Consider the following 57420-nt stretch of genomic DNA (forward strand, 5'->3'; position numbering starts at 1 on the left):
ATCTCGAGAAAGCCGGTCTCCTCGAGCCTCTGGCACAACTGGGCTTTGCACTGGCTGGCTACGGTTGCACGACCTGCATCGGCAATTCCGGCGACTTGGCGCCTGAACTGAACGAGGCCATCTCGGCAAACGATGTGATTGCGGCTGCGGTACTGTCGGGCAATCGCAATTTCGAAGCACGCATCCATCCGAACATCCGCGCCAACTTCCTCGCCAGCCCGCCGCTGGTGGTGGCATTCGCCATCGCCGGGCGCGTTAACGTCGATCTGTCGACTGAACCGCTTGGCACCGGAAGCGATGGCAAACCGGTCTATCTGCGCGAACTGTGGCCAAGCTCCGACGAGATCGCCGCCATTCTGCCGTTTGCGCAGGACGCCGCGACCTTCGGGCAACTCTATGCCGACCTCACACGCGACAACGATCTGTGGAATGAGGTCCCCGCACCCTCCGGCGAGGTCTACACGTGGCCGCCGTCCACGTACATTGCCAAGCCGCCATTCTTTGACGGCTTCGGACCGCAACCGGGCAGTGTGTCGGATATCCGTGGCGCCCGCCCCCTGCTGATCCTCGGGGACTCGGTCACCACGGACCATATTTCGCCCGCAGGCGCCTTCGGCGAGGCCACACCCGCAGGACAATGGCTGGGTTCGCATGGCGTGACGCGCAAGGATTTCAATTCGTATGGCTCCCGGCGTGGAAACCACGACATCATGGTTCGCGGCACTTTTGCCAATGTCCGTATCAAGAACCTGATGCTGCCGCCACGCTCCGACGGCACGCGCGTGGAAGGCGGCTTCACCTTGCTCGATGGCCAGCAGGCTACGGTCTATGACGCTGCCATGGCTTACCTTCAGCGAGGCACGCCGACCGTGATATTGGCGGGCGAGGAATACGGCACGGGCTCTTCACGCGACTGGGCAGCCAAGGGCACGCTCCTGCTCGGTGTAAAGGCCGTCGTAGCACGCAGCTATGAGCGTATCCACCGATCCAATCTCGTCGGGATGGGTGTATTGCCGCTCCAGTTCAAGGGCAGCGATAGCGTGCAGTCACTTGGCCTGACTGGCGACGAAAGCTTCGATGTGCTGGGCGTCGAAGGCGAACTCTCGCCCAGGCAGGACATGACGCTGAGAATCCGCCGCCCCGACGGCAGCAGCCGCGACGTCACCGTCCTGTGTCGCATCGACACACCGATCGAGATCGACTACTACCGCCACGGCGGCATCCTGCCCTACGTGCTGCGTGAATTGCTCTATACGGCGTAAGCAACGAGGGATGCGACGGCGTTGGGCGCCGTTCTTGCGAGCGAAGGGTTCATACGATGAATGTACTGAATCCTTCGTTTTCAATTAAGAAACTTGAATAAGGAACCTGCCGCCCTTAGTTTCCTCCAATCAGGACCATAGGCTCGAGGCCGCTTCCCTCCCCCCCTGAATTTGGTTAGCATCTGTCGCGTCGTGGCTCGCAAGCCAGCGCAACGCTGGCTTCGGGCCGTTTCATTTACAGCGAGGAATCATGAGCGAACATATTCTTCACGTCTCCGACAACAGCTTCGAGAAAGACGTGCTCCAGTCCCAAACCCCCGTCCTCGTCGACTACTGGGCCGAATGGTGCGGTCCGTGCAAGATGATCGCCCCGATCCTGGACGAAGTCGCCAAGGAATACTCGGGCAAGCTGACCGTTGCCAAGCTGAACATCGACGAAAACCAGGAAACCCCGGCCAAGTTCGGTATCCGCGGCATTCCCACGCTGATGCTGTTCAAGGGCGGCAATATCGAGGCCACCAAGGTCGGCGCGCTGTCCAAGTCGCAACTGACCGCGTTCCTCGACAACAATCTTTGAAAAAAACGCCACCCCCGAGGTGAATAGCGTTTGACAGGCCAGGACTAAAGCGGATAAAGTTCTGGCCAGTTTTGCTGTGGCGCCATCCGCACGACATACGCGCCGCAGTTTCAGGATGGTTGTTAGACAAGCACAACTCCCCATCCTGGTGTTGCAGGTACGCCTTATCAGTGCGTAACGCGCGACACGACAAAGGGCCTGAATACGGTCCGGTAATTTCCAAAAATCCCCGACTCCTTCCTGACATTCTCAGCACCCGCTGGGCTTTTCCTGTTTCCTCCATCCAAGGTTTGCCATGCATCTATCAGAGCTTAAAGCTCTTCACGTCAGCCAACTCCTCGAAATGGCCAATGCCAACGAAATCGAGGGCGCCAACCGCTTGCGCAAGCAGGAACTGGTATTCGCGCTGCTGAAGAACCGCGCGAAGAAAGGTGAGCCGATTTATGGCGACGGGGCGCTGGAAGTGCTGCCGGACGGATTTGGTTTCCTGCGCTCGCCGGATACCTCGTACCTCGCGGGCACTGACGACATCTATGTGTCGCCGTCGCAGATCCGTCGCTTCAACCTGCACACGGGCGATACCATCGAAGGCGAAATCCGCACGCCCAAGGACGGCGAGCGTTATTTCGCACTGGTGAAGGTCGACAAGATCAACGGCGAACCGCCCGAGAATTCGAAGCACAAGATCCTCTTCGAAAACCTCACCCCCCTGCACCCGGATGAATGCCTGCGCCTGGAGCGCGACATCCGTGGCGAAGAAAACACCACCTCCCGCATCATCGATATCGTCTCGCCGATCGGCAAGGGCCAGCGCGGTCTGCTGGTAGCGCCGCCCAAGTCCGGCAAGACGGTGATGCTGCAACACATCGCTCACGCCATCACGGCCAACCACCCCGACGTGGTGTTGATCGTGCTGCTGATCGACGAACGCCCGGAAGAAGTGACCGAAATGCAGCGCTCGGTGAAGGGTGAAGTCGTCGCCTCGACCTTCGACGAGCCGGCCACGCGCCACGTCCAGGTCGCCGAAATGGTCATCGAAAAAGCCAAGCGCCTGGTCGAACACAAGAAGGACGTGGTCATCCTGCTCGATTCGCTGACCCGCCTGGCACGCGCCTACAACACCGTGGTGCCGGCATCCGGCAAGGTGCTCACCGGCGGTGTCGACGCCAACGCGCTGCAAAAGCCCAAACGCTTCTTCGGCGCCGCCCGCAATGTGGAAGAAGGCGGCTCTCTGACCATCATCGCCACCGCGCTGATCGATACCGGCAGCCGCATGGACGACGTGATCTACGAAGAATTCAAGGGCACGGGCAATATGGAAATCCATCTTGACCGTCGCATGGCCGAAAAGCGCGTCTACCCCGCGATCAACGTCAATCGTTCGGGCACCCGCCGCGAAGAGCTGCTGCTCGAGCCCTCCGTGCTGCAAAAGGTATGGATCCTGCGCAAACTGCTCTACAACATGGATGAACTCGAGGCGATGGAATTCCTGCTCGACAAGATCAAGCAGACCAAAACCAACTCCGAATTCTTCGACGCGATGCGTGGCGGCCGCTGAACTTGTAGCAGGGCCCGATAGGTGCCATAATCATAGGCTTGGCGGCCACATTCACCGCCCGTTGAAAGGACAGATACCATGAAAAACGAAATTCATCCGCAGTACGAAGAAGTGCAAGTGAGCTGCAGTTGCGGCAACACCTTCACGACCCGCTCCACGGTCGGCAAGCCCATTCACGTTGAAGTGTGCTCGTCCTGCCACCCGTTCTACACGGGCAAGCAGAAGATCGTCGACACCGCTGGTCGCGTCGAACGCTTCCGCCAGAAGTACGGCACCAAGAAGGCTGCGTAATTCCGCAGCACTCGGCGAAAAAGGCAGCTTCGGCTGCCTTTTTTGTTAGGCGACGGGCCGCCATGGCGCGCTGCGACAGCCCTCTTTCCGTACAAAGCTCCTACAATTCCGTCCGCCCCATTTCAATTCATCCAGACTACGGCATGCGATTCATCGACGCGCCAACCACTCGCAACATCACGATTCCCGTCTGGGCTCTCATTGTTCTTTTCGTCGCATATGCGCTGCCGGGCAATATCGGACACGTCCCCTGGCGCGGCGACGACCTGCTGCATATCAGCATCGCTGCCGAAATGCTGCGTGACGGCGACTGGCTCGTACCGCGGGTCGCAGGACGGGCCTTCCTCGAATGGCCACCACTCGGGCACTGGCTGGGCGCGATCACCGGCGCGCTCCTGGGCTGGTTGATTCCGCTGCATGACGCCATCCGCCTGGCTACCGTCCTGGCGCTGACGCTCACCATCTGGTCGCTGCGCGCCACGGCTCATCGCCTGTTCGGCGAGGACGCCGCCAATGCGGCCCTGCTGCTTTCCGTCGGCTCACTGGGCCTGCTCATTCACGCACACGAAGCACAACCGCAGATGTTCGTACTGGCGGCGTTGGCCTGCACGCTGTATGGCCTCTCGGTCATGCCCGAGTCGCCGCGTCGCGGCAGCCTGATTGCCGGCATCTCGCTCGCGTCGGCGTTCCTGAGCGGAGGCCTGGCGGGTGCAGCCCTGACACTGCCGCTCTGGCTGGTGTTGCCGCTCGGTTGTCGCCAATGCCGCGAGGGCTTTCTGCCCTCGGCCTACATTGGCGCCTTGGTCATCGCCATTGCATTGGCAGCCATCTGGCCGGCGCTGCTGGCCTGGCACCACCCGGTCGAATTCGCCGCCTGGTGGCAGGACGAATGGAACGATCTGCTGCCCGGTGCGGAGAACTTCGAACGCATCAAAGACCAGCTTGAACTGCTGACATGGTTCGCCTGGCCGCTCTGGCCCGTTGCGCTGTGGGCCCTGTGGCGCCGCCGTGCGCAACTGGGCGAATATCACTACCTGATGCTGCTGGTGTCGCTGATCGTTGCCCTCTGGATCGTCATCACCACCGGCCCGCTCCGCCCGGCGAACGCACTGCCTCTGCTGGCGCCGCTCATTTTGCTGTCGGCTTCAGAACTGGCGCGGCTGCGCCGTGGCGCCGCCAATGCATTCGACTGGTTCGGCGTCATGACCTTCTCGGCCGTCGGCCTGTTCCTGTGGGTGGCGTGGTGCGCGCTGCACCTGGGCTGGCCCGCGCCGCTGGCACGCAACGTCATCCGTCTCGCACCGGGCTTTGTACCTCACTGGAATTGGGGGTTGTTGCTGATTGCCGCCCTGTTGTCGGCCGGCTGGATCGTGGCGTTGGTGCGCATGCCGTTCTTTCCACTGCGAGGGGCAGTGCATTGGGCACTGGGCATCACGTTGCTGTGGGGCCTGACGGGCTCGCTGTGGTTCGACTGGTTCGACTACGACAAGAACTATCAACCCATCGTCCGCGAGATCGCTCAACGCAGCAAGGGCGCCACCTGCCTCGCCGCACAGGACCTCGGCGACGGCCAGCGTGCCGCGTTCTACTACTTTGCGGACATTCGCGTGCGCGAAGGAGCCGACGCGCGCCATTGCGACATGCTGGTGAGCTACGCGGGCGGGCGCAATGAGCTACGCGATCCGGGCGCTGAGTGGAAGCGGGTTTGGCTCAAGGAAAAAGGTCGCGGCCGGCAGGCCGAGCGGTTCGCGCTGTACGAACGCAGGTAAGCAATCGCCGCTCACTGACAGAACGGGGACGCCAAGGCGCCCCTGCTCTCTCAAAGATTGGACAGGGCAACTTCTCCGCACATCACCCGCAGCCGTTCGTGCAGGAAATACGTCTGTACGGCTTCGACCGCGCACGGGTCTTCGGACGTGTGCGCAGGCGGCCCAGCCAGGGCGGCCATTTCACTCAGCGGCAGGTCTTCTGGCGACAGCTCGGCTGCGAGGTCAACATGTGCGCCATTCTCACGAAGTCCGAGTACAGGCGCGGACAATCCATGAATCACCGCCCGGCATCGCAGTACGGGTAGTCCAAAACGGCTCCCCTGCCACGATACCAGACTGTCATTGGCGTCGAGCGCGTCGAAAAACTCGCGCAGCAAAGCGGCTTCGTCGATTCCGTCGCCCGCCCTCTGCGCGACGACGTGCAGCCCGCTGTCGTCTCGCCACACGCGCGCAATCGCCGTCACAAGGTGCAGATGATGCGGGAGCGTATCCGATCCGCCGGTGAAGGCTCGCTGCTTTTGCCACGCATATTCAGCGACGTCGTCGTCGCTCATGCGCGCCGGCACGGCATAGAGGCGGCGCAGCCCGGCAATGTCGGGCATCGTCCGTAGTGCGAAGGCGACGAAGGAACTCGGCCGAGAACTCAAATCACGCGCCTCAGGCCGGGAAGACGCCGGTCGACAGATAACGGTCCCCACGGTCGCAGACCACCGAGACAATCACTGCGTTCTCCAGCTCGGCAGCCAGGCGCAGCGCCACACACATCGCGCCACCGGACGAAATGCCGGCAAAGATGCCCTCCTCGCGCGCCAGCCGACGGGTCATCTCTTCGGCGTCAGCCTGCGAGACGGACTCTTCTCGATCCACACGGCGCGCATCGAAGATCTTCGGCAGATATTCCGTTGGCCATTTGCGGATGCCGGGAATCTGCGAACCTTCGGCCGGCTGGCAACCGATGATCTGGATCGCCGGGTTCTTTTCTTTCAGGAAACGCGACACACCCATGATGGTCCCGGTCGTGCCCATGCTGCTGACGAAATGCGTGATGGTTCCGGCAGTCTGCTCCCAGATCTCCGGCCCGGTGCCTTCGTAGTGAGCGAGCGGATTATCGGGATTGGCGAACTGGTCGAGGATGATGCCTTTGCCATCATCGCGCATGGCTTCGGCAACATCGCGCGCCATTTCCATGCCTCCCTGGCGCGGCGTGAGCACAAGCTCCGCGCCAAAAGCGCGCATTGTCTGGCGGCGTTCGACGCTCTGGTTCTCGGGCATCACAAGGATCATGCGATAGCCGCGCATGGCTGCTGCCATGGCGAGCGCAATGCCGGTATTGCCGCTGGTGGCCTCGATCAATGTGTCGCCGGGCTTGATGTCGCCGCGCGCTTCGGCGCGCACGATCATCGAAAGCGCGGGACGATCCTTGACCGAGCCGGCGGGATTGTTGCCTTCGAGCTTGGCCAGGATGACGTTGTTGCGCGCATCGACGGCCGCGCCCTGCAGGCGCTTGAGCCGCACCAGGGGCGTGCGGCCGACGTAGTCTTCAAGGGTGGGGAATTCCATATCGGTCTTATTTGACGCTGGCGATAGCTGCTGCCGCAAACCGACAATGATACTCCCGCTATTCTGACTAGTCGCGGCCTTCCCAGCGTTCAGCCATCTCCAGCGACTCCTGCCGCAGGCGGATGAGATTCAGGCGCATGATTTCGAGTTGATCGCTGAGCATGTCCATCAATTGCGACACCGCCCGCGCGGGTGTGCCGGCCTCGAGCCGAGTCTGATCGATGATGGCTTGCAGATCGCGCAAGGCGGCAGCCTGTTGCGGCGGTGCGGAGGCAATGAACGCTTCGATGGCGCGGCGACGTTCGGCGAAAAAGCCTGGCGGATCACTGGCAGCCAGATCGGCCCAATGATCAAAGTCGAATTCTGCTGCGGAGTCTCGTTTCACGATTGCCTCCTGCATGGGGATGGGGTGCAAAGCATGCTACTCGCGTGAATTGCACCGCACAACGCACCGCCTGGGCAGGTGCCTGCCAGATCAGTCCGGCAGCGGAATGTAGGCTCTCGGACGAAAACGCGGCGTACATAGCGCGAGGAATATCAGCTCGTCGGTACCCACGTTGTGAATTCTCTGGCGCTCGCCCGCCGGAATGACAACCACATCGCCGCGGCTCACAAGCGTCGCTGGTTCGGCGCCGACTTCTACGCGCCCTTCGCCGCTCAGGATCACGTAGCGTTCGATGATTCCGTCAAGCCGGTGCCATTGCGTTGTCGTGCCCGCCGGCACGCGGATATGTGCGACAGAGAGTGACTCATCCACAGACGAGTTCGACCACTCGGCGACATAGCAACCTTCTTCGAAGAAATACGACTGTGCGGCCAGCCCGCGCAGGACGGCGGGCTTGGGTGGTCCATCGGTGCTCACGCCGGCACGCGACCGATGCGCAAGGTCAGCGGCCAGCGCACCGTGCGGCGAGTGGAGGGCTCGCCCCACAGCGCCAGCAACTCATCGGCGAGCGGCGACACCGGGTCGGCACCATGCCGGGCGATGTAGCGCCCCACCGACGACCAACTGCGAACGTAACCGAGCAACTGGGGCAGATCCCATTCGGCCTCCATTGCAAAAGCGGGCGCATCCATTTCTTCGAACGGGAATGGCAGATCGCGGTAACCGTTTTCGACATGGCGGCGCTCGGCGGGCCAGAACGGCCCGACCGTAACGGTCCGGAAATGCTGTACCGGCGCGTCGATCACCTCGTCGGCAACCTGCACGATGCCGTAGCTCCAGGCGGCAAGAATGCCGCCTGGCACCAATACGCGGCGCACCTCGGCATAGAAGGCATCGAGATTGAACCAATGCAGCGCCTGCGCCGCGGTGATGAGATCGACGCTGGCATCCGGCAGGCCGCTATCGGGCGCATCAGCCACCCGCCACTCGATGTTGGCGGCTCTCGGCGCCGCTTCGATCTGGGCTGCCGCCAGGTCACTGCCCAGTACGCGATCGAAGCGCGCAGCCAGATCGGTCGTCGCCTGTCCGCTGCCGCAACCGCAATCCCAGGCAAAAGAACGGCCAGGCGCCGTCCGCGCGAGAAAATCGAACATCTGCGCCGGATAGCGCGGACGGAAAGCGAAATAGCCCTTGGCAACCGCCGAAAAATGGTCCCGTGGCTTGTCTTCGCCCTTCGTCCCTGCGTCGTTGTGCATCGCTGCGCCTCCATGGATGGAGCGCCAGTAAACATCGCAAACGCCATTCCTGCAAGCTTTGCGGGAGCTGCCATGATAAAGACTCAACCCCTTCGAGGAGCCTGTCATGGCTGACAGCAAGATCGCACCGATCCCCGATGGCTACCCCGCCGTCACGCCTTATCTGTGCTGCAAGAATGGCGCCGCGGCGCTCGATTTCTATAAGCGCGCCTTTGGGGCAGTCGAAACAATGTGCATGAAAGGGCCGGACGGCAAGATCGGACACGCCGAATTCCGTGTCGGCAATTCGCCCGTGATGATGGCCGACGAGTGCCCGGACATGGGCTTTCTCAGCCCTGCCACCATTGGCGGCGCGGGCGTGAACATCATGATGTACGTCGACGACGTCGACACGGTGTTCAAGCGGGCGCTGGGTGCCGGCGCCGAAGAGCTTCGTCCGGTGCGCAACGAGTTCTACGGAGACAGAACGGGCACGCTGCGCGACCCGTTCGGCCACGTCTGGCATGTCGCCACGCATGTCGAGGACGTGGCGCCGGACGAACTGGAGCGACGCGCCAGGGAGGCCATGTCCAAAAAGCCCTAAGCCATCCGGCCTCCGACGGCCCGCCTTCCGCGCGCCGTCGGCACCTGAGGCAAACCCGCACCGGCCGGCTTTGGCTAGAATGCTGCTTTTCGCGCCCGGCAACGGGCGACGCCCATCGCAGCAGGACAAGCCAGTGAATACTCCGAACGACAAGAGCGCGCCCGCGCCGGCGACCAATTTCCTGAAGAACATCATCGAAGGCGATATCGAGCGCGGCACCTACGCCGGCCGCCATTTCGACGGCACGCCGGGCGATGCCGCCAGCCAGGCGAACGCACCTGTGGACGTGGCTGCCATCCGCACGCGCTTTCCGCCCGAACCGAACGGCTACCTGCACATCGGGCACGCCAAGTCGATCTGGTTGAACTTCGGTCTTGCGCGCGACTACGGCGGCATCTGTCACATGCGCTTCGACGACACCAACCCCGAGAAAGAAGAGCAGGAGTACGTTGATTCGATCCTCGACGCGGTGCAGTGGCTCGGCTACACGTGGAACGCCAACGGCAAGAGCCACCTGTTCCACGCCAGCGACTACTTCGATTTCATGTATCGCGCGGCCGAGTACCTGATCACGGCCGGGCTGGCCTATGTCGATGAACAGAACGCCGAGCAGATGCGCGCCAATCGCGGCACACTCACCGAAGCGGGCAAGGATTCGCCGTGGCGCAACCGTCCCGCCGAAGAAAGCCTGCGCCTGTTCGCCGAAATGCGCGACGGCAAGCATCCGGACGGAAGCCTGGTCTTGCGCGCCAAGATCGACATGGCATCGCCCAACATCAACCTGCGCGATCCGGCCATCTACCGCATCCGTCACGCCGAGCACCATCGCGCGGGCGACAAGTGGTGCGTGTACCCGATGTACACGTTCGCGCACCCGATCGAAGATGCGCTCGAACGCATCACGCATTCGATCTGCACGCTGGAGTTCGAAGATCAGCGCCCGTTCTACGACTGGCTGCTCGCCCGCCTGGCCGAAGGCGGCCTGCTGGCACGTCCGCTGCCGCATCAGTACGAATTCTCGCGCTTGAACCTCACCTACATCATGACCAGCAAGCGCAAGCTCAAGCAGCTGGTCGACGACGCACACGTCACCGGCTGGGATGATCCGCGCATGCCGACCATCGTGGGCCTGCGCCGCCGTGGCTACACGCCGGAGGCACTCCAGCTGATGTGCGAGCGCACGGGCGTATCCAAGTCCGATAGCTGGATCGACTACAGCATCCTCGAAGGCGCGCTGCGCGACGACCTCGAAGGCAAGGCTGCGCGCGCCATGGTGGTGCTCGATCCGCTGCGCCTGAAGCTCACCAACTGGAATGAGCTCTTCGGCGCCGACCCTTCAGAACCGTGTTCCGCCCCGGCCCATCCGCATCACCCCGAAATGGGCACACGCACGTTCAACCTGACGCCGGAAGTCTGGATCGAGCGCGAAGACTTTGCCGAGGTGCCGCCCAAGGGCTACCACCGCCTCTCGCCGCCGCGCGCCGGCGCCGATGGAGCGGAAATCGCCGGCAGCATGGCCCGGCTCAAATACGGCTACGTCATCCGCTGCACGGGTTGCGAGAAAGATGCCGACGGCAAGGTCACGGCAGTCCTGGCCGAGATCGTTCCCGACACCAAGAGCGGCACGCCTGGCGCCGACAGCGTCAAGGTCAAGGGCGTCATCACCTGGGTGTCGGTGACCGAGGGGGTTGCTGCTGAAGTGCGTTTGTACGATCGCCTGTTTACCGTGCCGCATCCGGGCGCGGGCGAGCATGACTTCCTGCTCGACCTGAACCCCAATTCCAAGCGCGTGGTGACGGCGTGGGTAGAACCCGGTCTCGCACAGGCAGCGGCGGATGATAAGTTCCAGTTCGAACGCCACGGCTATTTTGTCGCCGATCGCAAGGACCACGCGCCCGGCAAGCCGGTGTTCAATCGTACCGTCACGTTGCGCGACACCTGGCAAAAGTAATCCGGTCCACCGGGCGGCGCGCATATTCAGGACGCGTGTCGCCCGCCAACGTCCATGTCACAAGTTCCTCGCCGTATCGCCCACCTCGACATGGACGCCTTCTACGCGTCGGTGGAACTGCTCCGTTACCCGGCGTTGCGCGGACAACCCGTCGTCATCGGTGGAAGACGCGTGACGGTCGAAGAGGCCGAACAAGGCGTCAAACAGTTTGCCCGACTGCGTGACTACACCGGGCGTGGCGTCATCACCACCTCGACCTACGAAGCGCGCGCGCTCGGCGTGTTCTCGGCCATGGGCATCATGAAGGCCGCGCAACTGGCGCCAGATGCCATCCTGCTGCCTGCCGACTTCGACCAGTACCGCAAGTATTCGCGCCTCTTCAAGGCCGCAGTCGCCACCATCGCACCAGCGATCGAAGACCGCGGCATCGATGAGATCTACATCGACCTGACCGACGTTCCGGGCGAGACGCGCGATATAGCGGTACGCATCAAGACCGCCGTGCGCGAAGCCACGGGCCTGTCCTGCTCGATCGGCGTCACGCCCAACAAGCTGCTGTCCAAGATCTGCTCGGATCTGGAAAAACCCGACGGACTGACGATCCTCGACATGGCCGACGTGCCAACGCGCATCTGGCCTCTGCCCGCTCGCAAGATCAACGGCATCGGGCCCAAGGCCGACCAGAAGCTCGCCTCGCTGGGCATCCATACCGTCGGCGAACTCGCTGCGGCCGCACCAGAACTCCTGCAGGAGCATTTCGGCCGGACCTACGCCGAATGGCTGGCCCAGGTGTCGCGCGGCGAAGACGACCGACCGGTCGTCACTCATTCGGAGCCGAAGTCGATCAGCCGCGAAACGACCTTCGAACGCGATCTGCACGTGCGCAACGATCGCGCCGAGTTATCGGAGATCTTCACCTGGTTGTGCGAGCGGGTCGCTGACGACCTGCGCCGCAAGGGCTATGTCGGCCGGACCATCGGCATCAAACTGCGTTTCGACGACTTCTCGACCGTCACGCGCGACCTGAGCCTGGGTGTGCCCACTGCAGATGCGGCCGAAATCCGCCGCGCCGCCGGCGAATGCCTCAAACGCATCAGGCTGGACAAGCGATTGCGGCTGCTCGGCGTGCGCGTGAGCGCGCTTCACATAGCATCGGACATGCAGGAGATCGGCGAGCAGGCCAGCCTGCCTTTCGACTGAGCGTCAGAAGCTCACCGCCAATCCAACGGAAAAACCCTGCACGTTCTCCCCGATAAGGTAGCGCCCGACAAGGCGCGTGCGGGTGATGATGGAGTCGTACCTGCCTGAATCGAATTCGATGCCCGCACCGAACGAGGTGAGGTAATTGAATCCGAGCAGATCGCGCTGGTCTCCAAAGAATACCGACTCCGCGAATTCCAGCACGTAGCGCACCGGTCGCCGCATGATGTACATCCTTGTTGGCGCCCGCCAGCGCGACCACAGGCCCAATGTCTGCGCGGTCGCGTGGCCCTGTACGGCCTCCGAGCCGCCCACGCTTTGCAGGTGGATGTGCGTGTAGCGCAGTTCGACGTCGATTTCGTGCTCGGGCCGGTAGTGCTCGTAGTCGAGCATGACCGAGCCGCCGTATCCAACCGCCGTCAGATGGCCGCCGTTGATGAAATCCAGATCGGTGCCCGCCAGTCGATTGACCAGCGATTCGGCAATCTTCAGGTCGCTGGCCATGTAGCCATAGGCGCCATTGAGAATCGGCCGGAACACCATCTCCTTGATCGGCGTGGGAAAGTCCCAGCCCACTCCCGCCGTGACGGACAGGCCGTTCCACTTGACCGGGACATGGGACGAGTCGTCGCCGTTGGTCATCAGGAAGGTCGGGCTGTAGCGGCTACCGGCAATGCCACCCTCCATGTACAGCGGCGTGCTGCGGCTCCAGGTAAAGCCACCGGACAACTGCGACATGCCGATGTCAGGATTGCCGGTGGATGCGTTCTTGATGGACAGCGAACTGGTGGTCAGGTCCGGGACGACCTGGTAGCCCATGAGCGCCAGTACCGAATTGGCCTGCTTTTGCAGATTGACATCGCGGAGGCGGAATTCCCGCTCCTGTGCATGGGCCGATGCCGCCAGCATCGACGAAAAAACGACCAAAGCGCATTGGAATGTTCTGCTCGCTTGCGGCAACTTCATGCATCACCTCAACGCATGGCACATGTTTAATTACTAGCACAGCCAGCCTACAATCAGCGCGCATTGAATCACGCCCATCAGGGTGCAACCCATCTTGACCGAGTATTTTCCGCCTCCCCACACCGGATTGGCGATCATCTATTGCGATGACGCCATCATCGTCGTCGACAAGCCCAGCGGGCTGCTGTCGGTGCCGGGGCGCGGCCCCGGCAAGGATGATTGCATGGCCAGCCGCGTGCAGGGGGAATTCATGGACGCGCTCATCGTACATCGACTCGACATGTCGACGTCCGGTCTCATGCTATTTGCACGGGGTGCCGAGCACCATCGCGCGCTGAGCATGGACTTCGCGGCCCGTCGCGTCGACAAGCGCTACGTCGCGGTGGTCGACGGCGTGCCAGCCGAAGCGGCCGGAGAAATCAACCTGCCGCTGATTACGGACTGGCCCAACCGCCCGCGCCAGATGGTGGATTTCGAGCGCGGCAAGCCGTCGCTGACCCGTTTCGAGCTCATCTCGGGCGAGGCCGGCGACGACCACAGCCGTCTGCTGCTGGAACCTGTCACGGGCCGTTCCCATCAGTTAAGGCTGCACTTGTGGGCAATCGGCCATCCGATTCTTGGCGACGATCTCTACGGAAACGTGGCCGCGCGCGCGCCGAGGCTTCTTCTGCATGCCAGCAGGCTGGCGCTTCGGCACCCTGTCGATGGGCGGCAATTGGCGTTTTCCAGCCCGGCACCATTCTGATCGGATCAGGACAAAACCCTCGTTCCGCGTAGGAATTTTCCCCAAATACAGCGCCTTCCGGTCGCTGCGCATCGTAACATTGCAGAATTTCTGCACAGCGGAGTCCCGCATGACCTTGAGCAGCACCGGAACGGACGACCATTTCCGCTTGGCGCCCATTTCCCTGTGGCTGGAAGATTTCAGTGGCATCAAGCGCCTGTTTGAAAGCTGGCGCAGCGAAGGCATCGAAGACATCGATGCCCATTTCCGCGAACACCCCGAAGCGGTCGCTGCCTGTGCTGCCGCCATCCGCGTGCTGGACGTCAATGAGCGCACGCTCGAATTGTTCGGCGCTCGCGACCTGCCTCACCTGATCGACAGCTTGGGCAGCATCTTCCGCGATGACATGCACGCCCAGCACACGGAAGACATGGCGCAGTTGTGGCGCGGCAATCTGACGTTCTCGTGCCAGACGGTCAATTATGCGATCGACGGACGGCGCATCGATGTGCTGGTCCGGGCGCGCATCCTGCCGGGGCACGAGCATGACTGGAGCCGGGTCATCATCGCGCTGGAGGACATCACGACGCGCGTGGCGGCAGAACGGCGGCTGGCTCAAAGCGAGCAGTTCGCACAGGGCTTGTTCGAGCATTCCCCGGTGTCATTGTGGCTGGAGGATTTCTCCACCATCCGCCAGTTGCTGGAAGAAGCCCGCCGCGCCGGAATCGAGGATTTCCGCACCTTCCTCGACGTGCATCCGGAATTCATCACGCGCTGCATGCAGGAAATCCGCGTCCTGCAGATCAACCAGCAGACGATGCGGATGTTTGGCGCACGCAACAAGGATGAAGTCCTGGGTAACCTGGGTCGTATATTCCGCGACGAGATGCGCGAACACTTTGCCGAGCAACTCCTGGACCTGTGGCAAGGCAAGATTTACCAACAGCGCGAGACGGTGAATTACTCGCTCACCGGCCAGGCCGTACACGTGCACCTGCAGTTCTCGGTGCTCCCCGGTCATGAAGAAGGCTGGGAGCTGGTACTCGTTTCGCTCACCGACATCACCGCGCGCAAAAAGGCTGAGGCTTACCTGGAGTTCCTCGGGCGCCACGATGCGCTCACCAAACTGAAGAACCGCGCCTACTACGACGAAGAACTGGCGCGCCTGACGCGCAAGGGGCGCTTTCCGGTCAGCATCGTCATGGCCGACCTCAACGGGCTCAAGGCCGCCAACGATTCGCTCGGCCACTCCTACGGCGACGACCTCTTGCGCCGCGCCGGCGAAGCCCTGCGCAAGGCCGTCAGCGAACCAACCTGCGTGGCGCGCATTGGCGGCGACGAGTTCGCCATCCTGCTGCCGGGCGCGGACGACGAGCAAGTCAGCCAGATCATCGAACGCATACTCGCCGTGGTGGAACTGAACAATCAGTTCTATACCGGCCCGCGCCTGTCATTCGCCATCGGGTCGGCCACCGCCAACGCCACAGCAGAACTGACGCGGGCCATACAGCGTGCGGATGAAGCCATGTACGCTGCCAAGCGCAATTTCTACCAGCAACAGCAAAACGACCGACGCGTGTCCGAAGGCGCCATCGAAGGCACGCCTGGCAAAGGAGAAACCGCATGAATATGTCGATGTACGAAGCGCTCGTCCCGAGCGCCATCCGCGCGTTGCGCAACCTCACCCATGTTCTGGAAAAGATCGCCGCCCACGCGGCTGAACGCAGCATCGATCAGAGCGTCTTCCTGAACAGTCGCCTGTACCCCGACATGCTGCCGCTGATGGCGCAGATCCAGATTGCCACCGACATGGTCAAGGGTGGCGCGGCGCGGCTGGCGGGCCGGGAGCCGCCGCGCTACGAGGACAACGAGACTTCCTTCGAAGAGCTGATTGCCCGCATCGGCAAGACCGTGGCCTATCTCGAATCCTTCGCTCCGGCTCAGATCGATGGCTCCGAAGAGCGCGACATCGTGCTCAAGATGCGCCGGGGTGACTTGCACTTCAAGGGCATCGAATACCTGCGCAGCTTCGTGCTGCCGAATCTCTACTTCCACGCCACCACCGCTTACGCCATTGGTCGTCACAACGGCGTTGCATTGGGAAAAATGGATTTTCTTGGCAAGTCGGACTGAACAAAAGTCGTCGCGCCCGAAAGCGCAGTTCAGTACAGTGGCGTGCGTGCCGATAACAGCTCGTTCGCAAGCTGAACGACGATAGCGAGCCGGCCCGCGCGAGCAGCGGGCCGGCCCACGACAAGAAGCACAAGCGCCCCGCGGCACGCGAGGGAGCGACACAACGACAAAGCAGCGGGGGGGACAGATGGACAAGCAGTTCCGGATTGTTTTTTCCGGCCAGTTGCTGGCTGGCTTCGATGCCGAGACCGTCAAGCAGCGCACGGCCGAGCGCCTGAATCTGACTTCTGCGCAAGCCGCGCAGATGTTCTCGGGGAGGCGCGTCACGCTCAAGCGCAACCTCGATCCAGCCCTGGCGCAACGCTATGCTGCGGAGTTGCGCCGTATCGGACTGGATGCCTCCCCCGTCGAGGACACGCTGCCTGCCCCCGTACCGGCTGCCGCGCCGCCGGCACAGGCGCCTGAGCCGGCCACCCCGAAGGCCGCACCGATCGACACAAACGGTGAGGAATCCTTCGATCCGGAGAAGACACTTGTCGCGTCGACGGCCGCGGTGGACGCCTACCTGGCCCAATTCCCGACCCGCGAAGAAGCGGCAGTGGAGTCGACATTCACCCCACCCTCGCTGCCCGCCCGCCCGGCGCCAGCCGGTTCGCCCTCTCTGGTCAGCGCACCGGCCGGCGCCCAATTGGCCGCGCTCGAAGCCGCGGTCGAGGCGGCAGTCCCGCCCGCCATTCCCGCGCCCGAAGCGGTCGCCGCGCCGGCAGCACCCATCGAAGAACGCGACCGCAGTTGGCTCGACGCCGAGCCGGCTCCTGTCAAGGCACGCCGATCGCTCGCGCTGCCGTTGATGCTGCTCCTGGCCCTCGCCGCGGCGGCATGGTGGTATCTGCACTGACGAACGATTGAGCGCACGCGGATATCCCCGTGCACGGCCATGTTACCGTTCTCGCGCACATCGTATACGACCGGCTTTCGGGCCGGTGTCTCAAGACGACATGGCACAAGGAGGAAATGACAATGTCGTTAGCAATGCAACACCCTGCTCACAACAAGATGACCACACTACTCACCCGCTCGCTCATCGGTCTTTTCGCGACCGGCTTCAGCCTGTCCGCGCTCGCGGTGGAGGCGCCGCGCAATGTCCGCGTGCCGGCCCTGGCGGCGGATGACAATAGCATCATCCTGGTTTGGGAAAAACCGGAGAAGTACGACGACATCGTCGACTACAACGTCTATATCAACGGCAAGCTCGCCGGAACGGCCAGCGCCAACAACGACGCTACGTCGCCCGCCAAACCGTACATCAACAAGTTCTACGCCGACGACAAGGCCAAGTTCCATTACCGCATCACCATCCACAACTTCACCGCCACCAAGCTGTCGCCGGACACGCAATACACCTTCGCCGTCCGCGCGATCGACAAGGACGGCAAGGAGTCGGCCGACAGCAACACCGTGGTGCAAAAAACCACGGCTATACCCAAGGTCTTCAACGTCGTGGATTTCGGCGCCAAGGGCGACGGCACGACGATCAATACCGAGGCCATCCAGAAAGCCATCGATGCCTGCACGCCGGGCTGCAAGGTGCTGGTGCCGGCCGGGGTATTCAAGACCGGCGCGATCTACCTGAAGAGCAACATGACGCTCGAGGTCGCCGAAGGCGCCACGCTGCGCGGCTCGGAACGCGCCGAAGACTATCCCCTGACCGGGTACATCCAATACCCCTACTCCACCACGGTCCGCCCGGCTTCGCTCATCAATGCGCTGCCGCGCGACCCGAAGTCGCACCAGACCTTCGAGAACATCCGCATCGTCGGTAAGGGCACCATCGACGGTAACGGCTGGAAGAACAAGGGCGACACCACGGACGAGATGGGCAACAAGTTGCCCTTCTTCACGCCGAGCAACAACACCAAGTACATGAACGACGGCATCCTCGCCAAGGACCAGGTCGAAAAGGCCGTGGAGCGCGGCATCAACGTCAAGGACGCCTACGGTCAGATGCGTTCGTCGCTCATTACGGTGCGCAATGTCAAGAACATGTTCTACGGCGGCTTCACGGTGGTGAACCCGGCTTATCACGGGATCATGAACCTGGAGACGGAAAATGTCGTCCTGACCGGCGTCACCAACAAGACCTATGACGCCAACAACGGCGACGGCGTGGAATTCGCCAACAGCCGCGGCGCGATCGTCTTCAACAACTTCTTCGACACGGGCGACGACTGCGTGAACTTCGCTGCCGGCACGGGAGCGGACGCCATCCATCAGAAACCTCAGGAAGACGCGTGGATCTTCAACAATTACTTCCGCGAAGGCCACGGCATGATCGTCGCCGGCAGCCACACGGGAGCCTGGATCCAAAATGTGCTGGCCGAGGACAACGTGTCGAACAAGACCGAGATCGGCCTGCGCATGAAGAGCACCAACTTCATGGGCGGTGGCGCACGCAATGTGATCTTCCGCGACACGGCGATGCGCAATACCGCCAAGCAGGCATTCATCTTCACGCTCGACTACACCGATCCGAACGCCAAGCTCGATTACACGAAGTCCGATAAGTCGGCGCAATTCCGCGACATCGTCGTGCGCGACGTCTCGGTCGAGGGTGGAGCGGGCAACGCCATCGAATCCAAGGCCGACAACAAGAGCGGCACGTACCACGAGAACATCGTCTTCGAGCACGTGCGTTTCTCCAATACGCCGGGCACCAAGATCGACGGGATGAAGAAGGCCACCTTCCGCGATGTGAAATTCATCGATGCCAAGGGGATGGGCAATCCTTGGGCATTCAGCGACAGTAAGGAGATCGTTTTCGAAGGCGTCTCGCCGCAACCCGCGGATTGACATTCGGCGGCGGTTTTACCGCTTCGCCGGGCCAAGGGCCGCTCCCCCGGAGCGGCCTTTTTCATTCGCACAAATTTGTCAGAAACAAAATTACTTGTCAGACATCGATAGTTTGCATTGGCACAAACGTCTGACAAATTACCGATTTTCTACGCTAAGCTCCCGGTCACATGTCGGCAAGTAGGCAAAAGCGATCGACATGAGAGACACCAGAGGAGAAGCAAATGAGCAGCAGGATTTCCGGGGGCCCGGCCCTCATCATGTCCACCCTGGTGGCCAGCATGTTGGCCGCATGCGGAGGGGACGACAACGGCAATACATCGAGTTCTTCCAGCAGTAGCAGTTCGGTATCGAGCAGCGCCAGCAGCAGTTCGTCCTCCAGCTCGGTCTCCTCTTCCGCCAATTCAAGTTCATCTTCCAGCAGTTCATCCAGACAACCCGACAGCGCCGCCTGCACGGTGAATGCCAGCATCACCAGCGGTGGCAGCGCCTCGGTGCCGCAGAACCTCTGCGTGCCGGCGCTGGGCTACGACGAAAAGAGCGTCGTGCTCGTCTGGGACAAGCCGGACAACTACGCCAACGTTGTGGACTACCGCGTCTACATGGATGGCACTCTGCTGGGCAGCGCAGACACGAACAACACCACGCATTCGCCTGCCAAGGCCTACATCGATAAGTTCTACGCCAACGACACGGCGGGCTTCCACGTCCGCGCGCGCATCCACAACTTCACCGTCGATGGTCTGCAAGCGGGCACGACGCACACTTTCACGGTGCGCGCAGTCTTCCAGGACGGCACGGAATCGGCCGACAGCAACGTTGTTCGCCAGACCACGGCGACAGCGCCCGCCAAGGCCGTGAGCATCGTTGATTACGGCGCGGTCGCGGGCGACACCTCGGACACCGCGGCGATCCAGGCCAACACCAAGGCAATCCAGAAAGCCATCGATGAATGCTCGGCCGCGTCGACGTCGGCCTACGGCTGCAAGGTGACCGTGCCGACCGGCATCTTCAAGACGGGGGCGCTGTTCCTGAAGAGCAACATGACGCTGCAGGTCGATGGCACGCTCAAGGGTTCGGAGTTCGCCAGCGACTATCCGCGTACCCAGGGCTACAAGCTCTACACGTATAACGCGATCCGCCGCGCGCCTTCGCTCATCAACGTGCTCGACGCAGCGGATACGGGTGCCGCCTCGAAGGGTGCCGGCACGTTCAGCAACATCCGCGTGGTCGGCAGTGGCACGCTCGATGGCAACGGCTGGAAAACCACTGGTCGCACGACCGGCGGCGACGGCGCCAACACGCTGACGACGGACGAAGTGAGCGGCCAGACGATCACCACCAAGTTCATCGCCAGCAGTTCGACCAACGTAACGAATGACGGGATTCTCGCCGCCGCGCAAAACGCCGCATGCAGTGGTCAGCTCATCGACCCGCTGGATACGACCACCTCGGCGATCGCTTCAAGCGACATCTACGGCAACTGCCGGTCGAGCATCGCGACCTTCCGCGGCGTGAAGAACCTGTACTTCGGCACGCTCACCATCTCGAACCCGGCCTTCCATGGGCTGATGTTCCTCGAGACGGAAAACGTCACCGTCAATGGTGCCCAACACCGTACCTATGACTCGAACAATGGCGACGGTCTGGAGTTTGCCAACGGCTCCAACACCATCGTCATGAACAACTTCTTCGATACTGGCGACGATGTGGTGAACTTCGCCGCCGGCATCGGCAGCCCGGCCGCATCACAACCCATTCAGAGCGGTACGTGGATTCTCAATAATTACATGCGCGAAGGTCATGGATCGGTCGCACTGGGCAGCAACACCGGTGCGTGGATCGAGAAGATCAAGGCCGAAGACAATGTCATGAACACGACGACCATGGGTCTGCGCATGAAGAGCACCCCGACCACGGGCGGTGGCGGACGGAACATCGTCTTCCGCGACAACGCCATGAAGAGCATCAAGCAGAATGCCTTCATCGTGACGCTGTCCTATACCCAGACGCCGGGCGGCGTGCCCAACGCGGCCGCGACTCCGGCGCAGTTCCGCGACATCGTCGTGCGTAATGTGTCGGTGGACGGCTCCGGCTGCAAGACGCCTGCCTGCACGACGTATGAAGTCAACGTCGCAACGGGCGACGGCAACAGCAAGGGTGCTCCCATCGAGATCACCGGCGCATCGTCGGCCGGTACGGAATACAACGGTGTTCCGGCCTATCAGGAAGCCTTCAGCTTTGATTCGGTGAAGTTCAACAACGTGAAACCGGTGCGCCTGTACTATCTGAAGAACAGCACCTTCAACAACGTGTCGGTGACCAATCTCGTGACGGGTACGCAGGACGCCACCAACTCGGCAGGCTCGTGCGGCATATCGATCACGCCGGCCTCGGGTCTGTTCAGTTTCGTGGCGCCGAACAACAACATCGGCGCAGCCTGCCCGTAAGCAAGGCCGCAGAGCATCATCAACGGGCGCCCCGCGGGGCGCCCTTTTTTTGCATGGGTGAACAAAAAGAAAGGCGCTCCCTGGAGCGCCTTGTTCTTGCCTTGCGATCGACTCACGCGGCTCGCGTACGCGGGTAAATGTCGAGTACGTCCTTGACGTTCTTGAGCGAACCGTCCGGCATGAGCGCGTCACCGTGAATGTAGCCGCCCTCACTGCGGAAGCCCGGCACGCGTTCCGGCGCCCCCTGCTCCGCCGCTGCCAGTGCTGCCAGCGCCAGCGCATCTGCGTCATCGAACCGCGTGAAGATATGCGCAGCGCTTGGCACGAAAGTACCGCGATGCCAGTGCGCGGCCCGCAAGCTGCGCCCCACCGCGCGCGCCAGTTCGAGATAAGCCTCCACACCGGTTGCGCGATAGATTTCGAGCACGGCAAAAAGCAGTACAGCGCTGTCCGCGTGCGTGTGCAGATCAACATCCGGGCGAAGTGGATCTTGCTCGTCCCACTGACCAAGACCGAAATTGCGCGCCATGGCGACAACTGTCGGCCAGAGCGCTGCCGAGCGTGAGGTGCTCCAGCCGGTGGCATAGGCGAGGAAGACGATCGGCGTGATCGGGCGGCGCTCAAACACGCGTCCGCGTTCCCCGTAGTACCCCTTGCGGGCGAACGTCTGACCGGTCAGATCCTTGCCATCGGCAAACATCGGCTTGATCTCGTTCGTCTCCGGCAGATACGCGTAGCGTGCCCAGGCTTCGAGCCCGGCCACTGTCCAGTCGCGCAATTGCCGCCCGCCTTCGCCCAATTCGCGCGCAAGGATGAGCTGGGCCAGCGACGCATCGCCGTAGATGCCCTCCGGGCCGTTGAGCGCTTCGTCGTCCATCTTGAACAGCACCCAGGCCTCCTGCGCCACGGGACCGTACTCAGGACCGAATTGACGCTGCGCGCGGTCGCCAAAGAACGAGAAGGTAAAGCGCGGATCGTTCTCGTCAGTGGGCGGCTCCTCACGCTTGGTGGGACGATTGAACTGGTAGGCGCCCAGGCCGGTTGCCGGATAGCGCGAGCGGACGTACTGCCACGCCAGGAACTCAGCCCAGGAGAGCGCCTTGGTGTCGCCAGCCAGCTTGCTGAGCATGCCGGCCGCAAAAATCAGGTCATTGCCGATGTTCACGAACGACAGGCCTTTTGCTTCGCGCAGGATTTCCAGGTCGCGATGCTGCGGACGATCCCAGAATGCCCGCTCGTCGCCCAGTGGCTTGCCGAACTCGCCGTGGCGTGAGAGCTCCAGCGTATCCCAGTCGAAAATGTGGCTGTTCCACATGCCTTTTACGAGACGCGACGTCGCCACCGGGTCGACCTCATGCATCAGTTCGTAGAACGGATAGTGGTGCTTGAGCTCGTGCACCATGTTCTTGTTCTCGGGGCCGACGGGGCGCAGCGTTTTCAGGTCGAGAAAGGTATGTCCGCCCCAACGCAGCAGGCCGCTCTCATCGGCATTATCGAAGTGCCAGCGGATCGCCGCGCGCGCGGCATCGGCATAGCGCGCCTCCCCTGTCAGCGCCGACAGCCCGACGAGAAAGCGGAATAGATTCTGCTGCGAAGCGATGTTGGAGGGCTCCCAATCGGAGCCGTCCACGTTGCGCCAGGTGACGGGCTTACCGGAGAACGAATCGAATCCGTCGAAGAAAAGCGGTGTGCCGTGATAGGGATCGCGGTAGCTGTCGAGCACTTTGTCGGCGTACTCGATGAGGATGTCCAGATGCTGTGCCATGACGAACGACAGTGGGGCAATAGGGATAGACGAGAATTCTATCAGTCCTGGCCAACATGCCCGCAGCGTCTCCTACGCAAAGTGTGACGCCGTCTGACAGCGGACGAGATCGACGCCCCTCAATATGAAAATCGTCGAGATTCGATGATCCTAGGGAGGTTCAAATGCTCAAGTGGGCTCTGATATTTTTCGTTATTTCGATCGTCGCCGGCGTGTTGGGCTTTACCGGCATAGCGGCGGGGTCGGCTGCCTTGGCGAAGATTCTCTTCTTTGTCGCCATCGCCCTCTTCGTGATCTTTCTGGTTCTTGGCCTGACCGTGTTCAAGGCCATCAAATAGTTGTCGTACGCCGCGGCGGCGGCTTTGAGCGGCCGCCCGCCTCGCGGCGTCATCGTGCGCCCGGGTCAGGGCTTGCTGGCGTAGGTTTCCAGTTCGGCGATTGCTGGCTTGCCCTTCGCGGATACCACCACCACGCAGATCTTCTTGCTGCTCAATGGCTCAAACTCTGCAGTTGCGGCGCTGCCCAGCGTCGTACCCTCGGCAAGCGCCTTTACCTTGGAGCCGTTGCGATCCTCCACCCGCCAAGCGGTGACGTTGTCGCCAATCTCCTTGATAACCACGGCGCCAACGGTCTTGGAGGAATCCCACTTCACGCAAACCGATTCGCCGGCATCGCCAGCCGGAGTCCAGGCGGTGGCAGCATCGCCATCGATCACAGCGCCGTAGGAACTGCCCTCGCCCTTGCTGGAGCCATCCGCGCGGGCACCCTTCGACAGATTGTCGGCCGCCTGGGCGCTGCCGAACATCGCGAGTACGACACATGCGGCGAGGAATTTGGATGAAGTTTTTGTCATTGCTTGTCTCCTTGATGTACTGAACTACGGCTATCGAGCCGGTTGACCGGTCTCAATTCGCCTGTCCATTGTAAGGGAGAGCCAAGCCGAGCCATTTGCCCAACCTGTTGATGAGACGGCATTTCTCGCAACCCAAGGCGGCTTGTCAGGCTTGGGGCTGCGCCTGAAGCACTTGTCCGATAGAATAGAAAGGTTATTACTGGAGGTTTCTTATGTTCGTTTACGCGAAGGACTGTCCCGTCGAGGACTTGGGTGGCGGCGTCAGCCGTCAGATTCTTGCCCACGACGGCGGCATGATGCAGGTGAAGGTGATGTTCGAAGAAGGCGCCATCGGCCCGATGCACAATCACCCGCACGAGCAGCTGACCTATGTGCTGTCCGGCGAATTCAAGTTCACCATCGGTGACGAAACCCACGTCGTGAAGGCGGGCGACACGCTGTACAAGAAGTCGGGCATCATGCACGGCTGCGTGTGCACGCAAAAGGGTGTCCTGCTCGACACCTTCACGCCGCAACGCCTGGATTTCCTGGGTCAGGCCTGACCCGGCGCCGCGCAACGCGTGGGACCGGGTAGCTCGGTCCCACATCCACGTGCTTTTCTCCGTAATACCGCGTCCAGTTCGCTGATTTCTTCAGCGTTCCCCCTGTTCCTTCCTTACGTTTCCCCTCCCGGCATGGGACAATTGCGCGCTGCATTTGTCTGGCAACTTGCCACCGCTCACTGGAGGAAACATGCGTTACGTCATCGTCGGCACGGGCAACATCAGCAACACCTACGTTGCCGCCTTCAAGAACCTGCCCGGTTGCGAACTGGTCGGTTGTGTGTCACGCAGCGGCCGGACGCCCAAGGATGCACCGCATCTTGAGTGTCGCGCATCGCTTGCTGAAATCCAGGCGCCGTTCGACGCCGTCATCATCACTTCACCCAATGGCCTGCATCACATCAGCGCCATCGAAGCGGCCGCACTTGGCAAACATGTGCTGACCGAAAAGCCGCTCGACATCACCATGGAGGCCATGGACAAGATGGTGGCTGCGTGCGAAGCAGCCGGCGTCCAGTTGGCGGTGGCTTTCCAGCGCCGCACCAATCCGGACAACGTCGCCGTCAAGAAACTGCTCGAAGCCGGCGCCCTTGGCCGCATCTATGCGGCGGACCTGTCGTGCCGTTTCTGGCGCGACCAGGCCTATTACGACAGCGGTGACTATCGCGGCGGCTGGGCCATCGATGGCGGCGGCCCGTTCATCCAGCAGGCTTCGCACAACATCGACAACTACATCTGGTTCTTCGGCATGCCGGATCAGGTCACAAGCCAATTGGGGACCTTTGCGCACGACATCGAAACCGAAGACCATGGCGCCGCCCTGCTCCGTCACGATAGTGGAATGATCGGCACGATCGTCGCATCCACCTGCGCCCGTCCCGGATATCCGGCGCGTCTGGAAGTCATCTGCGAGAAGGGCACCTTCACCATGCAGGATGACCGCATCCACACCTGGAACATCGACGGTGTCCCCAATCCCGCCAGCGCCGTGACGCCACGCCCGGACGACGGCGCCCGCAGTGCGGCGGTTGCCGACACCTCGCGGCATGAAGCGGTCATCCGCGATTTTGAACAGGCCATCGCATCCAACACCCGCCCCCTGGCCGATGCCGCGGACGGCCGTCGCGCTACAGAATTGATCCTGCGCATCTACGGCAAGCTCTAGCACCACAGTCAGATGCCCCGCCGTCCATCGGCGGGGCAGTCTCATCTTCCGCCGCGCCAGTTGTAATTTCTTACATTCTTGTTCCGGTCCGAAATCGATTGGTGCGCCGCACAGGCGTACCATCTAGGCACTATTAAATACCTAACGATCTGTATCCCCCTGCAGATCGTGCCCAGCAGCATGAGAATCGGCCTTCTGATCGACTCGCTCATCGGCGGGGGCGCGGAGCGCGTGGTATTGAATTTTGCGCAGGCGTTCCAGCAACAAGGGCACGATGTCCACATCGTGCTGGTCAAGAACGAGATTCAGCATGTCGTTCCTGGCGATATCCGCATCCACACTTTGTCCGACGATGGACATGTCACCCACATCCGGGCGCTGAACAAGATCCTGCTGGCCTGGCAACTGCGGCGACTGGTCGCCGATGTGGAAAGCGACGGCCATTCGTTCGATTTTTTCATTTCGAACGCTGAAGACGTAGACCGGCTTTCGCGTATCGCAGGACTGGACCGGGTGTTCATCCGCTATCGCAATTCGATGCGTGAATACCTCAACGCCAAAATCGGCAACAAGACGGGGCTGAAGCGCCTCATTCGTTCAGCACGCTGGCATATGCGCTTCCGCGCGGTGTATTCGGATCGGCACATCATCACCGTATCGGACGCGTTGCAGAATGAAATCGTCGAAGACGTTGGCGTCGCTCCGCGCACCATCCGGACGATCTACAACCCGTTCGATTTCGACTTCATTCGCAGTCAGGGCGCCCAGTTCGCGCCGCCTGTCGAAGGTCCGTACATCGTGTACGCCGCCAAGCTCGAACGCCGCAAGCGACAGGACGTTCTGCTGCGAGCTTACGCAGCCAGTCGCGCGCGAAACACCCACCGGCTCGTGCTCATCGGCGGCGCATACACGGCCACTGACCGCGCATGGCAACAAAAGGTGGATGAACTGGTCGACGAACTTGGCTTGCGGGATCGCGTCGTCATGCCGGGGTTCCAGAGCAATCCATATCCTTGGATCAAGCACGCGGATCTGTTTGCGATGGCATCCGATAGCGAAGGCCTGCCGACCGTGCTCATCGAATCGCTGATCCTTGGCACACCCGTTGTCAGCACCGATTGTCCGACCGGTCCGAGCGAAATCCTGACGGGAGAACTGGCGAGCTTTCTGTGCGATCGCAACGCTCCGCTGCAACTCGCCGAACGTATCGACCGTGCGCTGGACGCCTACCCCGCGATCACCGATACCATGTTGCAGCGATTCCGCGCCGACTATTCGATCAACCAATACCTGCAACACTGCACGAGCGTGCACTGACGCAACGAGCAGCCGCCGCTGCTGCGGAGGTTCACGAAAAAAGCCCCGCTGGATGACCAGCGGGGCTTTTCGTTTGGCGGTACGAAGATCAGTCCTTGAAGATCTGGTGCGGAATCAGGCGCCAGTATTCTTCTTGGGTCGCATCGTTCATGCACGCCTCGATGATCTTGCGTCCCAGCGGGTCGAGATCCGAGGTCAGGAACGGCTCCAGTTCGCGCTTGAAGAACTCGCGCCACTGACGCGCGCCTTCATCGAACACTTCCTGACCACCTTCCTGCTGGTTCTGCACGTGCAGGAAAACCGGCGACACGAACGAGCCTTCCACGCGGATCTGTTTGGGGACGTAGCCCAGCAGCGGGCAAGTGCTTTCCACCAGTTGATCGCGCTGGAAGCGCGCGCTGCCGCGACGGGCAAGGTATTCGCGTGCGATCCACTCGGACATGAAGCCGACCTTCCACGCACCGATGTACTGGTTCGGGATCAGGATATGGCGCGTATCCGTGTTGGTCACGATCTGGCGCAGCAACAGGTTGGCCTGATCGACCCTGCGCCCCGTGCAGAACGCCCAGTACGAGCCCACGCCCTCGGACTGCATGCCCTTGCTGTCCTGGATGCTAGGGTTGGCATGGCCGCGCGGCGCCACCAGACGCCAGAGCCACGCCAGCGCCGGGTTCAGGATGTGCAGCATGCCCAGGATGCCGTACTGGCGGCTGTCCTTGTGCGTGGGCGGGCAGCGCACACCGAAGCTGCGGATATTGACGGACACCGGCCCTTGCGAGATGCCATCGACGAGATCGCGCGGAATGATCACGCGCGGGTTCGAACACGGCTTGCCCGGCGCGTCCTCAATATGCTCCCAGATCAGGCAGTTGCCGCCGGGCACGATGTAGTGGTTCAGGAAGATCAGCGGGCGCGGCGGCTGGATGCACAGACGCTCGAGGTGCGGATCGGTACCGTAGCCCTTGATGTGGTCGACGCGCACGAACCATCCGTTCTCGGCGTCGTTGATGCTCAGCTTGGTCTGGCCTTCGTTGTAATGCGGGTGGGCCACCGCCATGTCGTCCGCCATGGGGTTCAGGCGGCAGGCCTCGGGCAACACCAGCGTGCGCTCTTCGCCCGTCACCACGTTCTTGCCCAGCAGCAGACGGCCATCCTCCAGGCGATGGATGTGCTCGGTCATCTCGCTCTTGCCACCACCGGATGCCCCCTCGTGCATGATCACGATCTGGTTGTCATACGGCGTTACAACACCCACTGCGGCGCAGTGGTTGGTCGTCCAGCCTTCGCGCTCGCCGATGTCGAGCAGCAGCGAATAAACGCCCTTCTTCGCGCTCGGCCCCGGGTAGAGGTTGTAGGCGAACACTTCCTGGTGCGACGACGTGCGCGCGTGCACCACCACCTGCTTGCCATCGAAGTGAGTGTGGCGGAACGGGGGTGCGATGAAGATGACGCCGCCGGTGAGGCGGAACGTCGACGGCACTTGGTCGCCAGGGATCATGCCTTGCAGGTCGGCCAGTGCGCCGGCAAAGAAAGCGGCCTGCTTCGGGCACACCAGCAGTGCTCCGTAGCCCAGTTCGTCCGGACCGGCATAGAACGGCACGACGACCAGTTCCTGCTTCTTCAGCCAATCCAGCGTTTGCTGGCGCGTACGGTCGAATTTCTCGCCGAAACGCTCCATGTAGGTGGGTTTGTCAGTCGGCAGGCAATCACCGATCACCATCGCATCGGGATCGCGACGGCGCATTTTCGGATCGGGGAAGTTCACCGCCAGGCCATTGCGAGCCTTGGTCACGACGGCTTCGACGACAGGGCCCATGCCAGCCACATCAAAGACGGACTCGAACTCGCCCTTGTCGTCTCGATTGGACTGGCGCCAGTCGGTGGTGCCCGCCTCGCGGCCAAGCGCCCAATCGAGCAGATCTTCGCGTTTATTGGCGACATACAACGCCGGAGCGGCGCCGAGAACTTCGATGACGTGCGGGGGCAACCCAAGGCGCGACCATTCGGCCTTGAAGTCAATCGTATCGGGGGTGGATTTTGTCGTCATGGCTGGAGGGACGAGCCCTTCTCCGAAGCGTTGAGAAGCGCCTGCGCAAAAGGCGCAAACGTCCCGGCAGCATAGAAACACCTTCGGACCAGCTATTTGAGGCTTATTAAATCGTTAGGGAAAAACTGTAGGAATTTGCAACCATCCCGAAGCCGCGTCGAGCCGTTGGCGGCTCACGCGACTCCGATACAGGCCGTCATTGCGTCGACAGGCGGCTGTGCGAATGGCGCAGCGGACCGAAAAGGCGCGCGCTGCTCAGCTCGTTGATGCCACGCAGGAGGAACCAGGTCAGAAGATTCGGTGCGAAGTGCTGATTCAGTTCAGCATCGTCAACGAACGTAACGGAACTGTGATTTTGTGTCATGGCGCTCTCTCTTTCATTTGAGGTTTGGGGGTTGGCTTTCGCCGTGATTGAAGTCTACGAGGCCTCGCCCGCCAAATCCAATGGAAGTGTTTGATGTCGCCATAAGTCGGCACGTTAGCCACCATAAGGCGATTTTTGCCATCAATCCAGAGTATTAATCAGCATATGGATTTCGCATTTTTCGCTCTATGGGCACCCATATCGGGCAAATGTGCAGGTTTCCCACCCATTGACTCCCGTCAACCCTAATAGGCGATGACGAGCGAATCATTGCACAAGGCGAAAGATGGCCTTCGCGGGGCGCCCAGTCGTATCGAGACACTCCACACCGGGTCTTCTGCCGCTGACAACAATGATTTCGAGACGGAGACCCGTATGTCTATTGCAGGTTCTGTAAGATCGGCTGGAAGTCGTCTGGCGACGATTCTTCTCGCCAGCCTTGGCGCGTTCCTTGCGCCGGGCGCCGCATTCGCCTCTGCTGGCGGCGAAGCCAACCTCGTACTACCCAATCTGAATGACCCGAACCTCGCCACCTTCGTCGGCGGCATGACAGGCTCGCATCTCCTTCTTGGTGGTCTGCTGATCTGTGCGCTGGGTCTTCTCTTCGGCGCCGTCATCTACGGTCAGGTCAAGCGCATGCCGGTGCATCGCTCGATGGCCGAAGTCTCCGAACTGATCTACGAGACCTGCAAGACCTATCTCTTCACGCAGGGCAAGTTCCTGCTGATTCTGGAAGCCTTCATCGCTGTCATCATCGTCGCCTACTTCGGCTGGATCCAGTCGATGTCGGTGAGCGACGTGGTCATCATCCTGCTGTTCTCGCTGGTCGGTATCGCCGGCTCGTACGGCGTGGCGTGGTTCGGTATCCGCATCAACACGCTGGCCAACAGCCGCACCGCGTTCGCCGCGCTGAAGGGCAAGGGCTTCCCGTGCTATGCCATTCCGCTGAAGTCCGGCATCTCGATCGGCATGCTGCTGATCTCGACCGAACTGCTGATCATGCTGGCGATCCTGCTGTTCATCGATCCGTCGTTGGCCGGCAAGTGCTTCATCGGCTTCGCCATTGGTGAATCGCTCGGTGCCGCAGCTCTGCGTATCGCCGGCGGCATCTTCACCAAGATCGCTGACATCGGCTCCGACCTGATGAAGATCGTCTTCAAGATCAAGGAAGACGATGCACGCAACCCCGGCGTGATCGCCGACTGCGTGGGCGACAACGCGGGTGACTCCGTGGGCCCGACGGCTGACGGTTTCGAAACCTACGGCGTGACGGGCGTGGCTCTGGTGAGCTTCATCATGCTGGCTGTGCCGGACGCCGCCGTCCAGGTGCAACTGCTGGTGTGGATCTTCGTCATGCGCGTGATGATGATCATCGCCTCGGGCGCTTCGTACCTGTTCAACGAAATGCTCGCCAAGAGCAAGTACGCCAATGCGCAACGCTTCAACTTCGAAGCGCCGCTGACCTCGCTGGTGTGGATCACCTCGATCGTTTCGCTGGTGCTGACCTTCCTGGTTTCGCACGCTCTGATCGGCAACATCACGATCAACGGCGAGGTGTATTCGAACCTCTGGTGGCAACTGTCGCTGATCATCACCTGCGGTACGCTGGCCGGTGCGGTCATCCCCGAAGTGGTGAAGGCATTCACCTCGACCAGCTCGCGCCATGTGCGTGAAGTCGTGACCGCCTCGCGCGAAGGTGGCGCCAGCCTGAACATTCTGGCCGGCCTGACCGCAGGTAACTTCTCGGCATTCTGGATGGGTGTCGTGATCGTCCTGCTGATGGGCATTGCAGCGCTGATCTCGGGCCATGACCTGGCCTCGGTCATCAACCCCGACCCGACCAAGGGCGCCGTGATGGGGGCCGTGTTCGCATTCGGTCTGGTGGCGTTCGGCTTCCTCGGCATGGGTCCGGTGACCATCGCTGTCGATAGCTACGGTCCGGTGACCGACAACGCACAATCGGTGTACGAACTGTCGACCATCGAGCAACTGCCGAACATCGAGAAGGAAATCGAAAAGGACTTCGGCTTCAAGGTCGACTTCGACGTCGCCAAAGATCTGCTGGAAGAAAACGACGGCGCGGGCAACACCTTCAAGGCCACCGCCAAGCCGGTGCTGATCGGCACCGCCGTGGTGGGCGCGACGACCATGGTGTTCTCGATCATCATGCTGCTGACCAACGGCCTGACCGAGCAACTGTCGCACCTGTCGATCATTTACCCGCCGTTCCTGCTGGGCCTGGTGTCCGGTGGCGCGACGATCTTCTGGTTCTCCGGCGCATCCACGCAGGCAGTGTCGACCGGTGCTTACCGTGCGGTTGAGTTCATCAAGGCGAACATCAAGCTGGACGGCGCGACCAAGGCTTCGGTCAAGGACAGCAAGCGCGTGGTTGAAATCTGCACGCAGTACGCGCAGAAGGGCATGTTCAACATCTTCATGGCCGTGTTCTTCGGCACGCTGGCTTGCGCGTTCATCGAGCCGTTCTTCTTCATCGGTTACCTGATCTCCATCGCGGTGATCGGGCTGTACCAGGCCGTGTTCATGGCTAACGCCGGCGGCGCATGGGACAACGCCAAGAAGATCGTCGAAACCGAACTGCGTGCCAAGGGTACCGATCTGCACGACGCAGCCGTGGTGGGCGACACCGTGGGCGATCCGTTCAAGGACACGTCTTCGGTCGCGATGAACCCGATCATCAAATTCACCACGCTGTTCGGCCTGCTGGCTGTTGAAATGTCCGTCGGCATGCAAGCCAACGGTCAAGGCAGCCTGGCCTGGACGCTGGCGGGCGTGTTCCTGCTCATCAACATGTTCTTCGTCTATCGCAGCTTCTACGGCATGCGCATCGACGCGACGGCGGAAACGCCGGCTACGGAGGGCAGCAAAAGACTGAGCACGCAGGAAAGCTGATCAGCCTGAGCAGTCAGCAGTACAAGAACGGCGCCTGCGGGCGCCGTTTCTTTTGTCCGCACGAGATCGGCGAACCACAAAAGGCGCCCTCACCCGCACACTCTCGGAAAACGAAAACGGCGCCCGCAGGCGCCGTTTCCCGATCACGACTGATTGCTGATGCGTTACTTGGCGCTCACGATTTTCAGCACTGTCTCCAGATCCTTATCGTTCGTCACGTACTTGGTATAGAGCTTCACAGCAAACGATTCGATACCTGTCTGCGCCAGTTGCGACTTCGGGATGATCGTCACACCAGCCTTGCGCGCGGTCTCCAGCGCTTCGCGTTCCTTGCCGGCCCACAGCTTGGTCATGTATTCGGATGCCTGCTCGGCCGACTGCTTGAGCACGATCTGCTGCTGCGGCGCCAACGACTGCCATGCCTTCTTTGACATCAGCAGCACCTCCGGCACCATCGAATGCTCATCCAGGCTCAGGTACTTGGCGTACTTGTAGTGGTCGGTGCTCACATACGACGGCAGGTTGTTTTCGGCAGCATCGATCTCGTTGTTCTTGAGTGCGTCGAGCACCTTGTCGTAGGCCAGTACTACCGGCACGCCACCCAGTTGCGAGATCAGATCCTTGTAGACGGGCGAAGGCTGCACGCGGATACGCATCCCTTCAAAGTCCGAGCGCGTACGAATCGGCTTCTTCACGCTGTAAAAGCTGCGCGTGCCACTGTCGAAGAAAGTGATCGCCACCATGCCCGTCTGCTCGATCTCGGATTCCATGCGCTTGCCGAAATCGCCGCGTAGCACGTTCCACATATGGTCGCGCGAACGGAACAGATACGGCAGGCTCAACAGCTTCACCGCAGGCACCGTATCGGCCAGTACTGCCAGATTCACGCGTCCCATGGCGATCTCGCCCTTGCGCAGCTTTTCCACCACCTGCGACTCGTTGCCCAGTTCGCTATTGGGCTTGATCTGCATGACCAGTTCGCCCGAAGTACGCTCGGCCAGCGTGCGCGCCATGAACTCCTGCGCCTGCGTCACCGGGTGATCCGGTTTCTGCGTTTCGGCCGAAACCAGCGTCGTCGCAGCACTTGCTGCGCCAGTCATCCCGAAGGCAAAGGCCAGAGCCGCCGCCAGGTCCCGCAATCCAGACTTCATCATTCGTCTTCCTCTATAGGCAAAAAAATGCGCGTCGCGGTGTGCTGGCGGCGCACGCGGCCCTGTCTCACGGCCCTGCTCCGCCACGTCGGGCAGCACTGATCTTGACGCCAGCGCGCTCGAACCCGATTTGGGCATATGCGTTCGGCGTCCGGACAGGCGCCACCTGCACCCGACGAACGCGGCGTTTATCCAGCCCAATGGAAAAGGCCCCATGCCTGGGACCGGTCCGCCTACCACCGAGACGACATCAGTAGCCTCGCCGCAATGAGCGCCTGCACGTAGAATGCGGGCCACCCTCCTGTAGCCCGTTTTGACCGTGATTCCCCTTCTCCACGAACTCGCCGACCAGTTGGCCGCGCACGACGACGCCGCGCTGCGACGCACGCGCCGCGTTGTGGACACGCCTTGCGGGCCCGAGGCTATTGTTGATGGCCGCGCCATGCTCGCATTCGCCAGCAACGACTACCTCGGCCTTGCCGGCCACCCGGCATTGGCCGACGCAGCATCTGAAGGCGCGAAACGCTGGGGCGTGGGCGCGGGTGCGTCGCATCTGGTGAGCGGCCACACATCCATTCACGAGGAACTCGAACAACGGCTGGCCGCTTTCGTTCAGATGGACGCCGCGCTAGCGTTCTGCACCGGCTACATGGCCAACATCGCCGTCATGCCGGCATTGCTCTCCCGCGGCGATGCCATCTTTGCGGACCGGCTCAACCACGCCTCACTGATCGATGGCGCCCAACTGGCGCGCGCAGACATGCATCGCTATCCGCACGGCGACGTCGACTCACTTGCCCGCCTGCTTGAGAAGACACCGACCCGCCGCCGGATGATCGTCACCGACAGCGTCTTCAGCATGGATGGCGATGTCGCTCCGCTGGCCAACCTGCTCGAACTCGCCGAGCGCTTCGACGCCTGGTTGCTGGTCGATGACGCACACGGCTTCGGGGTGTTGGGGCCGCAGGGGCGTGGTGCGCTGGCCGAAGCCGGCCTCCGGTCAGACCGGCTGATCCTGATGGGCACGCTCGGCAAAGCGGCCGGCGTAGCCGGCGCATTCGTGGCAGGCGCGGCTACGCTCGTCGAATGGCTCAAGCAGAAATCACGCGCCTACATCTTTACCACCGCCGCCCCGCCATTATTGGCGCACACGCTGATGGCCGCGCTGGATCTCATTGAACAGGGTGACGCCTTGCGTGCCCAGCTCGATGCGTTGCGCCGCCGACTGCACGATGGCGTCCGCCTCACCCGCTGGCGATTGTTACCTTCGCGCACTGCCATCCAACCGATCGTGATCGGCGATAACGCAGAAACCATGCAGGTCGCCCGCCAATTGTGGGACGAAGGCATCTGGGCGCCCGCCATCCGCCCGCCGACCGTGCCGGCCGGTACCGCGCGTCTGCGCATTTCGCTTTCCGCCGGGCACACGGAGGCACACCTCGACCGCCTGCTCGAAGCGCTGCATCGCTGCGAGGCCGCCCGCGCATGACGAAGCCCATCACCTTGCTGCATGGCTGGGGGTATCGCCCGGCGGTCTGGGATGCACTCGTCCCGCACCTGAACATGGAGGCGCGCGCGCCTGCGCTGGCGCCGCCAAGTGATGACATCGCCGAATGGGCCGACAGCATCGCCAGCGATCTTGCGCCGGACTCAACCCTGGTGGGCTGGTCGCTCGGCGCAATGCTCGCCATGCAGATCGCCGCGCACCACCCTGAGCGCGTCGGGCACCTCGTCTTGATTGGCGCTACGCCCCGTTTTGTGGCCACTGACGCCTGGCCACACGGCCTCGATGCCGCAACCGTCGCGGCCTTCAGCGAGGGCTTTGCACGCCAGCCCGCACGCACGCTCCAACGCTTCGTCGCGTTGCAGGTGATGGACGACGCAGCGCGCAGCGCCATCACACCCGTTCTGCAAAACGCGCTGGCCGATCCGCAAGCCGACGCTGAAGCTCTCTCGCGCGGCTTGCGCGTCCTTGCCCAAAGCGATCTGCGTGCCATGTTGCCCACACGCACCACCCCCACTTTACTGATCCACGGCCGGCACGATGCGCTCATGCCGGTGACGGCCGCCCAATGGCTTGCCGAACGGCTGGCCGCGCGATTGGAAATCGTCGATAACGCGGGCCACGCACCGCTGGTATCGAACCCGTCGGGCGTTGCGGCTTTGATCCGGAGCTTTATGTGTTGAGAACGCCGGACCCCAAGCGCACGATCCGCATCGCCTTTGGCGAAGCCGCTGCCACCTACGACGCAGCCGCTCACATACAGCGCCGCATCGCCGATCGATTGATCGCGCACGCGTCGTTGCCAGCCGAAGGCTGCTTGCTCGACGCAGGCTGCGGTACGGGTTACGGATGGCGGCAACTCGTGCAGCGTGCTCCGGCGATGCAAGTCGTCGCGCTGGACCATGCCGTCGCCATGTCCACTCGCAATACCCCTCATGGCCTGTGCGGCGACCTCGAAGCGCTACCGCTGGCCGATGCCAGCATTGATCACTACTGGTCGAGTCTCGCGTGGCAATGGGTCGATGCTGGACGCGCCGCGCACGAAGCAGCCCGCGTATTGCGGAGCGGCGCACGGTTGGACGTCGCCACGCTCGGACCACAGACGCTGCATGAGTTGCGCCACGCATTCACTGGCGTCGACGCACGAGCACATGTGCGGACTTTCGGCGACCTTGCCGGCTACGAGAAGGCGCTGCGCGCCGCGGGCTTCATCGATATCGACATTCGGCGAGAAACCTTCATCGACCATGCCGGCGATCTGCGCGCACTGCTCCGTTCTTTGCGCGATGTGGGCGCAAACACCGTCGACGGTCGATCTCGCACGGCGTTGAATCGCGCCGCATGGCGGGCGATCGAATCGCGCTACGAAACCATGCGCGACGAGCATGGCCTGCCTGCCTCGTACGAGGCCCTGTTCCTGTTCGCCCGCAAGACACCGTGATCTCATGAGCAAAGCATATTTCCTGACGGGTACCGACACCGAAATCGGCAAGACGCACACCGCCTGCGCGCTGCTGCATGCCTGGCGCAATACGGGGCTGAGTGCCGTCGGCTACAAGCCGCTTGCGGCTGGCGCGGAACGTGTGGGTGACGAATTCGCCAACGAAGATGCCGTGCGTCTGCATGCGGCGAGTTCACCTGGCTTCTCGCTCGCGGAGATCAATCCCGTGTGCCTGCCCGAACCGATCGCTCCGCACATCGCCGCCGCCAACACGGGCGTGCGTATCGATCTGGCAACGATGCTCGGCGGCTACGCCCAGTTGCAGTCGCGCGCCGATCGCATTCTCGTCGAAGGCGTGGGCGGCTTCTGTGTGCCGCTGGACGACGACCGCGACACGTCGCACCTGGCCATGGCACTGGGGCTGCCGGTGATCATGGTGGTCGGCATGCGGCTCGGCTGCCTTAACCATGCGCTGCTGACGGCCGAGGCAATCGAAGCGCGCGGCCTGCGGCTCATCGGCTGGATCGCCAACGCCATCACGCCGGACATGCCATATTTGGAGGACAACGTCGCCGCGCTGCGATCGCGGCTCGCAGCGCGCTGCCTGGGTGTGCTGCCGCACGGACTCGAACCCGGTCAAGCCGCCGCGCATCTGACGCTGCCGGCGTAAGGCCGGGTGGTACCATAGGCCGTTTTTCACCTGCAGGACATCACCATGAAACGAGCGCGTTTCGGACGCCGCAGCGGACTGCCCCGCGAAGCCGAAGAACTGATCTGGCTGGCGAGTGGCCGGGCCGATTCGGGCAGCCGCACCGAAGACGTTTTCTGGGAGTCGCGCCTGGCACAGGCTATCGACAACCTGCTGCACGAAGGCGCCGAGGACACGCTCAACGCTGCGCTCGATCACCTCTATGCCCTGCCGCGCGGCTACGACGAACTGGCCGACATCCTCGAAGCGCGCGCCGAGACCGGCACGACCGAAGGCGACGGCCCGCAGGTTTTACTCATTGCCGCTCCCGTACTGGCGTGGTCGCGCTTCTCGATTCCATCGAGCACCATTCCCGCAGCCCTGCTGGCGAATCTGCGCGTCCATCTCGCCGCGCACGTGCTGGCGGGCGATGTGTCGTTCGCGCTCGCCAACGTACTGTTCAGCCCCGACCAGTTGCCTCAGGGCTACTCTGAGACCGCGCGCTTTGCCGCAGAACTGGGCGCGGCCGCCGCCAAAGGTGCCAACCTCACGATCAACACGGCCGACCTGCCCGAGACCTCGCGCTTCCTGTCCGACGTGCGCTATCTGCTGGCCGCCGTTGTCGTGAAGCCGGGCGGCGCCATCTTCCGCTGGCAGGAAGCCGACTGCACGCGCGAACAAGCCGCACGGCAATGGGCAAGCCAGGGGGGTGCCGCGCTGTCGACGCTGCTCGCAGGTTGCGCCACCGAACTGGTGCTGCCGGACGCCTACTTCGCTGCCAGCCGCGAGGCCGACCGCGCCTCGCGCCCCTATTCGATCCGCGCCTCCGTCGCTTTCCTCGCAACGACGCTGGACGTTCCCCCTTCGGGTCTGCGCGCCGTGGTCGCACCGTTCTACGAAAATCAGCTCGAAGAGTTCCGCATCGCCTTCACGACCGCGCAGGACGATGCGGTGGTGCACGGCGTGGTATGGCCGCTGATCGGGGCCGAGGACGATCGTTCAGAGATCGCCTCGCAGATCGAAGCCGCGCTGCGCGAATGCGGCGTGACCAGCATCGTCCAGTTGGACAATCGTTTTCCGATGGAATATTGCGACGACTGCGGCGCGCCCATGTACCCCACGGCCGATGGCGAGACCGCCCACGCGGAGCTACCCGAAGACATGGCCGAACAGGTGCCACGACATCTTCACTGACGCACCCAAGAGGGCGGCCGAGGCCGCCCTTTTCATTTGGTGTCTGGTCCTCAGGCGCGCCCGCGCGCCATCTTTGGCGATATCCCGTAACGCCGCCGGTAAGCCGTCGCAAAGTTCGCCGGACTGAGATACCCGGCCAGCTCTGCAGCTTCCCCGACGGTCACACCATATCGCTCCAGCGCAAGGCGCGCCGTGTCCAGCTTGCGTTCGCGCAGGTAGGCGAACACCGTCATGCCGAAGGCCGCACGAAAGTCGCGCTGCAGGGTATTGGCGTTGGTACAGGCCTCGCGCGCGATGTCTTCCAGGCTCATGCCGTCGCAGGCGCCGCTATCGAGCATTTCGCGCACGCGCCGCACGCGCGCATGCGCACGCGGCACAAGGCGTGCCGGCTGCGCGTCGCCGCCATCGTCGGTAAGTACGCGCAGCGCCTCGGCGGCCAACTCAAGCGCGTGGCTTTCAAGGTACAGCCCCTGCAACATCGGCGAGAGCGCCGGCGGGTGCACGAGTTGTGAAGCGAGTGCCAGCATGCGCGCCGACGGCTGCCAGCGACGCGTAGCGAGATGGTTGCGCGCAAAGTTGCACACGCGCCTGTAGTCAGGCGTGGCCGCAAGGCCGCCTTGTTCGAGCCAGTCCGGGCTGATGTTGACGCTCACCTTGCGAACGTTGTCGCCCTGGTTGCCATGACGCACCAGGATTTCGGGCTCGGCGCGCGCCACCATTACGCCTTCGACGGTTTCACCTTCGTGCGTGCGACGCGGGCCGAGCACCAGATCGCGGCCACCGAGCGTGACGTCCACGTGCCCCTGCAAAAACAGGTAGCAACTGATGCCCTGCCGCTGCACGACTTCAGTCGTGAGGTCATGCGCGGCGCTGGCGTCGGTGGCATGCAGGATCAGGCCCGAGCGCAGGCGCACCAGGCGGTAATCCCCACGCAGCGCGACGCCGCTTTCGGCCGCCACGCTCGGGCGCAGCACGCGGAAGCGTGAGCCCACCAACCGGGCCATCACGGCGAGGTCTTCGCCACGAACGATGTTTCTTTCGGCCCGGCTCGTCAAATCCATGTAGGTCACTCCTCCCGCAGCGATGGTGCCAGCGCCTCCGAACAACTGCGGGCAGCCCGGGGCGGAATTCGCCCGCGCAAAGATGTTCGTCGTTCCCGCAAACGTTTTTGTTGCGAAGCAATGAGACACTACGCTCCGCGAGCCATAAACGCAAATCATTCTCAATTGTGTTAGAGTCAAAACCTCAAAGCCATGCGTAAATCCCGTCCCGTTTCTCCGCTGCAAGCATCGCCCGCCTTCCGCCTCGCCGTAGTCGCTGCCGCCGTCGCCGCCCTCTTTCCGCTCGTTGCGGACGCCCAGGAAAAAACGCTCGATCCAATCGTCGTATCCGGCCAGCAAGCCTCGCCGGAAGGCTACGGCAGCGGCGCCGCCGATATCGGTGGCAAAGGAGTGGTGCCGCTCAAGGAGATTCCGCAACCGGTGAGCGTGATCACGCGCGAACGCATCGAAGACCAGAACATGGTCCGCCTCGAAGACCTTGCCCGCCGCACCACTGGCATGTTGGTGCTGGCCAACGACCAGGGACGTTCGTCGATTTTCGTGCGCGGTTTCGAACTCGACGCTTATCTCGTCGATGGCCTGCCCTCGCCGTTGTCGAGCATCTACGGCTCGCAACCCGACCTGTCGATCTTCGACCACGTTGAAGTGCTGCGCGGCCCCGCGGGCCTCTACAACGGCGCAGGCGAGCCCGGCGGTACGGTCAACCTCGCCCGCAAGCGCGCGCTGAAGGAGTTCGCCGTCAGCGGCTCGCTAGCCTATGGCTCATGGGACGCCGTTCGCACCGAAGCGGACGTGACCGGCTCGCTCAATGCCGATGGCAGTGTGCGCGGACGCGCGGTCGCCGCCTATCAGTCGAAGAACTCGTTCGTCAATATCAATGACAATGAAAACGCGACGGCCTACGGCACGCTGGAAGTCGACCTCTCGCCGCGCACCACGCTGTCGCTGGCGCTGACCGGCGCAAACAGCAACGTCACCCCCTTCAACGGGCTGCCGACCACCGCAACGGGCGAGTTGATCGACTTCGATCGTTCCACCTTCATCGGTGCGCAGTGGAATCGCTTCAAGAACCAATCGACCGAAGCTTTCGCGGAACTCGTGCATCGTCTCGACGGCGGCGGTGAGCTGAAGGGCTCGGCGCGCTACGTCGACCGCTCGGTGGACTTCAAGTACGCCTATGCCGGCAGCGCAGTGAATGCAGCTACCAACACGGTCTCGCGCACGGCGATCGCGCGTCAGTTCGACGAGCAGTCGCTGGCCGCCGACGTTCGTTGGAACCAGCCCTTCAACTGGCTCGGCCAGCGGCACAGCTTCATCGTCGGCGCCGACTATCGCCAGTACGACCAGACCACGCTGCAGGGCAGTTCGACGGTCGCGGGCAGCACCGATGTGTTCAACCCGACCTACGATTGGCCGGAACCGAACATCGTGCTGTCCAGCCGCACCAAGGTGCAGCCCGTGCAATATGGTCTCTACGGCACGGTGCGCATCAAACCGTGGCAACCGCTCACGCTGATTGCGGGCGCGCGTCTGACCAAGTACGACAACACCACGACCAACCTGTCGACCGGTACGAGCACCAGGGCCGACGTCGACACGCAGGTCACGCCCTACGCGGGTATCGTGTATGACATCAGCAAGAGCTGGTCGGCCTACACGAGCTACACCAGCATCTTCCAGCCGCAGACCGCGCTCGATGCCAACAACCAGGTGATCGATCCACGCGAAGGCCACAACATCGAAGTGGGCCTGAAAGGTGAACACTTCGGCGGCAAGCTCAATTCGCAGATGTCGATCTATCGCCTGCGCGACAAGAACCGTGCGGTGGCGATCCCCGGAACAACCTATTCGGCGCCCACCGGCGAAGCCGAGGTGAAGGGCTTCGAAGCCGAAATCTCGGGCACGTTGGTGCCCGGCTGGGAGCTCTCGGCCGGCTACGCCTATACGCAGACCGAGTACATCTCGGGCGCGGTGGGCCAGGCCGGACAGACCTTCTCGACCTACACGCCGCGTCACAGTGTGAATGTGTGGACGCGCTACGACTTCCAGGGCGGCGTGCTGCGTAACGCCTATGTCGGCGGCGGAGTGCGCGGCATGAGCAGCTTCTACAACCTGTCCGGCAATTACCGCATTGAACAGGACGCCTACGCCGTGTTCGACGCGCTGCTGGGCTACCGCTTCTCGCCGAACGTGGATGTCTCGCTTTCAATCAACAACCTGTTCGACAAGAAGTACTACCAGCGCGTGGGCAGCACTACGGTCTTCAACTTCTACGGCGAGCCGCGCAGCTTCTGGCTCAAGACCGCGCTGAGATTCTGATGCCCGGGGATCACGAAAGCAGCCCACGCCCGCGCCCCTGATCCGACGATGACTCAACCGGCGCGGCACCGTTTGCAGCGGTGTCGCGCCAATTGCGTGGAACCAGCGAACAAGATGAAAAAACTCTTTGCCTGCCTGATGCTCCTGTGCAGCAGCGTTACGAACGCCGCTCCTGTCGCGCTCCCCGATTCCGAACAGATCAGCCTGCACTCCAGGCACGTCGGCAAGGACTACCGCATTCTCGTTGCACTACCCGAAGCGCCGCCTCCGCCCGGTGGCTATCCGGTGGTGTACGTGCTGGATGCAGAGCTTTACTTCAACACCGTCGTCGAGACGCTGCGCATCCAGTCGCGCCGCCCGCAGGCAACCGGCGTGGTGCCCGCGCTGGTGATCGGCATCGGCTACCCGGAGGACGAAAACGCCATCGCGCGCCGCGCCGTCGACTACACGCCGGCACCAGTGGCCATGCCGATCCCCGAAATGAGTGCTGCCATGCGCACCACGGGCGGTGGCGCGGACGCCTTCATTGCGTTCATCGACGACGAACTGCGCCCGCTCATCGCCGCGCGTCACCCGATCGACACGCGGCGGCAGGTGATCTTCGGCCACTCGCTGGGCGGCCTCTTCGTGCTGCACGCGTTGTTCAGCAAACCGTCGATGTTCTCCCACTACATCGCCGCCAGCCCATCGTGGTGGTGGAACGAAGCAATCATGACCCAGGAAATGGCCCGCTTCGAAACTCTGCCAGCGAACGCGGCCCAAGGACGCGCCCTGTTGCTGACCGTTGGCGAATTCGAACAGAAGCCCAGTCGCTTCTCCGACAACATGCCGGGCGGCATGGCCACGCTGCAAAAGCGCCGCATGGTCGACAACGCACGCGAACTCGCAGCACGTCTGCAAGGCTCGCGCGGTTTGCTGGCACGCCTGCTGGAGATCGAAGGCGAAAACCATCTCTCCAGCCTGCCGCAGGCGGTCAATCGCGGCCTGCGATTCGGCCTCGCCCCCTGACCCGCCACGCGCACGCTCCACGCAACACGTCATACGCATTCGAAAGGAAGCTCCATGCTACGTTTCTTCGCCGCCACACTGACGGCCGCGCTGTTCACCACCCAGTCCTTCGCCGTCGACGTCGTCGACCTTGCCGGTCGCAAGGTTTCGGTGCCGGACAAAGTGGAACGCATCATCCTGGGCGAAGGCCGCTATATGCCGACGCTGGCGATTCTCGATCGCCAGGACCCGACGCAGCGCGTGGTGGGCATGATGGGTGAATTCGAGCGGCTCGATCCGGCCGGCTATGCGCGCTTTGTGCAGCGCTTCCCCAAGCTCGCCAAGATCCCACGCATCGGCCGCGCCAGCGAAGACAGTTTCAGCATCGAGCAGGCCATCGCACTGCAGCCGCAGGTGGCCATTTTCGGCATTGAAGGCCACGGCCCCGCGTCGACGTCCAAGGAAGTCATCGACCGTCTGCAGGCCGCCGGCGTGGCAATCGTGTTCATCGACTTTCGCCGCGACCCGCTGGGCAACTCGGTCAAGAGCATGAATCTGCTTGGCCGCGTACTGGGCCGGGAGAAGGAAGCCAGCGACTTCGTCGCCTTCTATGAAGAACAGATGCGCCGCGTCACCAGCCGACTGGCAAGCGTGAAGAGTACGCCAACGGTGTTCCTGGAAAGCCGCGTCGGGCTCACCGACGCCTGCTGCGAGACCATGGCACACGGCATGATGTCCGGCTTCATCGATCGTGCGGGCGGCGACAATATCGCCAAGAAGGTGGTGCCGGGCGAAGTGGGCACGGTCAACCTCGAATACCTGCTCACGCAGCAGCCGCGCTATTACATCGGCACCGCCGTGGGCGCGCTCGACACCGTCGACAAAATGCCCAACCGCATCGTCCTCGGCGCAGGCGTGTCGCCGGCCGCCGCGCGCGCTTCATTGGTACGTGCCACCCGCCGCACCGGCATTGCGAACCTGAGCGCCGTGCGCGAAGGCCGGGCGTTTGCCATCTGGCATCACTTCTACAACTCGCCCTTCAATGTCGCCGCCGTCCAGGCCATCGCCAAGTGGCTGCATCCGGAACAATTCACCGACCTCGATCCGGATGCAACCTTGCGCACGCTGTATCAGCGCTTCCAGCCCTTTGAGCTCGACGGCACCTACTGGATCGGCTTGAAATGACATCGCAGCCAGCCACCGCCAGCCTGCCCGCCGCATCCGGTCTCATCGCGCGTGCTTACGCACGCATCAGCGCACGCCGCGCGGCCGTACTTTTTGCATTCACTTGCGCGCTGCTTGTGTCGCTGGTGATCGATATCGCTACCGGGCCATCGTCGTTTCCGATCGGAGACATCCTGCGCGGGCTGATCGATCGCGCCTCGCTGTCGGTGAGCCAGGGCGTCATCCTGTGGGATGTGCGCCTGCCCTACGCCGTGATGGCCGTGCTCGTTGGCGCAGCGTTGGGGCTGGCCGGCGGCGAAATGCAGACTGTGCTGAACAACCCGCTTGCCAGCCCATTAACGATGGGTGTGTCGGCCGCTGCGGCCGTCGGTGCATCGGTGGCGCTGGTGCTCGATCTGCACATCCCGGGCGTGAGTGGCAACTATCTCGTCGCCTTTAGTGCTTTCGCCTGCGCGGCGATCACGACGCTGTGCGTGCAATTGCTGGCCCGCGCCTTCGGCGCCTCGACCAACGCGGTCGTGCTGTTTGGCATCGCACTCACCTTTGCACTCAATGCGCTGCTGTCGCTCGTTCAATTCATGGCCGACAGCGACACGCTGCAGCAGATCGTCTTCTGGACCATGGGTGGGCTCACGCGCGCGACGTGGGACAAGATCGCCATCCTCGCTGTCGTATTCGTTATCTGCGGGGCGTTCTCGTTGCGCCGCGTGTGGGCCATGACAGCGCTGCGCGCGGGCGAAGAACAGGCGCGCAGCCTGGGCGTGGCCGTCGAACGCCTGCGCCTGGTCACACTGCTGCGCGTCAGCCTGCTCGCGGCAGTAGCCGTTGCATTCGTCGGCACCATCGGCTTCATCGGGCTGGTCGCACCGCACATGGCGCGCATGACCATGGGTGAGGATCATCGCTTCTACCTGCCCGGCAGTGCGCTGGCCGGGGCACTCGTGCTGTCGCTCTCGTCCATCGCCAGCAAGCTGCTGGTGCCCGGGCTGATCGTGCCGGTGGGCATCGTCACCGCGTTGGTGGGCATTCCGATGTTCATGGCACTGATCGTGCGCCAGCGGGGGAATCTATGATGCAGGGCCTGATCGTCAACGCGCTGCACGCCGGCTACCGCCGCCGCGAGATCATCAGCGGCATGGATTTGCCGCCCGTCACAGACGGCTCGCTCGTTGCGCTGCTTGGTGCCAACGCGGCCGGCAAATCAACGCTTCTCAAGGCCATCGCGGGATTGGTGCGGGCAGGCGGCCGCATCGAACTCGATGGCGAAGCGCTCGACCGCCTTCCGCATGCCGAGCGTATGCGGCGCGTCGGTTATCTGCCGCAGGCGCTGCCGCAGAGCACTTCGCTGGTGGTGTACGAAACCCTGCTCGCTTCTGCGCGTGCCACGCGGGCAGAGGTCGGCCGCGAACAATCCGACGCTGCCATCGAGACCGTGCTCGACACGCTTGGCCTGCGCGACCTTGCCCTGCGCCGGCTCGATGAACTGTCGGGCGGTCAGCGCCAGATGGTCGGCCTGGCGCAGGTGGTAGTGCGTGCGCCGCGCCTGATGCTGCTCGACGAGCCTACCAGCGCGCTCGACCTGCGCTGGCAGCTCAACGTACTGCAGAGCGTGCGCAACCTGACACGAGAGAGCCGCTGCGTGTGCATGGTAGCGATCCACGATCTGAACCTCGCACTGCGCTACAGCGACATGGTCGTCGTCCTGCACGAAGGCCGCCTGCTCGCAGCGGGAGAGCCCGCAAAGGTCATGAACAGCGACGTGCTGCGCGCCGCCTACGGCATCGAAGGCCGGGTCGAAGCATGTTCCTACGGCTATCCGATCGTACTCGCCGACCGCGCAGCCTGAAGTAACAAAAACTACAACCGGAGCGCCCCATCATGAAGACCTCGCAAGCCAGGCTCGCCACCCCGCTCGCACGCCGCTACCTGACAGCATTGTGTTCACATTTCACCCGCAAGATTCAGGTCGAGTACACCGACGAGCGCGGTGTGGCGACCTTTCCGCAGGGCGTGTGCGAACTGTCGCTCGACGGCGATGTATTGGTACTGAAGTGTCGTGGCGCCGATGATGATGCGCTGGCGAGCATCGAGCGCGTATTGAGTCTGCATATGCGCCTGTTCACGCGGCGCGACCCGGTGACGTTGGAATGGCGCCGCGACGAGGTCGAAAAATAGGCTACGAGGACTGGATTCGCAGCGCGCTATAGCAATGGCGCACCGCAACATAAATATTTTTGCTGGGATACTGGTTTTTTCTTATGCCTGACCCTGTGGAACCATTCACTTTCCAACAGACTTGGCTAAAATCGGCCACTCTGTAGTCTGACGGTGCGGCCCCTGCCCCGCAGGCATTATTTGAACTAGACGCCGTTCCAACAAGGATCACCCGATGTCTCTCAGCGTCCGGCTCGCGCCGCTCGCACGGTTTGGAGTGCTGCTGCCCACTCTGGCGTGGGCCGTCGCACTGGCCATATCGGCCTGGGTCGCTGCTACGTGGTATTGGCGCCTGGCCGGGCCTCGCCCGGAACAATCCACCTATACGAGCCAGACCGATCCCGCCGCCGCCGCGCGGGAAATCGCCGCGCGCCACATGTTTGGCGAAGCGCCCAAGGCACCGGCGCAGGTCGTCGAGGCAAGTCGCTTCCAACTGCTCGGCGTGGCTGCCAACTCCGGCCGTTCGCGCGGCTTTGCGGTGATCCAGGTCAGCGGCCAGACGCCGCAGCCGGTCATCCAGGGCGAAGAAGTCATGCCCGGCGTGCAACTCACCAAGATCCTGCCGCAATCCGTGGAACTCTCGGTCGGCGGCGTACCGCAGACCATTCGCCTGGCCGACCCGTCGGCAGGTGCCGTGCCGCCTCCGCCGCTGCCCGCGACGGCCCCGGCGCCTCAACCGCAACCCGCACCGGCGCCGCAACCGGCCAATGCGCAACCCGCGCAGTCGCCAGCAGCCGAAAACCCTGAAAACTGATGAGCAAGCAACTCGTGTCAACCGTTCACGCAAAAACTGCCGCTTGCCGCCTGTTGGCGTGCGCGCTCGCCGTCCAGACCGTCTGGACGCCTGCTCTGGCCCAACAGACGCCCGCCGCTCCCGGCGCCACGGCCGCCACCGCGCAGACCACCGGATCGGAGACCGGCGAGACCGTCTCGCTGAATTTCAACAACGTCGATATCGATGCCGTGGTGCGAGCCATCGGCAAGATCTCGGGCAAGAATTTCATCGTCGATCCGCGCGTCAAGGGCACGCTCAATATCGTGACCAACCAGCCGGTGCCGCGTGCGATGACGTATTCGATCCTGCTCTCGGCGCTCCGCCTGCAAGGCTATGCAGCGGTCGAAGGCAACGGTGTCGTCAAGATCGTGCCGGAAGCCGACGCCAAGCTGCACGCCGTGCCGGTCGGCAAGGATCGCGCAAACACCGCCACCACGGGCGACCGACTGGTGACCGAGGTATTCCAGATCCGCAACGAATCTGCCGCCCAACTGGTGCAGGTGGTGCGCCCGCTGGTGACGCCCAACAACACGGTGTCGGTCTATCCGGGCAACAACACGCTGGTGGTCACGGACTACGCGGAGAACATCGCGCGCATCGCGAAGATCATCGCCTCCATCGACGTGCCGCAGGGCGACGCGCAACTGCTGCCGTTGCGCAATGCGTCCGCCGTCGATCTGGCCAATACGCTCAACCGTCTCTTCAATGACGGTGGCCAGAGCGCGGACGCCAGCCAGAAGATGACCATCCTGGCGGATTCGCGCAGCAACTCGCTGCTCATCCGTTCGGAAAACCGCTCGCGCCTGCAGGCCGCACGCAGTATGGCGTCGCAAATGGACCAGCCTGGCATGGGCGGCAACGTCCGCGTGATCTACCTGAAGAACGCCGACGCCACCAAGGTCGCCGCCACGCTGCGCGCAGCCATTTCCGGCGAGAGCAGCGGTTCCGTGAATGGTGGCAGCAACAGCACCACCAGCAATAACACGAACAACCAGAACCAGAATCAGACCAACACGGCCAATACGACCACGACGAACAATTCGAGCGGCTCGAACATTTCGGGGGGCAACGGCGTGTTCGCCGACGCGGCGAATAATGCGCTCATCATCACCGCGCCGGATTCGGTCTACAACAACCTGCGCGGTGTGATCGAACAACTCGACCGTCGCCCTGCCCAGGTGTACGTCGAAGCCCTGATCGCTGAAGTCAGCTCCGACCGGGCAGCAGAAATCGGCATCCAGTGGCAGACCGGCATCCCATCCGATGGTGGCACGACCGTGTGGGGTGGCACCAACTTTGGTTCGGGCGGACAGAACATCATTCAATTGTCCAAAGACCCGACCCAAGCGTCGAACGGCCTGAACTTCATCGTCGGCAGCGGCCCGGTGACGGTCGCTGGCGTGACCCTGTTCAATCTGAACCTGCTGGCACGCTTTCTCGAAACCGACACCAACAGCAACATCCTGTCGACGCCGAGCCTTGTGACCGTCGACAACCAGGAAGCCAAGATCGTCGTCGGCAAGAATGTGCCTTACGTGACCGGGCAATACACCAACACAGGCAGCGGCTCGACGAGTGTCAACCCGTTCCAGACCATCGAGTACAAGGACGTCGGCCTGACACTGAAGATCAAACCGCAGATCACCGAAGGCGGATCGATCCGCATGGAGATCTATCAGGAAGCTTCTTCCATCCTGACAACGACCAGCGTCGGCCCGACGACGTCCAAGCGCTCAGTGCAATCGGTGGTGATCGCGGACGACGGCTCGATCGTCGCGCTCGGTGGGCTGGTCGAAGACAGCTACGCTGACGGCCGCGACAAGGTGCCGCTGCTCGGCGACTTGCCTTATCTGGGCTCGCTGTTCCGCTACGACACGCGCCAACGCAACAAGACCAACCTGCTGATCTTTCTGCGTCCCAAGATCATCCGCACGGCGGAGGACGCCAAGGCCATCACCCAGAGCCGCTACGACTACATCGTTGGCAAGCAGCAAACGCTCGACAGCAAGGATCGCCTGATGCGTGGCGAAGACTCGCCCGAGCGCATGCCGCCGGCATCGAACCTCGGCGCACCGGCCATCGCGCCCGCCATCGTGCCGACGGACCAACCTGCCGCGCCGACGCCCGCACCGACGCCGGTCAACTGAACATGGCTGCATTGACCCTGCCCTACATCTTCGCCCGCACGCACGGCGTGATGGTCGTCGACAGCACCGAGGATTCGGTCGAGCTGCTGGTGCGCGACGACATCACGCCCACGGCGCTGGCCGAAGCACGCCGGGCTCTTGGCCTGCCGATGCGCCTGACGCGCGTGGCGCGCGGCACCTTCGACGCGCGACTGGCCGACGCCTACGGCCAGGGCGACGCCAATGCATCCGACGTCGTTGACGACATCGGCCAGGACGTCGACGTCTCGCAGATGATGCAGGACATCCCGGTCGTCGAAGACCTGCTGGAAACGCAGGACGACGCGCCGATCATCCGCATGATCAACGCGCTGCTGCAGCAGGCCGTGCGCGAGAAGGCGTCCGACATCCACATCGAACCGTACGAGCGCTACTGCCTCGTGCGCTTTCGTCGCGACGGCACCCTGACCGACGTGGCGCGCCCGCATCGGGCGTTGCACGCGGCGATGGCTTCGCGCATCAAGATCATGGCGCAGTTGGACATCGCCGAAAAACGCCTGCCGCAGGATGGTCGTATCGCCTTGCGCCTGGCGGGCCGCACGGTCGATGTGCGCGTGTCGACCGTCCCGACCGCCCATGGCGAACGCATCGTGCTGCGTCTGCTCGACAAATCGGGCCAGCAGTTGGGGCTCGAAACCACCGGCATGGCAGCCGACACGCAGGCCGGCTTCCGCGAGTTGCTGGCGCACCCGCACGGCATCGTGCTGGTCACCGGCCCCACCGGCTCAGGCAAATCGACGACGCTGTACGCAGCGTTGCGCGAGATCGCAGGCCCCACGACCAACATCGTCACCGTCGAAGATCCAATCGAATACGACCTGCCCGGTGTCGGCCAGATCCAGGTGAACTCGCGCATCGAACTGACGTTCGCCAAAGCGCTGCGTTCGATCCTGCGCCAGGACCCGGACGTCATCATGATCGGCGAAATCCGCGATCTGGAAACCGCGCAGATCGCGGTGCAGGCCAGTCTTACCGGCCACCTGGTGCTGGCCACGCTGCACACCAACGACGCCGCATCCGCCGTCACCCGCCTGATCGACATGGGCGTCGAGCCCTTCCTGCTGGCATCGAGCCTGCGTGGCGTGCTCGCGCAACGACTGGTGCGCCGCCTGTGCCCGGAGTGCCGCACCTCGCGTCCGGCCACCGATGTCGACCGCGAAGTGATCGGCGACGACGCACCGGATATTGTCTGGACGCCGTCTGACACCGGCTGCCCGGCATGCGGTCGCACGGGTTACTCCGGCCGTACCGGCGTCTATGAGCTCCTGAGCCTCGACGGAGACCTGTCGCAGCTCATCCACGACAACGCACCCGAAGCGCAACTGCGCAACGAAGCCCGCCGTCGCGGCTTGCGCCTTTTGCGCGAGGACGGCATGCGGTACCTCGCCGACGGCGAAACCTCGGCCGAAGAACTGCTGCGCGTCACGCGCGACTGACGCGGGGAGACTGCATGCCCGCCTTCAGCTATCGCGCACTCGATGCCGCCGGCATCGAAACCAGCGGCAACCTCGAAGCCGACAACGCCCGCCAGGCGCGCACGCTCCTGCGCGAGCGCGGACTGTTCCCGACCACGCTTGAAGCGGTCGGCGGCGGCAAGGGGCCGGCTCGTCATGCGCGCATCCGCATTGCCGAACTCTGCCTGATCACGCGTCAATTTGCCGCCCTGCTCACCTCGGGGCTGACCGTCGAACAGGCGCTCAACGCATTGTCGGAGCAGGCCGACAAGGCCAGCACGCGCGCCACGCTCGCTGCCGTGCGCAGCGAAGTCGTCGCGGGCCATTCGTTGCGCGCAGCGCTCGATCGCTTCGGCAACACTTTTCCGCCCATCTACCGCGCCACCGTGGCAGCGGGCGAAAAGTCGGGACAACTGGCACAGGTCATGACGCAACTGGCGGACTATATCGAACGCCAGGACGCCCTGCGCCGCAAGACGCTGCAGGCGCTGCTCTACCCGGCCATCGTGGCAACCGTGGCGATCCTGGTCGTCATCGGCCTGATGACCTATGTCGTGCCGCAGGTGGTGGAAGTCTTCCAGCAGGGCAAGCAGGCATTGCCACTGCTCACCCGGGTGATGATCTTTATCTCCGACTTTCTGCGCAGTTGGGGCTGGGCGCTGCTGGTGGCGTTGATCGCGGCATTCGCGGCCTTTCGCTACGCTTTGCGCGATGCAGCCGTACAGCGACGCTGGGATGCGTGGCTGCTGAGCCTGCCGATACTCGGGCGCCACCTGCGCACGCTCGACACCGCGCGTTTTGCCAGCACGCTGGCGATTCTCGTCTCGAGCGGCGTGCCGCTGCTGTCCGCACTGGACGCCGGCCGCCAGATCATCGGACGCCTGCCGCTGCGCGATGCCGTGGGCGCGGCCGCCGACAAGGTGCGCGAAGGTATGGGGCTGTCGCGCGCGCTGCGCCAATCGAACGCATTCCCTCCGCTGCTGATCCACATGATCTCCAGCGGCGAAGCCACCGGTGAGCTCTCGCAGATGCTCTTCCGGGCTTCACAATTGCAGCAGACCGAGGTGGAAAACCGCACCGCACTGCTGACCACGTTGCTCGAGCCCCTGCTGCTGCTCTTCATGGGGGGCACCGTGCTGCTCATCGTCCTGGCGGTGATGCAGCCGATCATCGAGATCAACACGCTATTGAAATGAGCTCGTCCCGGGCCTGAACAGGAGACTGACACATGACATTGCAACGCTCGCTCGCACGACATACCCGTCGCACCGCACGCGGCTTCACGCTGGTCGAAATCATGGTGGTGATCGTGATCCTCGGCGTGCTCGCCGCCCTGATCGTCCCCAAGATCATGGAACGCCCCGACCAGGCGCGCGCCGCCGCGGCGCGCCAGGACATCCACACCATCGTCGAACAACTCAAGCTCTACAAGCTCGACAACCGGATGTATCCGACCTCCGAACAAGGCCTGATCGCGTTGGTGCAAAAGCCGTCGACCGAGCCCGTCCCCTCGGGCTGGAAGAAGTACCTCGACAAGCTGCCGAATGACCCCTGGGGCCATCCGTACCAGTACATCAATCCGGGCCTGCACGGCGATGTGGATGTGTTCAGCCTGGGCTCCGACGGTGAAACCGGCGGCGAAGGCGCGGCTGCCGACATCGGTTCGTGGGACTGATCCAGCGCCCCTTCCTCGCGTGCGCACGTCGTGGCGCACGCGGCTTCACCCTCATCGAAGTGATGGTGGTGCTCATCATCATCAGCGTGATGGCCACTGTCACGGCGATCTCCATCGAAGGCATGCAAAAGCGCGAGGCTCAGCACGAGGTCGACCGCCTGCGCCGCGTGCTCGAAATCGCCGCTGAAACGGCCACCGTACGCGGCAGCCCGCTGGCGGTCGACTTCCTGCCCAACGGATATCGCTTCTCGGCGCTCGACACCTCGGGCGAATGGCACCTGCTGTTCAATCCGCAAACCCTTCGCCAGCGTCCGTGGCCGAACGGCGTTTCGGTCGAATCGCTGGAAATCGACGGGGTGCCCGTCAAGCCACCGTTCCGCTTGCAATTCGGCAGCGAATCGCCGGAATTCCGCCTGCGCCTGCGCACCGAGGACGGCACGCGCACGCTCGTCGGCCTGATGTCCGGAGCGGTGGAATTCGAAATCCCCCGCCCCGCCAACGGATGAGCCGGCCCATGAAGCCCATGCGCCGCCCACGCGGTTTTACCCTGCTCGAAACGCTCGTCGCCCTGGCGATCCTCGCCGTGGCGCTGACGGCCGCCTACCGAGCCATAGGGGTCGCCGCCGGGCAGGCCGGCGATGTGCAGGATCGCCTGCTCGCCGAGTGGATCGCGCAGGACCGCCTGGCCGAACATCGTGCGCTGGATGACTTCCCCGAGGTCGGCGCGAAAGAAGGCCAGGTCACGCAGGGCGGTCGCCTCTTCCGCTACCGCGAAGAAACGACGGCGATGAACAACGGCTTGTTCCGTCGCATGGACGTGCGCGTGTATCGCCCGGGTGAAGAAGCGCCGCTGGCGCATCTGACCGGCCTGATGGCAAGGGAGGCGAACTGATGCGCACGCCTCGCGCCGCACGCGGCATCACGCTCATCGAAGTCCTGGTGGCCATCACCATCTTCGCCATTCTCGGTGTGATGTCGTATCGCGCCATCACGCAGGCTGTCGACAGCCGCGAGCGACTGGAGACCGAATTCAACGACTGGCAGCGCCTGGCCCGCGCCTTCGGCCGGCTGGACAATGATTTCCAGCAGGCCGCCACACGCTGGACCGGCAGCGCGGCCCGCGCCACGCCCGCCATGCAGGTGACGCGACAGGACGACGGCTCCATGCGCATCGTCTTCTGGCGCATGGACACCGAACAGGGCGCGCGCCTGTCGGGCTTCGAGATCAGCAACGGTTACCTCGATCTGCTGCGCTGGCAGAACACCGACCGTACGCTGGCACCCAAGCGCGAACACCTCATCGGCGGTGTGCGCGCTGCACGCTGGTCGTACATCGCGCAGGGCAGCAAGAACTGGACGCAGGACAAGTGGCCGCCGACCGAAGAGCGCGGCACCGAACTGCCCCTGGCGATCCGCCTCGAACTCGACCTCGACAAATTCGGAACCATCAGCCGTGTCTTCGTCCTCCACTGATCCGCGCCGCGCCCTGCCCCGTCGCGGACGCGGCGGCGCAATCATCATGGCGATCCTCACCGTCGCGCTGGTGGCAGGCATCGCCACGGCCATCCTCGGCGACTATGGTCACGCGGTATCGCATCTGTCCGGCCGCCACGACCAGGCACAGGCGCGCTGGCTGGCACGTGGTGCCGTCGACTGGGCGCGCAACGTGCTGGAAAGCCTCTATCGCCGCGGCGGCGCGAATCGCGTCGACACCCTCGCGCAGGAATGGGCGATCAAGGTACCGCCCACACCGGTCGATGAGGGTGAAGTCTCGGGCGAAATCGTCGACCAGTCGGGCCGCTTCAACGTCAACAGCCTAGTCTCGGATGCCGGCGTCATGGACACCACCCAGGTGGCGATCTTTGTGCGCATGCTCGTCGCCCTCGGCACCACCGAGGCCCAGGGCACCGGCATGGCCCACGCCCTGGTCGACTGGATCGACCCGGACGACACCCCCGTCAGCGCCGCCGGCGCGGAATCGAACTGGTACCGGATGCAAGGCAATGGCGCAAAACTGCCGCCCCAGGCGCCCTTGCTCGACGTCGCCGAACTGGCCGGTGTACGCGGCTTCGACGCTGGCATGTTGGAACGGCTCAAGCCCTACGTCACCGCCCTGCCCGGCACATACGCCAAGATCAACGTGAACACCGCGGCGCCCGAAGTGCTGGCCGGGTTCATCGACGGCCTGGACATCGACACCGCCAAGGCCATCGTCGCGGCCCGTCCGCTCAAGGGCTATGCGACCATCGAGGAATTCACGCGGAAGCTGCCATCCACGGCCAAGTACGACACCAACAAGCTGGTGCTGACCAGCATGTATTTCCTCGCCACCGGCCGCGCGAGCTGGGGCGATTCGGTCACGCGCATGGAAGTGCTGCTCAAGCGAGAAAAAGCCCGTCCCGATATCGTGTGGCAGAAAATCCTTTAACGCATCGATCCATCCAGCATGAAAACACTACGCCTGCTGATTGCCGAAAACTGGCCCGAACGCCCCGAGACGGCGTGGGTCCTGCTTGGCGAAGACGGCAAACCCGAAGCGCAGGGTACGTCCGATCCGCGCCACTGGCCGGCTGCACAGCGCACCGAAGCGATCCTGCTCGGCGCGCAGATCTCGCTGCACACCGTGCGCGTGCCGCGCACCAACGTACGCGAACAGACGCGGGCGCTCGGTTTCGCCCTCGAAGAACTACTGGTGCGCGAGGCCGACAGCCAGCACGCCACGGCCCTGGCGCGTGGTGAAGAACAATGGGCGGTGGCCGTCGTGGCGCGCGAGCGCCTGCGCCGGCTGGTCGCCCAGTTCGCCGCCATCCTTCGCCCGCTCGACGGCGCCTACGTCGTCGCACAGACCGTGCCGCTGCACGAGGGCGCGTGGACCGTTGCCGTGCACGACCAGGAAGCCTGGGTCCGCACAGGCCCTTGCTCAGGTTTTGCCGACGACGTCGTCGCCGGCACGCCGCCGGTACTGACGCTGGCCGCACTCGATAGCGCACGCGCCGCCGGCACGCTCCCGCATAGCGTGCACGTGGTCGAGACCGCCCCCGTCGCCGACCGCAACGCATGGACGGAAGCCTTCGGCGTCATGCCGCTGGAATGGGACGACGAATGGCAATGGCACCTGCTGCCGATGGACGCCGCCAACCTGCTGCAAGGCGAGTTTTCGCCGCGCCACCGCCGTGGCACGACGTGGAAGATGATGAAGATGGCTGCGATCGTGGCGGGTGCCGCGCTTGCGCTGCATCTCGTGCTCGGTATCGGCGACGTCCTGATCAAGCGCTCGCGCGTGACGAACGCGCGCGCCGAAATGACACAACTGCTGCGTAGCCAGATGCCGGGTGTGCCAGCGCTCGACCCCGCCGCCCAATTGCATCGCGAGGTCAACGTCCAACGCGCCGCACGCGGCCAGCTTGCCGACGACGACCTGCTTGCCATGCTCGACGATCTTTCGAACGCCCTGGGTGCGGACGCCACTTCGGCGGTACAGACCTTGCGCTTCGAGAACGGCTCGCTCGAAGTCACGCTCGTCTCCGGCAAGGCCGACCCCGCCGGCCTCATGCAACGCCTTGCCACGCGAGGCATCAAGGCCGCGTCGCGAGACAGCAATCCGCTGCACCTGGTAATGAGAAGGGAAGCCTGATGGCCCAGATGAATCTGCTGGCGCACGCGCGCCAATACTGGGCCGAGCGCAACCTGCGCGAGCGCCGCATGCTGGTCGCGATGGTGGCGGTCATCAGCGTGGCGATCCTGTGGGCGCTGTTCGACTGGCAGGCCTCGGAGCGCAAGCGGCTGGACAAGCTGTTGCCGCGCGTGCAGGCCCAGGTCAAGTCGATGCAGGACGACGCCGCTGAACTGGCACGCCTGCGCGTGGCCGCCAAACCCGCGACGCAGGACATCGCGCTGGTGGTCGAATCGCTCAAGAGCAGCGCCGCCACGCAGAACCTGGCGATTACCGTGCGCGGCGACGGCGACCGTATCCTCGTCAGCGCCGCGAGCGTGCCTTTTGACACGTGGGTCACATGGCTGGCCGGCGTACAGGCCCAGAACGCGCTGCGCGTGTCCGCGCTCGAGGCCACGCCCGCCAACGAAGGGCAGCGCATCGAGGCGCGCCTCGTGCAGGCTCGCTGACGGGGCCCGGCATCGATGCTGCGTCGTCTGCTGATCTGGGTGGTGCTGTTCCTCGCCGGCGTAATCGTACTGGCGCCGGCCGCGTGCTGGGATTCCGTCATCCGGCGCGTCAGCCACGACAACTTTGCCTTGCTCGCGCCCGAAGGCAGCCTGTGGCATGGCACGGCGCAACTGGCCGTGCTCGACCCTTCGAGCGGTCGCCTGCGTCCGCTCATGCCGCTCGCATGGAACATCAACGGCCGCGCGCTGTTCCGCGGCGTGATGCTGTGGGACTTTTCGATTGCCGGCAGCCCGCCCTTCTCGCTCGGCGCGAGCTTCGAGGGCGCCGCCGTGCGTGCCTTGCGGCTCGACCTGCCGGCGCGCTTCGCGATGGAGCGCATTCCCAACGCCGTCGGCCGGCTCGGCTGGCACGGCGACATGCGCATCGTCTCACCCACCCTCCGTTGTACCTGGGGCGGCGTGTGCAACGGCAGTGTGTCGGCCGACTGGATGGGCGCAGCGGTCGATATCTTTCCGGGGCGCCACTTGGGCGACTACAAACTGGCAGCGACCGCGACCGACGGCACGATCGACTTCGTGATGACCACCGGCAGTGGCGAGGTGCCCATCAGTGCGCAGGGCAAGTTGGCCCCCGGCGGCAAGGTGTCCGTATCGGGCAAGCTCTCGGGCGACCCGGCGTTTACCGATCGTCTGCCCAACATCGCGCGCGGCTGGGTCCAGCGCACCGAAACCCGCGGCGCGTTCACCTTCAACTACGCCAACTAGCAGGCGCCCAGCGGACAGGCGCATTCGGCACCGATCTGGGGCGCTCAACGCCGGCCGGTGCCCCTTCGCCCCATCCGCTGCCCGCCGTGGCCAACAACAACGAGACTGGCGTGCGACTTGCTCTGCCAGCATGAGACCCCAACCCTTGCACCTCGATGCTGCGCATCCTTCTCGTCACCGACACTGATAAGCCGATCGGCGAACTGCGCGACAGCCTGTCG

56 protein-coding genes (2 of these 56 only partly in view) are annotated in these 57420 nt (G+C 63.2%); 43 read left to right on the plus strand and 13 right to left on the minus strand.

Annotated elements, in window-relative coordinates:
- The 5 genes from acnA to ACDA63_RS01160 all read left to right on the plus strand — a co-directional run.
- Positions 1-1262 carry the final stretch of an aconitate hydratase AcnA gene (gene acnA, locus ACDA63_RS01140; RefSeq protein ID WP_373661314.1) on the plus strand. It extends 1447 nt beyond the left edge of the window, so only the last 1262 of its 2709 coding nucleotides appear in the window; its start codon lies beyond the left edge, outside the window; it ends in the stop codon at positions 1260-1262.
- Positions 1263-1512: 250 nt separating this feature from the next.
- Positions 1513-1839, plus strand: coding sequence for a thioredoxin TrxA (trxA, locus tag ACDA63_RS01145; protein ID WP_373661315.1), 327 nt, complete (start codon positions 1513-1515; stop codon positions 1837-1839).
- A gap of 295 nt (positions 1840-2134) precedes the next feature.
- Positions 2135-3397 carry a transcription termination factor Rho gene (gene rho, locus ACDA63_RS01150; protein WP_373661316.1) on the plus strand — a complete coding sequence of 421 codons (1263 nt, stop codon included), beginning with the start codon at positions 2135-2137 and terminating at the stop codon, positions 3395-3397.
- Between the two features lie 78 nt (positions 3398-3475).
- Entirely contained in the window at positions 3476-3688 is a 213-nt protein-coding gene (gene rpmE, locus ACDA63_RS01155) for a 50S ribosomal protein L31 (RefSeq protein WP_373661317.1), read from the plus strand.
- Positions 3689-3831: 143 nt separating this feature from the next.
- Positions 3832-5457 (plus strand): ArnT family glycosyltransferase, encoded by a 1626-nt coding sequence (locus ACDA63_RS01160; RefSeq protein WP_373661318.1) that lies wholly within the window; start codon positions 3832-3834, stop codon positions 5455-5457.
- Between the two features lie 50 nt (positions 5458-5507).
- Here the strand turns inward: ACDA63_RS01160 and ACDA63_RS01165 are convergent, their stop codons facing one another.
- The 5 genes from ACDA63_RS01165 to ACDA63_RS01185 all read right to left on the minus strand — a co-directional run bounded on the left by ACDA63_RS01165 (position 5508) and on the right by ACDA63_RS01185 (position 8658).
- Positions 5508-6059, minus strand: a complete 552-nt coding sequence (locus ACDA63_RS01165; protein ID WP_373661319.1) for a hypothetical protein — start codon at positions 6057-6059, stop codon at positions 5508-5510.
- Between the two features lie 55 nt (positions 6060-6114).
- Entirely contained in the window at positions 6115-7017 is a 903-nt protein-coding gene (gene cysM / locus ACDA63_RS01170) for a cysteine synthase CysM (RefSeq protein WP_373661320.1), read from the minus strand.
- A gap of 67 nt (positions 7018-7084) precedes the next feature.
- The gene (locus tag ACDA63_RS01175; protein ID WP_373661321.1) at positions 7085-7402 is read right to left on the minus strand and encodes a DUF3135 domain-containing protein; all 318 of its coding nucleotides are present in this window, start codon (positions 7400-7402) and stop codon (positions 7085-7087) included.
- A gap of 90 nt (positions 7403-7492) precedes the next feature.
- On the minus strand, positions 7493-7879 hold the full coding sequence (locus ACDA63_RS01180; RefSeq protein ID WP_373661322.1) for a cupin domain-containing protein: 387 nt from the start codon (positions 7877-7879) through the stop codon (positions 7493-7495).
- Entirely contained in the window at positions 7876-8658 is a 783-nt protein-coding gene (locus ACDA63_RS01185) for a class I SAM-dependent methyltransferase (RefSeq protein WP_373661323.1), read from the minus strand. Before ACDA63_RS01185 ends, ACDA63_RS01180 begins: the two co-directional genes overlap by 4 nt.
- A 106-nt stretch (positions 8659-8764) precedes the next feature.
- On the opposite strand from ACDA63_RS01185, the gene ACDA63_RS01190 reads away from it, so the two are divergent.
- The 3 genes from ACDA63_RS01190 (at position 8765) to dinB (ending at position 12392) form a co-directional block, all read left to right on the plus strand.
- A complete protein-coding gene (locus tag ACDA63_RS01190) occupies positions 8765-9241 on the plus strand; it encodes a VOC family protein (RefSeq protein ID WP_373661324.1) in 477 nt (158 codons plus the stop codon).
- Positions 9242-9320: 79 nt separating this feature from the next.
- Positions 9321-11192: a glutamine--tRNA ligase/YqeY domain fusion protein gene (locus ACDA63_RS01195; protein ID WP_373661325.1), complete on the plus strand. Its 1872-nt coding sequence runs from the start codon at positions 9321-9323 to the stop codon at positions 11190-11192.
- A 54-nt stretch (positions 11193-11246) separates the two neighbouring features.
- On the plus strand, positions 11247-12392 hold the full coding sequence (gene dinB / locus ACDA63_RS01200; RefSeq protein WP_373661326.1) for a DNA polymerase IV: 1146 nt from the start codon (positions 11247-11249) through the stop codon (positions 12390-12392).
- Positions 12393-12395: 3 nt separating this feature from the next.
- On the opposite strand, the gene ACDA63_RS01205 is transcribed toward dinB, so the two are convergent.
- A complete protein-coding gene (locus ACDA63_RS01205) occupies positions 12396-13358 on the minus strand; it encodes a hypothetical protein (protein ID WP_373661327.1) in 963 nt (320 codons plus the stop codon).
- A 94-nt stretch (positions 13359-13452) separates the two neighbouring features.
- Here ACDA63_RS01205 and ACDA63_RS01210 point away from each other — a divergent pair, with 94 nt between their 5' ends.
- From ACDA63_RS01210 to ACDA63_RS01230, 5 genes are all read left to right on the plus strand, one after another.
- Positions 13453-14103 (plus strand): RluA family pseudouridine synthase, encoded by a 651-nt coding sequence (locus ACDA63_RS01210; RefSeq protein WP_373661328.1) that lies wholly within the window; start codon positions 13453-13455, stop codon positions 14101-14103.
- A gap of 109 nt (positions 14104-14212) precedes the next feature.
- Positions 14213-15709 (plus strand): diguanylate cyclase domain-containing protein, encoded by a 1497-nt coding sequence (locus ACDA63_RS01215; protein WP_373661329.1) that lies wholly within the window; start codon positions 14213-14215, stop codon positions 15707-15709.
- Entirely contained in the window at positions 15706-16215 is a 510-nt protein-coding gene (locus tag ACDA63_RS01220) for a DUF1993 family protein (protein ID WP_373661330.1), read from the plus strand. Before ACDA63_RS01215 ends, ACDA63_RS01220 begins: the two co-directional genes overlap by 4 nt.
- Before the next feature lie 187 nt (positions 16216-16402).
- Positions 16403-17113, plus strand: coding sequence for a hypothetical protein (locus tag ACDA63_RS01225; protein ID WP_373661331.1), 711 nt, complete (start codon positions 16403-16405; stop codon positions 17111-17113).
- Positions 17114-17235: 122 nt separating this feature from the next.
- The gene (locus tag ACDA63_RS01230) at positions 17236-19065 is read left to right on the plus strand and encodes a glycosyl hydrolase family 28 protein (protein ID WP_373661332.1); all 1830 of its coding nucleotides are present in this window, start codon (positions 17236-17238) and stop codon (positions 19063-19065) included.
- 166 nt (positions 19066-19231) lie between these two features.
- Here ACDA63_RS01230 and ACDA63_RS01235 read toward each other — a convergent pair whose 3' ends face one another.
- The gene (locus ACDA63_RS01235; protein ID WP_373661333.1) at positions 19232-19540 is read right to left on the minus strand and encodes a hypothetical protein; all 309 of its coding nucleotides are present in this window, start codon (positions 19538-19540) and stop codon (positions 19232-19234) included.
- On the opposite strand from ACDA63_RS01235, the gene ACDA63_RS01240 reads away from it, so the two are divergent.
- Positions 19524-21515 carry a glycosyl hydrolase family 28 protein gene (locus ACDA63_RS01240; protein ID WP_373661334.1) on the plus strand — a complete coding sequence of 664 codons (1992 nt, stop codon included), beginning with the start codon at positions 19524-19526 and terminating at the stop codon, positions 21513-21515. The genes ACDA63_RS01235 and ACDA63_RS01240 overlap by 17 nt on opposite strands.
- Positions 21516-21627: 112 nt before the next feature.
- On the opposite strand, the gene ACDA63_RS01245 is transcribed toward ACDA63_RS01240, so the two are convergent.
- Entirely contained in the window at positions 21628-23280 is a 1653-nt protein-coding gene (locus tag ACDA63_RS01245) for a hypothetical protein (protein WP_373661335.1), read from the minus strand.
- A 164-nt stretch (positions 23281-23444) separates the two neighbouring features.
- On the opposite strand from ACDA63_RS01245, the gene ACDA63_RS01250 reads away from it, so the two are divergent.
- Entirely contained in the window at positions 23445-23618 is a 174-nt protein-coding gene (locus ACDA63_RS01250) for a DUF1328 domain-containing protein (RefSeq protein WP_373661336.1), read from the plus strand.
- A 65-nt stretch (positions 23619-23683) separates the two neighbouring features.
- On the opposite strand, the gene ACDA63_RS01255 is transcribed toward ACDA63_RS01250, so the two are convergent.
- Positions 23684-24133 (minus strand): hypothetical protein, encoded by a 450-nt coding sequence (locus ACDA63_RS01255; protein ID WP_373661337.1) that lies wholly within the window; start codon positions 24131-24133, stop codon positions 23684-23686.
- Between the two features lie 212 nt (positions 24134-24345).
- Between ACDA63_RS01255 and ACDA63_RS01260 the strand changes: the two genes are divergently transcribed.
- From ACDA63_RS01260 to ACDA63_RS01270, 3 genes are all read left to right on the plus strand, one after another.
- Positions 24346-24675, plus strand: coding sequence for a cupin domain-containing protein (locus ACDA63_RS01260; protein ID WP_373661338.1), 330 nt, complete (start codon positions 24346-24348; stop codon positions 24673-24675).
- Between the two features lie 190 nt (positions 24676-24865).
- On the plus strand, positions 24866-25840 hold the full coding sequence (locus tag ACDA63_RS01265) for a Gfo/Idh/MocA family protein (RefSeq protein WP_373661339.1): 975 nt from the start codon (positions 24866-24868) through the stop codon (positions 25838-25840).
- Between the two features lie 180 nt (positions 25841-26020).
- A complete protein-coding gene (locus tag ACDA63_RS01270) occupies positions 26021-27157 on the plus strand; it encodes a glycosyltransferase (protein ID WP_373661340.1) in 1137 nt (378 codons plus the stop codon).
- A gap of 88 nt (positions 27158-27245) precedes the next feature.
- Here the strand turns inward: ACDA63_RS01270 and ACDA63_RS01275 are convergent, their stop codons facing one another.
- Both ACDA63_RS01275 and ACDA63_RS01280 read right to left on the minus strand, forming a co-directional pair.
- Positions 27246-29204 (minus strand): DUF4914 family protein, encoded by a 1959-nt coding sequence (locus tag ACDA63_RS01275; protein ID WP_373661341.1) that lies wholly within the window; start codon positions 29202-29204, stop codon positions 27246-27248.
- Positions 29205-29400: 196 nt separating this feature from the next.
- A complete protein-coding gene (locus tag ACDA63_RS01280; RefSeq protein WP_373661342.1) occupies positions 29401-29568 on the minus strand; it encodes a hypothetical protein in 168 nt (55 codons plus the stop codon).
- A gap of 375 nt (positions 29569-29943) precedes the next feature.
- Between ACDA63_RS01280 and ACDA63_RS01285 the strand changes: the two genes are divergently transcribed.
- The gene (locus ACDA63_RS01285) at positions 29944-32478 is read left to right on the plus strand and encodes a sodium-translocating pyrophosphatase (protein WP_373661343.1); all 2535 of its coding nucleotides are present in this window, start codon (positions 29944-29946) and stop codon (positions 32476-32478) included.
- Between the two features lie 164 nt (positions 32479-32642).
- Here ACDA63_RS01285 and dctP read toward each other — a convergent pair whose 3' ends face one another.
- Positions 32643-33632: a TRAP transporter substrate-binding protein DctP gene (dctP, locus tag ACDA63_RS01290; RefSeq protein ID WP_373661344.1), complete on the minus strand. Its 990-nt coding sequence runs from the start codon at positions 33630-33632 to the stop codon at positions 32643-32645.
- 316 nt (positions 33633-33948) lie between these two features.
- Here dctP and bioF point away from each other — a divergent pair, with 316 nt between their 5' ends.
- Genes bioF through ACDA63_RS01315 form a run of 5 tightly spaced genes read left to right on the plus strand, consistent with a single transcriptional unit; the run spans position 33949 to position 38456 of the window.
- A complete protein-coding gene (bioF, locus tag ACDA63_RS01295) occupies positions 33949-35118 on the plus strand; it encodes an 8-amino-7-oxononanoate synthase (RefSeq protein WP_373661345.1) in 1170 nt (389 codons plus the stop codon).
- Positions 35115-35816, plus strand: a complete 702-nt coding sequence (locus ACDA63_RS01300; protein ID WP_373661346.1) for an alpha/beta fold hydrolase — start codon at positions 35115-35117, stop codon at positions 35814-35816. Before bioF ends, ACDA63_RS01300 begins: the two co-directional genes overlap by 4 nt.
- Complete coding sequence (locus tag ACDA63_RS01305; RefSeq protein ID WP_373661347.1) at positions 35810-36574, plus strand: methyltransferase domain-containing protein; 765 nt, start codon at positions 35810-35812, stop codon at positions 36572-36574. The genes ACDA63_RS01300 and ACDA63_RS01305 overlap by 7 nt, the downstream gene beginning before the upstream one ends.
- 4 nt (positions 36575-36578) lie before the next feature.
- Entirely contained in the window at positions 36579-37244 is a 666-nt protein-coding gene (gene bioD, locus ACDA63_RS01310) for a dethiobiotin synthase (protein WP_373661348.1), read from the plus strand.
- Between the two features lie 45 nt (positions 37245-37289).
- Positions 37290-38456: a DUF2863 family protein gene (locus ACDA63_RS01315; RefSeq protein ID WP_373661349.1), complete on the plus strand. Its 1167-nt coding sequence runs from the start codon at positions 37290-37292 to the stop codon at positions 38454-38456.
- Between the two features lie 50 nt (positions 38457-38506).
- Here the strand turns inward: ACDA63_RS01315 and ACDA63_RS01320 are convergent, their stop codons facing one another.
- Positions 38507-39517: a helix-turn-helix transcriptional regulator gene (locus ACDA63_RS01320; RefSeq protein WP_373661350.1), complete on the minus strand. Its 1011-nt coding sequence runs from the start codon at positions 39515-39517 to the stop codon at positions 38507-38509.
- Positions 39518-39709: 192 nt separating this feature from the next.
- Here ACDA63_RS01320 and ACDA63_RS01325 point away from each other — a divergent pair, with 192 nt between their 5' ends.
- The 19 genes from ACDA63_RS01325 to ACDA63_RS01415 form a co-directional block, all read left to right on the plus strand.
- Positions 39710-41836, plus strand: a complete 2127-nt coding sequence (locus tag ACDA63_RS01325) for a TonB-dependent siderophore receptor (RefSeq protein WP_373661351.1) — start codon at positions 39710-39712, stop codon at positions 41834-41836.
- A 114-nt stretch (positions 41837-41950) separates the two neighbouring features.
- Positions 41951-42844: an alpha/beta hydrolase gene (locus ACDA63_RS01330; protein ID WP_373661352.1), complete on the plus strand. Its 894-nt coding sequence runs from the start codon at positions 41951-41953 to the stop codon at positions 42842-42844.
- Positions 42845-42898: 54 nt separating this feature from the next.
- Positions 42899-44008 carry an ABC transporter substrate-binding protein gene (locus ACDA63_RS01335; protein ID WP_373661353.1) on the plus strand — a complete coding sequence of 370 codons (1110 nt, stop codon included), beginning with the start codon at positions 42899-42901 and terminating at the stop codon, positions 44006-44008.
- A complete protein-coding gene (locus ACDA63_RS01340) occupies positions 44005-45081 on the plus strand; it encodes a FecCD family ABC transporter permease (RefSeq protein ID WP_373661354.1) in 1077 nt (358 codons plus the stop codon). Before ACDA63_RS01335 ends, ACDA63_RS01340 begins: the two co-directional genes overlap by 4 nt.
- Positions 45078-45854 (plus strand): ABC transporter ATP-binding protein, encoded by a 777-nt coding sequence (locus ACDA63_RS01345; protein WP_373661355.1) that lies wholly within the window; start codon positions 45078-45080, stop codon positions 45852-45854. Before ACDA63_RS01340 ends, ACDA63_RS01345 begins: the two co-directional genes overlap by 4 nt.
- A gap of 32 nt (positions 45855-45886) precedes the next feature.
- A complete protein-coding gene (locus tag ACDA63_RS01350; RefSeq protein WP_373661356.1) occupies positions 45887-46183 on the plus strand; it encodes a DUF2218 domain-containing protein in 297 nt (98 codons plus the stop codon).
- A gap of 214 nt (positions 46184-46397) precedes the next feature.
- Complete coding sequence (locus tag ACDA63_RS01355; RefSeq protein WP_373661357.1) at positions 46398-46976, plus strand: type II secretion system protein N; 579 nt, start codon at positions 46398-46400, stop codon at positions 46974-46976.
- Positions 46976-49144 (plus strand): type II secretion system secretin GspD, encoded by a 2169-nt coding sequence (gene gspD, locus ACDA63_RS01360; RefSeq protein ID WP_373661358.1) that lies wholly within the window; start codon positions 46976-46978, stop codon positions 49142-49144. Before ACDA63_RS01355 ends, gspD begins: the two co-directional genes overlap by 1 nt.
- 2 nt (positions 49145-49146) lie before the next feature.
- Positions 49147-50619: a type II secretion system ATPase GspE gene (gene gspE, locus ACDA63_RS01365; protein ID WP_373661359.1), complete on the plus strand. Its 1473-nt coding sequence runs from the start codon at positions 49147-49149 to the stop codon at positions 50617-50619.
- A 14-nt stretch (positions 50620-50633) separates the two neighbouring features.
- Positions 50634-51833: a type II secretion system inner membrane protein GspF gene (gspF, locus tag ACDA63_RS01370; protein WP_373661360.1), complete on the plus strand. Its 1200-nt coding sequence runs from the start codon at positions 50634-50636 to the stop codon at positions 51831-51833.
- A gap of 32 nt (positions 51834-51865) precedes the next feature.
- Entirely contained in the window at positions 51866-52312 is a 447-nt protein-coding gene (gene gspG / locus ACDA63_RS01375) for a type II secretion system major pseudopilin GspG (protein ID WP_373661361.1), read from the plus strand.
- Positions 52303-52818 carry a prepilin-type N-terminal cleavage/methylation domain-containing protein gene (locus ACDA63_RS01380; RefSeq protein ID WP_373661362.1) on the plus strand — a complete coding sequence of 172 codons (516 nt, stop codon included), beginning with the start codon at positions 52303-52305 and terminating at the stop codon, positions 52816-52818. The genes gspG and ACDA63_RS01380 overlap by 10 nt, the downstream gene beginning before the upstream one ends.
- A gap of 8 nt (positions 52819-52826) precedes the next feature.
- Positions 52827-53204 carry a type II secretion system minor pseudopilin GspI gene (gene gspI / locus ACDA63_RS01385; protein WP_373661363.1) on the plus strand — a complete coding sequence of 126 codons (378 nt, stop codon included), beginning with the start codon at positions 52827-52829 and terminating at the stop codon, positions 53202-53204.
- Positions 53204-53785 (plus strand): type II secretion system minor pseudopilin GspJ, encoded by a 582-nt coding sequence (gspJ, locus tag ACDA63_RS01390; protein ID WP_373661364.1) that lies wholly within the window; start codon positions 53204-53206, stop codon positions 53783-53785. The genes gspI and gspJ overlap by 1 nt, the downstream gene beginning before the upstream one ends.
- Complete coding sequence (gene gspK / locus ACDA63_RS01395) at positions 53766-54740, plus strand: type II secretion system minor pseudopilin GspK (RefSeq protein WP_373661365.1); 975 nt, start codon at positions 53766-53768, stop codon at positions 54738-54740. The genes gspJ and gspK overlap by 20 nt, the downstream gene beginning before the upstream one ends.
- An 18-nt stretch (positions 54741-54758) precedes the next feature.
- Entirely contained in the window at positions 54759-55946 is a 1188-nt protein-coding gene (gene gspL, locus ACDA63_RS01400; protein ID WP_373661366.1) for a type II secretion system protein GspL, read from the plus strand.
- Positions 55946-56434, plus strand: coding sequence for a type II secretion system protein GspM (gene gspM / locus ACDA63_RS01405; protein WP_373661367.1), 489 nt, complete (start codon positions 55946-55948; stop codon positions 56432-56434). The genes gspL and gspM overlap by 1 nt, the downstream gene beginning before the upstream one ends.
- Before the next feature lie 15 nt (positions 56435-56449).
- A complete protein-coding gene (gene gspN / locus ACDA63_RS01410) occupies positions 56450-57199 on the plus strand; it encodes a type II secretion system protein N (protein ID WP_373661368.1) in 750 nt (249 codons plus the stop codon).
- 155 nt (positions 57200-57354) lie between these two features.
- On the plus strand, positions 57355-57420 hold the beginning of the coding sequence (locus tag ACDA63_RS01415) for an ANTAR domain-containing response regulator (RefSeq protein ID WP_373661369.1). 510 nt of this gene lie beyond the right edge of the window; 66 of the gene's 576 nt are visible here — the first part of the coding sequence; it begins with the start codon at positions 57355-57357; its stop codon lies beyond the right edge, outside the window.

It is taken from the genome of Uliginosibacterium sp. sgz301328, assembly GCF_041807905.1.
GTDB lineage: Bacteria > Pseudomonadota > Gammaproteobacteria > Burkholderiales > Rhodocyclaceae > JBGVSA01.

Bases quoted from the DNA above. Each gene is read 5' to 3' on its own strand.
- ACDA63_RS01335 (WP_373661353.1), top strand. From the start codon at position 42,899: ATGCTACGTTTCTTCGCCGCCACACTGACGGCCGCGCTGTTCACCACC.
- ACDA63_RS01355 (WP_373661357.1), top strand. From the start codon at position 46,398: ATGTCTCTCAGCGTCCGGCTCGCGCCGCTCGCACGGTTTGGAGTGCTG.
- ACDA63_RS01265 (WP_373661339.1), top strand. From the start codon at position 24,866: ATGCGTTACGTCATCGTCGGCACGGGCAACATCAGCAACACCTACGTT.
- trxA (WP_373661315.1), top strand. From the start codon at position 1,513: ATGAGCGAACATATTCTTCACGTCTCCGACAACAGCTTCGAGAAAGAC.
- ACDA63_RS01300 (WP_373661346.1), top strand. From the start codon at position 35,115: ATGACGAAGCCCATCACCTTGCTGCATGGCTGGGGGTATCGCCCGGCG.
- ACDA63_RS01215 (WP_373661329.1), top strand. From the start codon at position 14,213: ATGACCTTGAGCAGCACCGGAACGGACGACCATTTCCGCTTGGCGCCC.
- ACDA63_RS01340 (WP_373661354.1), top strand. From the start codon at position 44,005: ATGACATCGCAGCCAGCCACCGCCAGCCTGCCCGCCGCATCCGGTCTC.
- gspN (WP_373661368.1), top strand. From the start codon at position 56,450: ATGCTGCGTCGTCTGCTGATCTGGGTGGTGCTGTTCCTCGCCGGCGTA.
- ACDA63_RS01205 (WP_373661327.1), bottom strand. From the start codon at position 13,358: ATGAAGTTGCCGCAAGCGAGCAGAACATTCCAATGCGCTTTGGTCGTT.
- ACDA63_RS01280 (WP_373661342.1), bottom strand. From the start codon at position 29,568: ATGACACAAAATCACAGTTCCGTTACGTTCGTTGACGATGCTGAACTG.
- gspG (WP_373661361.1), top strand. From the start codon at position 51,866: ATGACATTGCAACGCTCGCTCGCACGACATACCCGTCGCACCGCACGC.
- rho (WP_373661316.1), top strand. From the start codon at position 2,135: ATGCATCTATCAGAGCTTAAAGCTCTTCACGTCAGCCAACTCCTCGAA.
- gspF (WP_373661360.1), top strand. From the start codon at position 50,634: ATGCCCGCCTTCAGCTATCGCGCACTCGATGCCGCCGGCATCGAAACC.
- ACDA63_RS01220 (WP_373661330.1), top strand. From the start codon at position 15,706: ATGAATATGTCGATGTACGAAGCGCTCGTCCCGAGCGCCATCCGCGCG.
- ACDA63_RS01250 (WP_373661336.1), top strand. From the start codon at position 23,445: ATGCTCAAGTGGGCTCTGATATTTTTCGTTATTTCGATCGTCGCCGGC.
- ACDA63_RS01330 (WP_373661352.1), top strand. From the start codon at position 41,951: ATGAAAAAACTCTTTGCCTGCCTGATGCTCCTGTGCAGCAGCGTTACG.
- ACDA63_RS01315 (WP_373661349.1), top strand. From the start codon at position 37,290: ATGAAACGAGCGCGTTTCGGACGCCGCAGCGGACTGCCCCGCGAAGCC.
- ACDA63_RS01325 (WP_373661351.1), top strand. From the start codon at position 39,710: ATGCGTAAATCCCGTCCCGTTTCTCCGCTGCAAGCATCGCCCGCCTTC.
- ACDA63_RS01245 (WP_373661335.1), bottom strand. From the start codon at position 23,280: ATGGCACAGCATCTGGACATCCTCATCGAGTACGCCGACAAAGTGCTC.
- bioD (WP_373661348.1), top strand. From the start codon at position 36,579: ATGAGCAAAGCATATTTCCTGACGGGTACCGACACCGAAATCGGCAAG.
- ACDA63_RS01185 (WP_373661323.1), bottom strand. From the start codon at position 8,658: ATGCACAACGACGCAGGGACGAAGGGCGAAGACAAGCCACGGGACCAT.
- ACDA63_RS01190 (WP_373661324.1), top strand. From the start codon at position 8,765: ATGGCTGACAGCAAGATCGCACCGATCCCCGATGGCTACCCCGCCGTC.
- ACDA63_RS01270 (WP_373661340.1), top strand. From the start codon at position 26,021: ATGAGAATCGGCCTTCTGATCGACTCGCTCATCGGCGGGGGCGCGGAG.
- gspE (WP_373661359.1), top strand. From the start codon at position 49,147: ATGGCTGCATTGACCCTGCCCTACATCTTCGCCCGCACGCACGGCGTG.
- ACDA63_RS01160 (WP_373661318.1), top strand. From the start codon at position 3,832: ATGCGATTCATCGACGCGCCAACCACTCGCAACATCACGATTCCCGTC.
- ACDA63_RS01255 (WP_373661337.1), bottom strand. From the start codon at position 24,133: ATGACAAAAACTTCATCCAAATTCCTCGCCGCATGTGTCGTACTCGCG.
- gspJ (WP_373661364.1), top strand. From the start codon at position 53,204: ATGCGCACGCCTCGCGCCGCACGCGGCATCACGCTCATCGAAGTCCTG.
- gspL (WP_373661366.1), top strand. From the start codon at position 54,759: ATGAAAACACTACGCCTGCTGATTGCCGAAAACTGGCCCGAACGCCCC.
- dinB (WP_373661326.1), top strand. From the start codon at position 11,247: ATGTCACAAGTTCCTCGCCGTATCGCCCACCTCGACATGGACGCCTTC.
- cysM (WP_373661320.1), bottom strand. From the start codon at position 7,017: ATGGAATTCCCCACCCTTGAAGACTACGTCGGCCGCACGCCCCTGGTG.
- rpmE (WP_373661317.1), top strand. From the start codon at position 3,476: ATGAAAAACGAAATTCATCCGCAGTACGAAGAAGTGCAAGTGAGCTGC.
- ACDA63_RS01345 (WP_373661355.1), top strand. From the start codon at position 45,078: ATGATGCAGGGCCTGATCGTCAACGCGCTGCACGCCGGCTACCGCCGC.
- dctP (WP_373661344.1), bottom strand. From the start codon at position 33,632: ATGATGAAGTCTGGATTGCGGGACCTGGCGGCGGCTCTGGCCTTTGCC.
- ACDA63_RS01230 (WP_373661332.1), top strand. From the start codon at position 17,236: ATGTCGTTAGCAATGCAACACCCTGCTCACAACAAGATGACCACACTA.
- ACDA63_RS01260 (WP_373661338.1), top strand. From the start codon at position 24,346: ATGTTCGTTTACGCGAAGGACTGTCCCGTCGAGGACTTGGGTGGCGGC.
- ACDA63_RS01285 (WP_373661343.1), top strand. From the start codon at position 29,944: ATGTCTATTGCAGGTTCTGTAAGATCGGCTGGAAGTCGTCTGGCGACG.
- gspD (WP_373661358.1), top strand. From the start codon at position 46,976: ATGAGCAAGCAACTCGTGTCAACCGTTCACGCAAAAACTGCCGCTTGC.
- ACDA63_RS01350 (WP_373661356.1), top strand. From the start codon at position 45,887: ATGAAGACCTCGCAAGCCAGGCTCGCCACCCCGCTCGCACGCCGCTAC.
- ACDA63_RS01195 (WP_373661325.1), top strand. From the start codon at position 9,321: ATGCTGCTTTTCGCGCCCGGCAACGGGCGACGCCCATCGCAGCAGGAC.
- ACDA63_RS01275 (WP_373661341.1), bottom strand. From the start codon at position 29,204: ATGACGACAAAATCCACCCCCGATACGATTGACTTCAAGGCCGAATGG.
- gspM (WP_373661367.1), top strand. From the start codon at position 55,946: ATGGCCCAGATGAATCTGCTGGCGCACGCGCGCCAATACTGGGCCGAG.
- ACDA63_RS01165 (WP_373661319.1), bottom strand. From the start codon at position 6,059: ATGCCCGACATTGCCGGGCTGCGCCGCCTCTATGCCGTGCCGGCGCGC.
- ACDA63_RS01320 (WP_373661350.1), bottom strand. From the start codon at position 39,517: ATGGATTTGACGAGCCGGGCCGAAAGAAACATCGTTCGTGGCGAAGAC.
- gspI (WP_373661363.1), top strand. From the start codon at position 52,827: ATGAAGCCCATGCGCCGCCCACGCGGTTTTACCCTGCTCGAAACGCTC.
- ACDA63_RS01225 (WP_373661331.1), top strand. From the start codon at position 16,403: ATGGACAAGCAGTTCCGGATTGTTTTTTCCGGCCAGTTGCTGGCTGGC.